The 55993-nt window shown below is 71.8% G+C and carries 53 protein-coding genes (2 of these 53 only partly in view); 31 read left to right on the forward strand and 22 right to left on the reverse strand.

What is annotated here, in order from left to right; all coding sequences use genetic code 11:
• The 4 genes from ACFPQ9_RS31740 to polX form a co-directional block, all read left to right on the forward strand.
• A protein-coding gene (locus ACFPQ9_RS31740) for a class I SAM-dependent methyltransferase (protein WP_380861144.1) crosses the window boundary here: on the forward strand, nt 1-535 show its 3' portion. 230 nt of this gene lie to the left of the window's left edge; 535 of the gene's 765 nt are visible here — the last part of the coding sequence; its start codon lies off the left edge, out of view; the stop codon is at nt 533-535.
• Between the two features lie 172 nt (nt 536-707).
• Nucleotides 708-1826: a GNAT family N-acetyltransferase gene (locus tag ACFPQ9_RS31745; RefSeq protein WP_380861147.1), complete on the forward strand. Its 1119-nt coding sequence runs from the start codon at nt 708-710 to the stop codon at nt 1824-1826.
• A 162-nt stretch (nt 1827-1988) separates the two neighbouring features.
• Nucleotides 1989-3230 carry a DegT/DnrJ/EryC1/StrS family aminotransferase gene (locus ACFPQ9_RS31750; protein ID WP_380861150.1) on the forward strand — a complete coding sequence of 414 codons (1242 nt, stop codon included), beginning with the start codon at nt 1989-1991 and terminating at the stop codon, nt 3228-3230.
• A gap of 142 nt (nt 3231-3372) precedes the next feature.
• A complete protein-coding gene (gene polX / locus ACFPQ9_RS31755; protein WP_380861153.1) occupies nt 3373-5109 on the forward strand; it encodes a DNA polymerase/3'-5' exonuclease PolX in 1737 nt (578 codons plus the stop codon).
• On the opposite strand, the gene ACFPQ9_RS31760 is transcribed toward polX, so the two are convergent.
• Nucleotides 5106-6290: a flavin-dependent monooxygenase gene (locus ACFPQ9_RS31760; RefSeq protein WP_380861156.1), complete on the reverse strand. Its 1185-nt coding sequence runs from the start codon at nt 6288-6290 to the stop codon at nt 5106-5108. The two genes, polX and ACFPQ9_RS31760, sit on opposite strands and share 4 nt — an antisense overlap.
• Nucleotides 6291-6589: 299 nt before the next feature.
• On the opposite strand from ACFPQ9_RS31760, the gene ACFPQ9_RS31765 reads away from it, so the two are divergent.
• The 8 genes from ACFPQ9_RS31765 (at nt 6590) to ACFPQ9_RS31800 (ending at nt 13690) form a co-directional block, all read left to right on the forward strand.
• Complete coding sequence (locus ACFPQ9_RS31765) at nt 6590-7705, forward strand: Gfo/Idh/MocA family protein (protein WP_380861159.1); 1116 nt, start codon at nt 6590-6592, stop codon at nt 7703-7705.
• Complete coding sequence (locus tag ACFPQ9_RS31770) at nt 7702-8619, forward strand: DUF6807 domain-containing protein (RefSeq protein ID WP_380861162.1); 918 nt, start codon at nt 7702-7704, stop codon at nt 8617-8619. The genes ACFPQ9_RS31765 and ACFPQ9_RS31770 overlap by 4 nt, the downstream gene beginning before the upstream one ends.
• Nucleotides 8613-9365 carry a cupin domain-containing protein gene (locus tag ACFPQ9_RS31775; protein ID WP_380861165.1) on the forward strand — a complete coding sequence of 251 codons (753 nt, stop codon included), beginning with the start codon at nt 8613-8615 and terminating at the stop codon, nt 9363-9365. Before ACFPQ9_RS31770 ends, ACFPQ9_RS31775 begins: the two co-directional genes overlap by 7 nt.
• Before the next feature lie 68 nt (nt 9366-9433).
• On the forward strand, nt 9434-10717 hold the full coding sequence (locus ACFPQ9_RS31780) for an ABC transporter substrate-binding protein (RefSeq protein ID WP_380861168.1): 1284 nt from the start codon (nt 9434-9436) through the stop codon (nt 10715-10717).
• The gene (locus ACFPQ9_RS31785) at nt 10714-11652 is read left to right on the forward strand and encodes a carbohydrate ABC transporter permease (RefSeq protein ID WP_380861171.1); all 939 of its coding nucleotides are present in this window, start codon (nt 10714-10716) and stop codon (nt 11650-11652) included. The genes ACFPQ9_RS31780 and ACFPQ9_RS31785 overlap by 4 nt, the downstream gene beginning before the upstream one ends.
• On the forward strand, nt 11649-12509 hold the full coding sequence (locus ACFPQ9_RS31790) for a carbohydrate ABC transporter permease (protein WP_380861174.1): 861 nt from the start codon (nt 11649-11651) through the stop codon (nt 12507-12509). Before ACFPQ9_RS31785 ends, ACFPQ9_RS31790 begins: the two co-directional genes overlap by 4 nt.
• Before the next feature lie 5 nt (nt 12510-12514).
• A complete protein-coding gene (locus tag ACFPQ9_RS31795; RefSeq protein ID WP_380861177.1) occupies nt 12515-13108 on the forward strand; it encodes a hypothetical protein in 594 nt (197 codons plus the stop codon).
• Between the two features lie 129 nt (nt 13109-13237).
• Nucleotides 13238-13690: a phospholipase gene (locus ACFPQ9_RS31800; RefSeq protein WP_380861180.1), complete on the forward strand. Its 453-nt coding sequence runs from the start codon at nt 13238-13240 to the stop codon at nt 13688-13690.
• Between the two features lie 57 nt (nt 13691-13747).
• On the opposite strand, the gene ACFPQ9_RS31805 is transcribed toward ACFPQ9_RS31800, so the two are convergent.
• A complete protein-coding gene (locus tag ACFPQ9_RS31805; RefSeq protein ID WP_380861183.1) occupies nt 13748-16003 on the reverse strand; it encodes a heavy metal translocating P-type ATPase in 2256 nt (751 codons plus the stop codon).
• A gap of 65 nt (nt 16004-16068) precedes the next feature.
• Nucleotides 16069-16284 carry a heavy-metal-associated domain-containing protein gene (locus ACFPQ9_RS31810; RefSeq protein WP_380861185.1) on the reverse strand — a complete coding sequence of 72 codons (216 nt, stop codon included), beginning with the start codon at nt 16282-16284 and terminating at the stop codon, nt 16069-16071.
• A 190-nt stretch (nt 16285-16474) separates the two neighbouring features.
• Between ACFPQ9_RS31810 and ACFPQ9_RS31815 the strand changes: the two genes are divergently transcribed.
• Complete coding sequence (locus tag ACFPQ9_RS31815; RefSeq protein WP_380861188.1) at nt 16475-17446, forward strand: hypothetical protein; 972 nt, start codon at nt 16475-16477, stop codon at nt 17444-17446.
• Nucleotides 17447-17492: 46 nt separating this feature from the next.
• On the opposite strand, the gene ACFPQ9_RS31820 is transcribed toward ACFPQ9_RS31815, so the two are convergent.
• The 3 genes from ACFPQ9_RS31820 to ACFPQ9_RS31830 all read right to left on the reverse strand — a co-directional run bounded on the left by ACFPQ9_RS31820 (nt 17493) and on the right by ACFPQ9_RS31830 (nt 20941).
• Nucleotides 17493-18140, reverse strand: a complete 648-nt coding sequence (locus ACFPQ9_RS31820) for an isochorismatase family protein (RefSeq protein ID WP_380861191.1) — start codon at nt 18138-18140, stop codon at nt 17493-17495.
• Nucleotides 18141-18232: 92 nt separating this feature from the next.
• A complete protein-coding gene (locus tag ACFPQ9_RS31825) occupies nt 18233-20068 on the reverse strand; it encodes a glycoside hydrolase family 15 protein (protein WP_380861194.1) in 1836 nt (611 codons plus the stop codon).
• A gap of 93 nt (nt 20069-20161) precedes the next feature.
• Nucleotides 20162-20941, reverse strand: coding sequence for a DeoR/GlpR family DNA-binding transcription regulator (locus ACFPQ9_RS31830; RefSeq protein ID WP_380861197.1), 780 nt, complete (start codon nt 20939-20941; stop codon nt 20162-20164).
• Nucleotides 20942-21100: 159 nt separating this feature from the next.
• On the opposite strand from ACFPQ9_RS31830, the gene ACFPQ9_RS31835 reads away from it, so the two are divergent.
• Entirely contained in the window at nt 21101-21982 is an 882-nt protein-coding gene (locus ACFPQ9_RS31835) for an SIS domain-containing protein (RefSeq protein ID WP_380861200.1), read from the forward strand.
• 36 nt (nt 21983-22018) lie between these two features.
• A complete protein-coding gene (locus ACFPQ9_RS31840; protein WP_380861203.1) occupies nt 22019-22873 on the forward strand; it encodes a class II fructose-bisphosphate aldolase in 855 nt (284 codons plus the stop codon).
• A gap of 28 nt (nt 22874-22901) precedes the next feature.
• Here ACFPQ9_RS31840 and ACFPQ9_RS31845 read toward each other — a convergent pair whose 3' ends face one another.
• Entirely contained in the window at nt 22902-24035 is a 1134-nt protein-coding gene (locus tag ACFPQ9_RS31845; RefSeq protein WP_380861331.1) for a methyltransferase, read from the reverse strand.
• Nucleotides 24036-24103: 68 nt separating this feature from the next.
• Here ACFPQ9_RS31845 and ACFPQ9_RS31850 point away from each other — a divergent pair, with 68 nt between their 5' ends.
• Both ACFPQ9_RS31850 and ACFPQ9_RS31855 read left to right on the forward strand, forming a co-directional pair.
• Nucleotides 24104-24760, forward strand: coding sequence for an alpha-ketoglutarate-dependent dioxygenase AlkB family protein (locus ACFPQ9_RS31850; RefSeq protein WP_380861206.1), 657 nt, complete (start codon nt 24104-24106; stop codon nt 24758-24760).
• 36 nt (nt 24761-24796) lie between these two features.
• Nucleotides 24797-26035, forward strand: coding sequence for an ROK family protein (locus ACFPQ9_RS31855; protein ID WP_380861209.1), 1239 nt, complete (start codon nt 24797-24799; stop codon nt 26033-26035).
• Here the strand turns inward: ACFPQ9_RS31855 and ACFPQ9_RS31860 are convergent.
• A complete protein-coding gene (locus ACFPQ9_RS31860) occupies nt 26032-26454 on the reverse strand; it encodes a nuclear transport factor 2 family protein (RefSeq protein ID WP_380861212.1) in 423 nt (140 codons plus the stop codon). The genes ACFPQ9_RS31855 and ACFPQ9_RS31860 overlap by 4 nt on opposite strands.
• A 102-nt stretch (nt 26455-26556) precedes the next feature.
• Between ACFPQ9_RS31860 and ACFPQ9_RS31865 the strand changes: the two genes are divergently transcribed.
• Complete coding sequence (locus ACFPQ9_RS31865; RefSeq protein ID WP_380861215.1) at nt 26557-27006, forward strand: RpiB/LacA/LacB family sugar-phosphate isomerase; 450 nt, start codon at nt 26557-26559, stop codon at nt 27004-27006.
• 8 nt (nt 27007-27014) lie between these two features.
• On the opposite strand, the gene ACFPQ9_RS31870 is transcribed toward ACFPQ9_RS31865, so the two are convergent.
• On the reverse strand, nt 27015-27698 hold the full coding sequence (locus ACFPQ9_RS31870) for a hemerythrin domain-containing protein (protein WP_380861218.1): 684 nt from the start codon (nt 27696-27698) through the stop codon (nt 27015-27017).
• 90 nt (nt 27699-27788) lie between these two features.
• Between ACFPQ9_RS31870 and ACFPQ9_RS31875 the strand changes: the two genes are divergently transcribed.
• Nucleotides 27789-28235: a MarR family winged helix-turn-helix transcriptional regulator gene (locus ACFPQ9_RS31875; RefSeq protein ID WP_380861221.1), complete on the forward strand. Its 447-nt coding sequence runs from the start codon at nt 27789-27791 to the stop codon at nt 28233-28235.
• A 58-nt stretch (nt 28236-28293) separates the two neighbouring features.
• Here ACFPQ9_RS31875 and ACFPQ9_RS31880 read toward each other — a convergent pair whose 3' ends face one another.
• From ACFPQ9_RS31880 to ACFPQ9_RS31890, 3 genes are all read right to left on the reverse strand, one after another.
• Nucleotides 28294-29202 carry a phosphotriesterase family protein gene (locus ACFPQ9_RS31880; RefSeq protein WP_380861224.1) on the reverse strand — a complete coding sequence of 303 codons (909 nt, stop codon included), beginning with the start codon at nt 29200-29202 and terminating at the stop codon, nt 28294-28296.
• Nucleotides 29199-29783 carry a DUF4865 family protein gene (locus ACFPQ9_RS31885; protein WP_380861226.1) on the reverse strand — a complete coding sequence of 195 codons (585 nt, stop codon included), beginning with the start codon at nt 29781-29783 and terminating at the stop codon, nt 29199-29201. The genes ACFPQ9_RS31880 and ACFPQ9_RS31885 overlap by 4 nt, the downstream gene beginning before the upstream one ends.
• 75 nt (nt 29784-29858) lie before the next feature.
• Nucleotides 29859-30434, reverse strand: a complete 576-nt coding sequence (locus ACFPQ9_RS31890; RefSeq protein ID WP_380861228.1) for a TetR/AcrR family transcriptional regulator — start codon at nt 30432-30434, stop codon at nt 29859-29861.
• Between the two features lie 217 nt (nt 30435-30651).
• Between ACFPQ9_RS31890 and ACFPQ9_RS31895 the strand changes: the two genes are divergently transcribed.
• Genes ACFPQ9_RS31895 through ACFPQ9_RS31905 form a run of 3 tightly spaced genes read left to right on the forward strand, consistent with a single transcriptional unit; the run spans nt 30652 to nt 34255 of the window.
• On the forward strand, nt 30652-30942 hold the full coding sequence (locus tag ACFPQ9_RS31895) for an SHOCT domain-containing protein (RefSeq protein WP_380861231.1): 291 nt from the start codon (nt 30652-30654) through the stop codon (nt 30940-30942).
• Nucleotides 30939-31697, forward strand: coding sequence for an ABC transporter ATP-binding protein (locus tag ACFPQ9_RS31900; RefSeq protein WP_380861234.1), 759 nt, complete (start codon nt 30939-30941; stop codon nt 31695-31697). Before ACFPQ9_RS31895 ends, ACFPQ9_RS31900 begins: the two co-directional genes overlap by 4 nt.
• Entirely contained in the window at nt 31694-34255 is a 2562-nt protein-coding gene (locus tag ACFPQ9_RS31905) for an ABC transporter permease (RefSeq protein WP_380861237.1), read from the forward strand. Before ACFPQ9_RS31900 ends, ACFPQ9_RS31905 begins: the two co-directional genes overlap by 4 nt.
• A gap of 109 nt (nt 34256-34364) precedes the next feature.
• Here the strand turns inward: ACFPQ9_RS31905 and ACFPQ9_RS31910 are convergent, their stop codons facing one another.
• Together ACFPQ9_RS31910 and ACFPQ9_RS31915 are read right to left on the reverse strand one after the other, a co-directional pair.
• Nucleotides 34365-34919 (reverse strand): ATP-binding protein, encoded by a 555-nt coding sequence (locus ACFPQ9_RS31910; protein WP_380861240.1) that lies wholly within the window; start codon nt 34917-34919, stop codon nt 34365-34367.
• A gap of 184 nt (nt 34920-35103) precedes the next feature.
• Entirely contained in the window at nt 35104-35427 is a 324-nt protein-coding gene (locus ACFPQ9_RS31915; protein ID WP_380861243.1) for a hypothetical protein, read from the reverse strand.
• A 340-nt stretch (nt 35428-35767) separates the two neighbouring features.
• Here ACFPQ9_RS31915 and cds1 point away from each other — a divergent pair, with 340 nt between their 5' ends.
• Entirely contained in the window at nt 35768-36892 is a 1125-nt protein-coding gene (gene cds1, locus ACFPQ9_RS31920) for an L-cysteine desulfhydrase Cds1 (protein ID WP_380861246.1), read from the forward strand.
• A gap of 90 nt (nt 36893-36982) precedes the next feature.
• On the opposite strand, the gene ACFPQ9_RS31925 is transcribed toward cds1, so the two are convergent.
• Nucleotides 36983-37465 (reverse strand): SRPBCC family protein, encoded by a 483-nt coding sequence (locus tag ACFPQ9_RS31925; protein ID WP_380861249.1) that lies wholly within the window; start codon nt 37463-37465, stop codon nt 36983-36985.
• A 59-nt stretch (nt 37466-37524) separates the two neighbouring features.
• Complete coding sequence (locus ACFPQ9_RS31930; protein ID WP_380861252.1) at nt 37525-38352, reverse strand: DeoR/GlpR family DNA-binding transcription regulator; 828 nt, start codon at nt 38350-38352, stop codon at nt 37525-37527.
• 288 nt (nt 38353-38640) lie between these two features.
• Here ACFPQ9_RS31930 and ACFPQ9_RS31935 point away from each other — a divergent pair, with 288 nt between their 5' ends.
• Nucleotides 38641-40998 (forward strand): hypothetical protein, encoded by a 2358-nt coding sequence (locus tag ACFPQ9_RS31935; RefSeq protein ID WP_380861255.1) that lies wholly within the window; start codon nt 38641-38643, stop codon nt 40996-40998.
• A 20-nt stretch (nt 40999-41018) separates the two neighbouring features.
• On the opposite strand, the gene ACFPQ9_RS31940 is transcribed toward ACFPQ9_RS31935, so the two are convergent.
• The 4 genes from ACFPQ9_RS31940 to ACFPQ9_RS31955 all read right to left on the reverse strand — a co-directional run bounded on the left by ACFPQ9_RS31940 (nt 41019) and on the right by ACFPQ9_RS31955 (nt 45666).
• Complete coding sequence (locus tag ACFPQ9_RS31940) at nt 41019-43460, reverse strand: right-handed parallel beta-helix repeat-containing protein (protein WP_380861258.1); 2442 nt, start codon at nt 43458-43460, stop codon at nt 41019-41021.
• A gap of 109 nt (nt 43461-43569) precedes the next feature.
• Nucleotides 43570-44175: an Rv1733c family protein gene (locus ACFPQ9_RS31945; RefSeq protein WP_380861260.1), complete on the reverse strand. Its 606-nt coding sequence runs from the start codon at nt 44173-44175 to the stop codon at nt 43570-43572.
• Between the two features lie 188 nt (nt 44176-44363).
• A complete protein-coding gene (locus tag ACFPQ9_RS31950; protein WP_380861262.1) occupies nt 44364-45191 on the reverse strand; it encodes an MOSC domain-containing protein in 828 nt (275 codons plus the stop codon).
• A 43-nt stretch (nt 45192-45234) separates the two neighbouring features.
• Nucleotides 45235-45666 carry a DUF6643 family protein gene (locus tag ACFPQ9_RS31955; RefSeq protein WP_380861264.1) on the reverse strand — a complete coding sequence of 144 codons (432 nt, stop codon included), beginning with the start codon at nt 45664-45666 and terminating at the stop codon, nt 45235-45237.
• A gap of 299 nt (nt 45667-45965) precedes the next feature.
• Here ACFPQ9_RS31955 and ACFPQ9_RS31960 point away from each other — a divergent pair, with 299 nt between their 5' ends.
• On the forward strand, nt 45966-47243 hold the full coding sequence (locus ACFPQ9_RS31960; RefSeq protein WP_380861266.1) for a TerD family protein: 1278 nt from the start codon (nt 45966-45968) through the stop codon (nt 47241-47243).
• On the opposite strand, the gene ACFPQ9_RS31965 is transcribed toward ACFPQ9_RS31960, so the two are convergent.
• Nucleotides 47244-48437, reverse strand: a complete 1194-nt coding sequence (locus tag ACFPQ9_RS31965) for a glycosyltransferase (RefSeq protein ID WP_380861333.1) — start codon at nt 48435-48437, stop codon at nt 47244-47246.
• 39 nt (nt 48438-48476) lie between these two features.
• On the opposite strand from ACFPQ9_RS31965, the gene ACFPQ9_RS31970 reads away from it, so the two are divergent.
• A complete protein-coding gene (locus ACFPQ9_RS31970) occupies nt 48477-49262 on the forward strand; it encodes a glutamate racemase (RefSeq protein WP_380861268.1) in 786 nt (261 codons plus the stop codon).
• A 131-nt stretch (nt 49263-49393) separates the two neighbouring features.
• A complete protein-coding gene (locus ACFPQ9_RS31975; RefSeq protein ID WP_380861270.1) occupies nt 49394-49936 on the forward strand; it encodes a hypothetical protein in 543 nt (180 codons plus the stop codon).
• Nucleotides 49937-50032: 96 nt separating this feature from the next.
• Here ACFPQ9_RS31975 and ACFPQ9_RS31980 read toward each other — a convergent pair whose 3' ends face one another.
• Entirely contained in the window at nt 50033-51100 is a 1068-nt protein-coding gene (locus ACFPQ9_RS31980; RefSeq protein ID WP_380861272.1) for an O-antigen ligase family protein, read from the reverse strand.
• A gap of 276 nt (nt 51101-51376) precedes the next feature.
• Between ACFPQ9_RS31980 and lnt the strand changes: the two genes are divergently transcribed.
• The 4 genes from lnt to ACFPQ9_RS32000 form a co-directional block, all read left to right on the forward strand.
• Entirely contained in the window at nt 51377-52987 is a 1611-nt protein-coding gene (lnt, locus tag ACFPQ9_RS31985; protein WP_380861274.1) for an apolipoprotein N-acyltransferase, read from the forward strand.
• Nucleotides 52988-53055: 68 nt separating this feature from the next.
• A complete protein-coding gene (locus ACFPQ9_RS31990; RefSeq protein ID WP_380861276.1) occupies nt 53056-53535 on the forward strand; it encodes an NUDIX hydrolase in 480 nt (159 codons plus the stop codon).
• A gap of 54 nt (nt 53536-53589) precedes the next feature.
• Nucleotides 53590-54399 (forward strand): 3-hydroxybutyrate dehydrogenase, encoded by an 810-nt coding sequence (locus tag ACFPQ9_RS31995; RefSeq protein ID WP_380861278.1) that lies wholly within the window; start codon nt 53590-53592, stop codon nt 54397-54399.
• 75 nt (nt 54400-54474) lie between these two features.
• On the forward strand, nt 54475-55993 hold the 5' portion of the coding sequence (locus ACFPQ9_RS32000; protein ID WP_380861280.1) for a helix-turn-helix domain-containing protein. 428 nt of this gene lie beyond the right edge of the window; the window shows 1519 of its 1947 coding nt (coding positions 1-1519); its start codon is at nt 54475-54477; the stop codon falls past the right edge of the window.

The following is a 55993-nucleotide window of genomic DNA, read 5'->3' on the forward strand; positions in this document are numbered from 1 at the left end:
CATGGACCCGCTGCTGCTGGAGCTCGCCCGCACCCACCACGCGGACGCCGCCCGCTACGTCGACGCGGTCATCGGTGAGGCGGGCTGGACGCGCGCCCTGCGGCTCGACCGCCCGCTGGACGCCGCCGTGTCGACGACGGCCCTGCACTACCTCGGCCCGGACGCCCTGCACCGCCTCTACCGTCAGCTCGCGGCCCTGCTGCGGCCCGGCGGGGTCCTCGTCAACGGCGACCACTTCCCGCACGACGACACCGCGCTCGCCGCCCTCGCCGGATGCGTCGGCCGCCGCCGGGCCGAACGCGGGCGGGCCCTGGCGCACGAGGACTGGGACTCCTGGTGGACGGCCGTCGCGGCGGACCCCGAGCTGACCGACCTGCTCGCCGCACGCCGCCGCAGGCAGCCGTCGTCCGGGGCCGGCTGCGCGGCGCACCTGTCGGTGTCCGCACATGAACGGCTGCTGCGGCGGGCGGGTTTCGGGCACGTCGGTGCGGTATGGCAGTACGGCGACAGCCACGTCCTGGTCGCCATCCGCTGACCGGTCGCCGCCCCCTGGTCACCAAGCACTGCTAAAGGATTCACCAGGCACCTTGACAGCGTGCGTACTGTTTCGCGACGTTTGAGCCTCGCCACAAAGTTCGACATGGGGGGACACAGTGGCGACGCGCCGAAAAGCGCGTCTTCGGGGGTATTTGGGGGGAGCGGTCGTCATGCGATCCACGAGCGCCATCACGATTCACAGACCCGAGGAGCTGAACGAGCAGCTACGCCGGGCGTGGCACCGGGCGATGGAGGAATCGCCCGACTACGCCAACCCTTTCCTGGCACCGGAGTTCGCGCTCGGGGTCGGCAGGTACCGCAAAGGGGCGCACGTGGCGGTCCTGCACGAGGGCGGGGAGGCCGTCGGCTTCTTACCGTACGAGCGCAACGCCTACGGCGTCGGCCGGGCCATCGGCCTGGGACTGTCCGACTGTCAGGCCCTGGTGCACCGGCCCGGGGTCACCTGGGACACCCGTGAACTGCTGAAGGTGTGCGGGCTGTCCGTGTTCGAGTTCGATCACCTCGTCGAGGAACAGCAGCCGTTCGGCCCGTACGTCACGGGCACGTTCGCCTCGCCCGTGCTCGACCTGAAACCCGGCGAGGACGGCTACCCGGAGTGGCTGCGTGCCACCTACCCGGGGCTGGCCAAGACGACGCTGAAGAAGGAGCGCCGCCTCGGGCGGGACGCGGGCGAGGTGCGGTTCGTCTACGACGAGCGCGACCCGCGCGTGCTGCGCACCCTCATGCGCTGGAAGTCCGCCCAGTACCGCAGAACCGGGCGGATGGACCGGTTCTCCAGACCCTGGATCGTCGACCTCGTCGAGCATCTCTTCCAGGTCCGCGAGGAGCACTTCACCGGCATCCTGTCCGTGGTGTACGCCGGTGACCGGCCGGTCGCCGCGCACTTCGGGCCGAGGTCGCGCTCGGTGTTCGCGGCCTGGTTCACGGCGTACGACCCCGAGTTCGGCTACTACTCGCCCGGACTGATGATGCATCTGCGGCTGGCTCAGGCCGCGGGCGGGGACGGCGTGACGCTCATGGACATGGGGCGCGGGGAGAAGGAGTACAAGGACTGGCTGAAGACCCGTGAGCTGCGGGTGGCGGAGGGGTTCGCGGTGCGTCCGCACCCGGTGGCGGCCGCCCACCGGATGTGGCGCAGACCGGTGCGCGGACTGCGCAACACGGTCCTGGCCCACCCCCGGCTGCGCGAGCCCGCCGACCGGCTGCTGAAGACCGTCGGCACGCTGCGCACTTCCGGCCCGGACCGACCGGGCACGGGAGCCCGCTGAACCGAACAGCAACCCGCTTTCGTCACGCGCACGCACCGGCGCCGTGGCCCTGGCCCCGCACGGCCTCGCGTCCCTCCCACGCAGGCCTCGAACGACGTTCGAGAGCGCGTACCGCACGCTCCGGGCGACCCTTCGCCGGACCCTTCCACGGAAGAGGTGACCATGCCGTACGGATCGCGGCTCGCCGCGATGATGACACGGCGCATCGGACGCGAATGCGTCTACACGCCCTCGGCCCGACTGGCCCTGTATCTGGCGCTGCGGCGCTGGTGCCGGCCGGGTGCGCGGGTGCTGATGTCCCCGGTGAACGACGACGTGATCCTCTTCGTCGTCCTCGCCGCCGGACTGCGCCCGGTCCAAGCGCCCGTGTCCCAGTGGGACGGCAACATCGACCCGGCCGCCGTACCGGAGTCCACCTGGCGCGACATCGACGCGGTGCTGACCACCAACCTGTACGGCCTGCCGGACCGGGTCGTCGAACTGCGCCGCCGCTGCGACCAGTTGGGGATCCCGCTCATCGAGGACGTGGCCCACGCGATCGGCACACACGTGGACGGGCGGCCGATCGGCACCTTCGGCACGGCCGCGGCGTTCAGCCTGTCCAAGCATGTCGCGGCGATGGCCGGCGGATTCCTGGCCGTCGACGACGCCCGCACCCGCCGCGAGCTGGAGCTGCTGCGCGACGACCTGCTCACCCCGCGCCGCCTGGGCCACGACCTGGCCACCACGCTGCGCCCCCTGGCCCGGTCCGCCGTGCGCACCTTCCATCTGGTGCGTCCCGCGTGGCGCACGATGCAGCGTCTCGGCCTGCTGGAACGCGACGACTTCCGCATGGCGCTGCACGCGCCCCGCCTCGCCGGAAGCGCCCGCCACGCGCCCAGCCTGACCGCGTACGAGCCCTGGGTCCGCGTCGACCTGCACGGCTTCCGCTCCCGCCACGGGGTGCTGGTACGCGGACAGCTGGAGCTGCGGCTGGCGCTGCTCGACGGCGACCTGGCCCGCCGCCGGGCCGGTGTCTCGCTGCTGTCCGGCACCACCTGGGCCACCCCGGCGCTGCGCGAGGGGAACTCGCAGGAGGGCCCGCCCTCCCTCTTCCGGGTCCCGCTCCTGGTGCACGACCGCGACACCCTCGTGGAACGCCTGGTGAGCCACGGCGTGGTCGCGGGCTACATCTACGACCCGCCGCTCGACGACTACGCCGGAGCCGAGTTCGTCGAACCGTCCCCCGCGCCCGAGGCGGCCCGCTGGTTCGCCGCGCACACGCTGCCGGCCGATCCCCTGGCGGCCCGCAGGATCGTGGCCGCCCTGACGAAGGAAGCGGCGACGCCGGCCCACCCGTCCTTGTCGGCCCGCCTGACCGCCCCCGATCCGACGACGACCCCACCGACGCCCTTGGGTCACTAGGGCAACAGTTCGACAGCGTCCCGAAGGGGCGCGGGGCTGTATCGATATGCGGCTCCGCCGCGTGGGCGCGACCAGCCGAAACGGACCCTCAGCCGGAACACCCCCCATCGCGGCACCCACCTCCCCCGCTTACCCTGAACTCGTGGCACGGTCCAACGACGAGGTCGCCGCGCTGCTCCAGGAGTACGCGGACCTGATCTCGATCACCGGCGGAGACGCGTTCAAGGTGCGTGTCTACGAGAAGGCCGCCCGGGCGATCGGCGGCCACCACGCCGATGTCTCCACGCTCGACGCCAAGGGTCTCAAGGAGATCCCCAACGTCGGCAAGTCGATCGCGGAGAAGGTGGTCGAGTACTTCGCCACCGGCAGCGTGTCCGCCGTCGAGGAACTGCGCGCCAAGATCCCCGCCGGCGTCCGTCAGCTCACCGCGATCCCCACACTCGGCCCGAAGAAGGCCCTGGTCCTGTATGAGGAACTCGGCATCTCCACCACCGAGGAGCTCGCGGACGCCATCCACGAGGAGCGGCTGCGCGACCTGAAGGGCTTCGGGCCGAAGACCGAGGAGAACATCCTGCACGGCATCGGCCTGCTCCAGTCGTCCGGCGACCGGGTCCTGATCGATGTCGCGATGAGCCTGGCCGAGGACATCGTCGCCGAGATGTCGCAGGTGACGGGCTGTGAGCGATGCGCCTACGCCGGATCGCTGCGCCGCTCGCGCGAGACGATCGGCGACATCGACATCCTCGTCGCGGCGAAGAAGGCGGCGCCCGTCATGCGGGCCTTCACCGAACTGCCGTACGTCTCCGAGGTCATCGCGCACGGCGAGAAGAAGACGTCGGTGCGTACCGGCAAGGGACTCCAGGTCGACCTGCGGGTCGTACCGCCGGATTCCTGGGGCGCGGCCATGCAGTACTTCACCGGGTCCAAGGCGCACAACATCCGCACCCGGGAGATGGCCGTCCACCAGAAGCTCAAACTGTCCGAGTACGGACTCTTCGACACCGAGACCGGAGAGAAGATCGTCTCCAGGACCGAGGAGGACGTCTACGCCCGCCTCGGCCTGCCGTGGATCCCGCCCACGCTGCGCGAGGACCGGGGCGAGATCGAGGCCGGACTGCGCGGCGAGCTGCCGGAACTCGTCCAGGAGAAGGACATCCGGGGGGATCTGCACACCCATACCGACCTCACCGACGGTCTCGCGCCGCTTCAGGAGATGGTCGCCGCGGCCGCCGAGCGCGGCTATGCCTACTACGCCGTCACCGACCACGGCCCCGACATGGCCATGCAGCGGATGACCGACGAACGGATCCTCGCCCAGCGCGAACGCGTCCGCGAACTCGACGGGGAGTACGGCCGGCGGGGCGAACGCGGCGGCATGCGGGTGCTGCACGGCGCGGAGCTGAACATCGGCCCCGACGGCGAGGTGGACTGGCCGGCCGACTTCCTCGCCGGCTTCGACCTGTGCGTGGCCTCGGTCCACTCGCACTTCAACCAGGACCGCGATGCCCTGACCCGACGGATCGTCAAAGCCTGCGAGAACCCGCACGTCCACATCATCGGCCACCCCACCACCCGCCTCATCGGCAAGCGCCCCGCCATCGACGTCGACCTCGACGCGGTATTCGCCGCCTGCGCCCGCACCGGCACCGCCCTGGAGATCAACTCCCATCCGGACCGGCTCGACCTGCGTGACGAGGACATCCTGCGGGCCCGGCGGCACGGCGTGAAGTTCGCCGTCGACAGCGACGCCCACGCCGTCATCCACCTCGCCTCTCTGCGCTACGGCGTGGGCACGGCACAGCGCGGCTGGCTCACCAAGGACGATGTGATCAACACCTGGCCGCTGACCCGGCTGCGGCGCTTCCTCAACAAGGCCTAGAAGAACGGCGTCCCCGGGTCCATCCCGGACAGGACCCGGCCGTGGATCTCCAGGTTGGTGGTGGGATTGACGAACGCGTTCAGGCTCAGCGCGTGCGCGTCGCGCACGGTCCGCTGGATGGGCACGTCCCGGTGCAGGGACGACGCTCCCGAGGCCGAGGCGAGCAGATCGACGGCCTCCTTGCACAGCCGCACCACGTAGCCGCTCTGCGCCCGGATCTTCGTCCGCTCCTCGGGCATGTAGGGCTCACCGGACTCTGCTCGCGACTCGATGACGGAGACGACTTCGGCGGTCAGCAACTCGGCGCAGGAGATCTTCATGGCCGCCTCGGCCACCTGGAGGTGGGTGACCGTCGCCTCGTTCTGCCGTTGGTGGAAGGTGTAGGTGATGCCCCGTCGGCGGCTGCGCTCGGTGAACTCCGCCAGGGCGGAGCGGGCCAGACCGAGCGCGTTGGGCGTGGCGGTCCAGGCGGAGAACATCAACAGGATGGGCATCCGGTAGAACGGGTCGTCGGCGTTGGCCTTCGACGGGAACTCGCCCGCCAGCAACGGCCCGACCGGCAGCACCCGGTGCGCGGGCACGAACACGTCCCGCGCGACGACGCTGGCGCTACCGCTGCCCGCCAGCCCCGACACGTACCAGTCGTCGAGGATCTCCAGCTCCGCCATCGGCACCGCGGTCCACAGCGTCTCGGGCGGCCCCTCGCCGGACTCCGGTTCCACCCGGACCGTCAGCAGATGCCAGTCGGCGTCGTGGCAGCCGGTGGCGAAGCCCGAGGTGCCGTTGACGAGGTAGCCGCCGTCCGTCCGTACCGCCGTCGCGTCGGGGACGAGGGTGCCGCCGACCTTCACGTCGGGGCCGGTGAAGATCTCGTCCTGCGCCTCGTCGGGGAAGAGCGCCACGATGTAGGAGCAGCCGGTCTGGATCATGGTCTTGAACGCGGTCGAGCCGCACGACTCGGCGATCACGGCGATCGCCTCGATCTGGGTGCGCGGCCGGCTCTGGTAACCGCCGTAGCGCCGGGGGACGTTCATCCGGTGGATTCCGGCGTCCGTCAGCGCCCCGGCGACTTCGGGCACGACCCGCCGCTCCTTCTCGGTGCGCGGGGCGTGCTCGCGCACGAGCGGCCCCAGGGCCCGCACACGTGCGACCAAATCGGTGTCGGTAGCAGCTACTGCCATGAGTGACCTCCCGGGTACGACGAGTCATCACGGTGACGTGGATGCCGTGCACCTGTCAACGCCGCCTCGGCGCGGCCGGGTTGACGGGCCGTGCGACCCCGGCCCTTCGGCGGTTCCCGCCCGTTTGGGCGAGGAGTGAACAGGGGAGCGTGCGCAACGTGGGCCGAGCCGAACGGGTCCGGCTCTGCTCCTGTCGCCGCAGAGGGGTTGTCCTTACATTCCGTCCCCGCCTAGGGTCGCCCTCGAAGTGCAAGCGCTTTCTGAAGCGGGCTGTCCGCCGGCCGTCCGAGGAGAACCGCATGTCCCCAAGCCCCGCCCGCCGTCGTGTCGCCGTGGTCGGCACCGGTGCCATCGTCAGCGGCAGTCACCTCCCCGCGCTGAGATCCCATGCCGGCCGGGCGGAGCTGGTCGCCGCCGTCGACGTGGACCCGGCGAGGCTGGCCGCGTTCCGGGAGCTCGCGGGCGAGGAGGTCGCCGGGTACACCTCGACCGACGCCATGCTGGACGCCGTACGCCCCGACCTGGTCCTGATCGGCACCCCGCCCTCCCTGCACCGGGAGCAGACGATCGCCGCGCTCAAGGCGGGCGCCTGGGTGCTGTGCGAGAAGCCGCTGTGTCTGTCCCTCGCCGAGTACGACGGCATCGCGGCGGCCGAGGAGGCGTCGGGCGCGTACGCCTCGGTGGTCTTCCAGCACCGCTACGGCTCCGGCGCCGTACACGCCCGTGAGCTGATCGCGAGCGGTGAGCTGGGCGCCCCGCTGGTCGCCCACTGCCAGACCACCTGGCACCGCGACGCCGCTTACTACGCCGTGCCGTGGCGCGGGCGCTGGGCCACCGAGGGCGGCGGGCCGACCATGGGGCACGGCATCCACCAGTTCGACCTGCTGCTGCATCTGCTCGGACCCTGGGCGGAGATACGCGCCATGGCCACGCGGCTGGTTCACGACACCGAGAGCGAGGACGTCTCCACGGCCCTCGTACGGTTCGACAGCGGTGCCCTCGCCACCGTCGTCAACAGCGTGCTGTCCCCGCACGAGGTCAGCCGCATCCGTATCGACTGCGCGGACGCGACGGTCGAGCTCACCCACCTGTACGGCCACCGCAACGACGACTGGGTCTACACCCCGGCCCCGCACGTGCCCTCCGAGCGGGCCGCGGCCTGGCGCGCCCCGGCAGCCGACGTGCCCAGCTCGCACACGGCCCAGCTCGGCGCCCTCCTCGACGCCTACGACAACGGTGTCCGGCCGCCCGGCAGCGGACCGGACGCCCGCGCCACCCTCGACTTCGCCGCGGCCCTGTACAAGGCCGCGTTCACGGGCCACCCGGTGCACGCGGGCGAGATCGCACCCGGCGACCCGTTCTACCCCGCCATGCACGGAGACCACCCCCACTGGGCCCCCAAGGAGCGCGCATGAGCATCCGCGTCACCCACGCGCACGGCGACCACATCGCGGTGACGGCCGCGAACGGCACCGAGATCCTCCGCTACGTCTACCGCCCCGACCCGGACGCCTTCGAGTCCCGCAAGCCCTACGCCCACCCCGTGCGCACCCTCGCCGGACACACCGTGACCGGCTACCGGCCCAGCGACCACCGCTGGCACAAGGGCCTGCAGATGACGGCGAGCCATCTGTCGGGGCAGAACTTCTGGGGCGGCAACTGCTATGTGCACGGCCGGGGTTACCTGCCGCTGCCCGAGCGGATCGGCTCCATGCGGCACGACGGCTTCCCGGTCTTCGCCGTCGACGATGACCGGCTGACGTTCGCCGAGGAGCTCACCTGGGTCGAGAACGGCGGCGAGGAGTGGGCGCGGGAGACGCGCGGGCTGACCGTCCACTCGGTTGACGAGGCCGCCGGCGCCTGGGCCCTGGACTGGTCGATCGAGCTCACCAACATCCGTGCCGAGCCACTGGTGTTCGGGTCCCCGACCACCGAGGGCCGGGAGCTGGCGGGTTACACCGGGCTCCAGTGGCGCGGGCCGCGTGACTTCACCGGCGGGACCGCCTTCGCGCCGGAATCGGACGCGGACGCCGACAAACTGATGGGCAGTCAGGGCCCTTGGCTGGCGTTCACCACCGAGCACGACGACATCGACGGACACTCCACGCTCGTGTTCGCGCACGCGCCGGAGAACCTTCGGGCCCGGCACGAGTCGCACTGGTTCGTGCGCTCCGAGCCGATTCCCACGGTCGCGTTCTCCTGGGCGTTCTTCGAGGAGTTCGCGCTGCCGCCCGGCGAGTCCTTCGCCTACCGGTACCGCATGGTCTTCGCCGACGGGGCCTGGGACCGGGAGCGGGTGGCCGCCCACCTGGAGGGAATGCCGTGGTGAAGCCGCATCTGCCGCACCCGCTGCCGGGCGCCGTCGGCCTGTCCCACCTCAGCGCCTACGACTGGGAGGCCGCCGACGGCGTGTGCGGCGGCAGCCCGCATCTGCATCTGGTGTGCACCGAGGCGTACGTCGTCACCGGCGGCCGGGGCGCCGTCCAGACACTCAGCCCCGACGGCTACCGGGACATCCCCCTGGAGCCGGGCTCCGTCGCCTGGTTCACGCCCGGCACCGTGCACCGCATGGTGCAGGGCGGCGATCTGCGGATCACCGTGCTGATGCAGAACAGCGGCCTGCCGGAGGCCGGGGACGCCGTCTTCACGTTCCCGTCCGACGTGCTCGCCGATCCCGAGAAGTACGCGGCCGCCGCCGTACTCCCGCCCGGCACCGGCCCGGAGACGGCGGCTGCCGCGCGACGCCGCAGGGATCTCGCCGTGGAGGGCTACCTCGCCCTGCGCGAGGCGCTCGTCGCCGGTGACGGCGGGCCGTACCTGGAGTTCCAGCGTGCCGCCGCCCGGCTCGTGCGGGCCAAGGTGCCCGGCTGGCGGGAGTTGTGGCGGGCCGGCGCGCTGGCCACCGCCGAGCGCACGGGCGACCGGCTCGACGCGCTGGAGGCGGGCGAGCCGGCCTACCTCGCCGACGCGACCGCCCACGAGACCGCGCCCACAAGGCGTGGCGGATTCGGGATGTGCGGGCGCCGGGACGAGTACAGCCTGCCCGGGACGACGCTGCCGTACGGCGGCAACTGACGGCGCTCGCCCAGGGGGGCAGAGGGGGGCCGTGAAGAAGGACCGAGGAGAGGAGAGGTGACCTCGGTATGCCCGGACACAGGACAAGGGGGTTCTGCGCTTCGGCCGCCGCACTCGCGCTCTGCCTGACGTCGGCGGGCTGCGGAGGATCCGGGGAGTCGACCGGCGGCGGCAAGGTGGTGCTGCACTACACGTGGTGGGGCAACCCCGACCGCGCGGAGCGCACCGAAGCGGCCGTCGCCCTGTTCGAGGAACGGCACCCGAACGTCCGGGTGCGGACGTCGTTCTCGGCCTACGACGCCTACAAACAGAAGCTGGCCGTCCAGGCCACCGGCGGCGACGCACCCGATGTGATGCAGCTCGACTACCGCCAGATCGACCAGTACGCCTCAGGGGGCGTCCTGCTCGACCTGGCCGAGCAGCAGGCCGTACTGCGCACTTCCGGGATCGACGCGGGCCTGCTCGCCACCGGCCGTGTGGACGGCACCCAGTACGCGCTACCGCAGGGACGCGGCACCCAGACGGTCGTCTACGACGTCAAGAAGTGGAAGGAGTCCGGGGTCTCCCTCCCACGCCGCGACTGGACCTGGGACGAGTGGGCGGACACCATGCGCGCCCTGGCGAAGAAGACCGGCAAGCCCGGCGGCACCGACCCCGGCTCGAACGAGGACGTGTTCGAAGTCTGGCTGCGAGGGCAGGGCAAGTCCCTGTACACGAAGGACCGCGGACTGGGCTTCACCGCCGACGACCTCACCGCGTGGTGGACCTTCACCGAGGGGCTCCAGCGCGAGGGGGCCGTCTCCCCGGCCGAGCAGAACACCCAGCTCGACGGCTCCGTAGAGAACACCCCCCTCGGCCGGGGCAAGGCGGTCTCCGACGTGAACTGGGACGCACCGGCGAGCGGTTACCTCGCGCTCGTCCCGAGCGGCGTCGCGCTCGTGCCGATGCCGACGGGCGAGGACGGCACGCCCGGCCAGTACTACAAGCCGTCGATGTTTCTCGGTGTCTCCGCCGCCACGGGACACGCCGAGGAGGCGGCCGAGCTCGTCGACTTCCTCGTCAACGACGAGGACGCGGCCGAGATCCTCGGCGCCACCCGCGGCATCCAGGTCAACGAGACCGTCCGCAAGGAGACCGAGCCGCTGCTCGAGGACTTCGACAAGACCGTTTCCGACTACCAGTCCTCGGTCGAAGGCACCCTCAAGAACCCGCCGCAGGCCCCGCCGCCCGGCGACAACTCCCTGCAGACCACCTTCCAGCGCGACTACGACCAGGTGTCCTTCAACCTGATGTCGCCCCGCGAGGCAGCCGAGAACTACATCACCGAGGCGAAGGCGGAGCTGAGGTCATGACCATCACCGCGATACCCGCCGCGCCGAAGCGCGCCCAAGCCACCGACCCGAAGCGCCGCCCGAAGCGCGAACGCGAGGGCGCCGCCTGGGTCTTCCTGTCCCCGTGGGTCCTCGGAGCCATCGTCCTCACCCTGCTGCCGATGGCCGTGTCGCTGTACCTGTCCTTCACCGACTACAACCTCTTCGACCCGCCCCACTGGGTCGGTCTGCGCAACTACACCCGGATGTTCACCGAGGACCCGCGGTACTGGCGGTCCGTCACCACGACACTGACCTACGTCGTCATCGCCGTGCCCCTGCAACTGGCCCTCGCCCTCGCCGTCGCGCTCGCCCTGAAGAACATGAGACGCGGCAAGTCCTTCTACCGGTCCGCGTTCTACGCCCCCTCGCTGCTCGGCGCCTCCATGTCGGTCGCCCTCGTCTGGCGGGCGATCTTCAACGACGGTGGCACCGTGGACAATCTGCTCGGCACCGGCGGCTGGGTGAACCGGCCCGGCTGGGCGCTGCTCGCGGTCGCTCTGCTGACGGTATGGCAGTTCGGGGCGCCGATGGTCATCTTCCTGACCGGACTCCAGCAGATCCCGGCCGAGCTGTACGAGGCGGCGGCCGTGGACGGGGCCGGGAAGTGGCGGCAGTTCCTGTCCATCACCGTCCCCATGCTGTCCCCGGTCCTGTTCTTCAACCTCGTGCTCCAGACCATCCAGGCCTTCCAGGTCTTCACGCCCGCCTTCGCGGTCAGCGCAGGCAAGGGCGGACCCGCCGACTCGACGCTCTTCTACACCCTGTACCTCTACGACCGCGGCTTCGTCGCCTCCCACATGGGCTACGCCTCCGCGATGGCATGGGTGCTGCTGATCGTCATCGGCGCCGTCACCGCCCTGCTGTTCCGCACCTCGCGCTCCTGGGTCTTCTACGCGTCCGAGGGGGACCGATGACCGCGACCGCCGTTGCCCCCGAGCCCGTTCGCCGGGGCCGGATCGCCCTGCACCTCGGCTGCCTCGCCGCCCTGCTCGTCATGCTGTACCCACTGGCGTGGCTGGTGGCCACCTCGCTCAAGCCCGCCGACGAGGTCATCGCGAGCCTCGACCTGCTGCCCCGTCACCTGGAGTGGTCGAACTACTCGACCGCTCTGGACGGCGTCAACGACGTCTCCATCCGGCGGCTGCTGTCCAACTCCCTGCTGGTCGCAGGCGGCGCGGTCCTCGGCAACGTCATCAGCTGCTCGCTCGCCGCCTACGCCTTCGCGCGGCTGCGCTTCCGGCTGCGGGGGCCGCTGTTCGCGTTCATGATCGCGACGATCATGCTGCCGCATCACGCGGTGCTGATCCCGCAGTACATCATCTTCAACCAGCTCGGCATGGTGAACACCTACTGGCCGCTGATCCTGCCGAAATTCCTGGCGACGGAGGCGTTCTTCGTGTTCCTCGTCGTGCAGTTCATGCGGGGTCTGCCGCGTGAACTGGAGGAGGCCGCCCGGATCGACGGCTGCGGCCCGTTCCGCAGTTTCTTCCAGGTCGTCCTGCCGCTCACCCGTCCCGCGCTGATCACCACGGCGATCTTCACGTTCATCTGGACGTGGAACGACTTCTTCACCCAGCTCATCTACCTGTTCGACCCGGACAAGTTCACGCTCACACTGGCCCTGCGGTCGTTCGTCGACGCCTCTAGCACCTCGGCGTTCGGCCCGATGTTCGCGCTGTCCGTGATCGCGCTGCTGCCCATCGTCCTGTTCTTCCTCGCCTTCCAGAGGTTCCTGGTGGAGGGCATGGCCAGTTCCGGACTGAAGGGGTGAGCGGGATGCCGGCACGGGAGGCGGGCGAGGTGTTCGGCCCGCGCATGACCCTGTTCGCCGACGTACTGAGCGTCGGCCTGGCCACCTCCGTGGCCTGTCTGCCGCTGCTGACCGCGCCCGCCGCGCTGTCCACGGCCTGCGCGGTGCTGCGCGGCGCCCGGGAGGGCCGACCGGCCACCGCCGGGCGGTACTTCGCGCTGCTACGGCGACGGCTGCGCACCGGCGACCTCGCGGCGGGCACCTTGGCGCTCGCGGGTGCCCTGGTGCTGGCCGCGGATCTGGCGCTGGCCAGGGCGGGGCTGCCGGGCGGGGCCGCCCTCGCGGTGGTCGCCGCCGGTATCGGGGTGTGCGCCATGGTGGCCGGTCTGCGGGCGTGCGCCCGGCCCGAGTCGCTCACCGACTGGCGGACGGCCCTGCGCCTGGCCGCGCGGGACTGTGTGCGGGACCTGGGCGGCAGTGGCCTGGTGCTGCTGGCGGTGGCCACCGCCGCCCTGTGCGCCTGGATGCTCGTGCCGCTCGCGTTCCTCGCCCCGGGGCCGCTGGCGCTGGCGCTCACCGCAGTGGACATACGGAGACAGGACGTCGAATTCATCCCCTGATCTCCTTGCATGTCCAAGAGTTAATGGGCCATTAGGTCGCATGCGGTGTGAAAGGGCCGTTCGGGTGTCAATCATCTTGTCATGAACCTGCGACCCGACGGGCGGGCCGCAGCCTCATGGAGGTGTGGAATGCACCGCACACTCGCCACCGGTCTTGCCGCCTCAGCCCTCTCCCTCGTGACCGTCGTCGCCACCGCGGCGGCCGCCGACGCCGCCCCCGCCGACAAGCCCCAGATCCTGTCCAGTTGGACCCAGACCAGCGTGTCCAGCTACAACACCTGGGTCGCCGCCCGCAACAACCAGTCCGCCTGGTCCGCGTACGGGTTCGACTGGTCCACCGACTACTGCTCCTCCTCGCCCGACAACCCCTTCGGCTTCCCCTTCGCCACGTCCTGCGCCCGGCACGACTTCGGCTACCGCAACTACAAGGCGATGGGCACGTTCAGCGCCAACAAGTCCCGGATCGACAGCGCCTTCTACGAGGACCTCAAGCGTGTGTGCGCGGGGTACGGCGGTGCCACGAAGGCCGCCTGCAACAGCACCGCCTGGACCTACTACCAGGCCGTGAAGGCCTTCGGCTGATCAGTGCCGTGAAAAGGAGGGGCGCCGCTCGTGCGGCGCCCCTCTGTGCGTGCGGAGTCAGTCGGCTGCCCGGAACGAGCGCAGCCGCAGCGAGTTGCCGACCACGAACACCGAGGAGAAGGCCATGGCGGCCCCGGCGATCATCGGGTTGAGCAGGCCGGCCGCGGCGAGCGGCAGGGCGGCCACGTTGTAGGCGAAGGCCCAGAACAGGTTCGAGCGGATGGTGCCGAGCGTCCGGCGGGAGAGCCGGATCGCGTCGGCGGCCACGCGCAGGTCCCCACGCACCAGGGTGAGATCGCCGGCCTCGATGGCGGCGTCCGTCCCCGTCCCCATGGCCAGCCCCAGGTCCGCCTGGGCCAGGGCGGCCGCGTCGTTGACGCCGTCGCCGACCATCGCCACCGAACGCCCTTCGCCCTGGAGCCGCTTGACGACCTCGGCCTTGTCCTGCGGCAGCACCTCCGCGATGACGTCCTCCGGTGCGATGCCGACCTCACGGGCGACGGACTGGGCGACGGCCCGATGGTCGCCGGTGAGGAGGATGGGGGTGAGACCGAGGGCGCGCAGCCGCCGGATCGCCTCCGGGCTGGTCTCCTTCACCGCGTCGGCGACCTCCAGTACGGCGCGCGCCTCGCCGTCCCAGGCGACCGCGATGGCGGTACGGCCGGCCGACTCGGCCTCGGACTTGGCCTGCCGCAGAGCCTCGGGCAGTTCCATCGCCCACTCTCCCAGCAGCCGCTCCCGGCCGACGAGCACCGCGTGTCCGTCGACGATGCCCTGCACTCCGAGGCCGGGCACGTTGGCGAAGTCCTCCGGTGTGGGCAGCGAACCCAGCTTCTTCAGCGCCCCGTCGGCCACGGCACGGGCGATCGGGTGCTCGGAGGCGTGTTCCAACGCACCCGCGAGACGCAGCACTTCGGCCTCGTCGGTGTGATCGGCGGTGTGCACGGCCAACAGCGTCATCCGTCCGGTGGTCACGGTGCCGGTCTTGTCCAGGACGATGGTGTCGACCTCGCGCGTGGACTCCAGCACCTCCGGGCCCTTGATCAGGATCCCGAGCTGTGCGCCCCGCCCGGTGCCGACCATCAGCGCGGTCGGCGTGGCCAGGCCCAGGGCGCACGGGCAGGCGATGATGAGGACGGCGACCCCGGCGGTGAACGCCGCGGCCGGCCCGGCGCCGTTGCCGAGCCAGAAACCGAGGGTGGCCAGCGCGAGGGCGATCACGATCGGCACGAAGACGGCGGAGATCCGGTCGGCGAGCCGCTGTGCCGCGGCCTTGCCGTTCTGCGCGTCCTCCACCAGCTTGGCCATCCGCGCGAGCTGCGTGTCCGCGCCGACCCGGGTCGCCTCGACCACGAGCCTGCCGCCCGCGTTGATCGTGGCCCCGGTGACCGGGTCGCCCTGGGCGACCTCGACCGGCACGGACTCGCCGGTGAGCATGGAGGCGTCCACCGCCGAGGAGCCCTCGACGACCGTGCCGTCGGTGGCGATCTTCTCGCCGGGACGTACGACGAAGCGGGCGCCGACCTTCAACTCCGAGACCGGTACGGTCCGTTCACGGCCGTCGTCGCCGAGGACGGTGACGTCCTTGGCGCCCAGCTCCAGCAGCGCCTTCAGCGCCGCACCCGCCTTGCGCTTGGACCGTGCCTCGAAGTAGCGCCCGGCCAGGATGAAGGCGGTGACACCGGCGGCCGCCTCCAGGTAGATGTTCCCCGAGCCGTCACCGCGGGAGATGGTCAGCTCGAAGGGGTGCGTCATGCCCGGCTCGCCGGCCGTGCCGAGGAACAGCGCCCACAGGGACCAGGCGAACGCGGCCGATGTACCGACCGAGATCAGCGTGTCCATGGTGGCCGCGCCGTGCCGCAGATTGGTGAACGCCGCCTTGTGGAAGGGCCATGCGGCATACGTCACGACCGGAGCCGCCAGAGTGAGCGACAGCCACTGCCAGTACTCGAACTGGAGCGCCGGCACCATGGCCATCGCGATGACGGGCACGGCCAGTGTGACGGCCGTGATCAACCGCTCCCGCAGCGGCCGCAGTTCGTCGTCCCCGCGGGTGTCCTCGGGCGCGTCCTGGACCTGTGGCGCCGGCTCCCGCGCGGTGTACCCGGTCGCCTCGACGGTGGCGATCAGGTCCGGGACGGAGACGTCACCGCCGTAGCTGACCTTGGCCTTCTCGGTGGCGTAGTTGACCGTGGCGGTGACGCCGTCCATGCGGTTGAGCTTCTTCTCGATGCGCGCCGCGCACGAGGCGCAGGTCATGCCGCCGATGGCGAGTTCTACCTCGGTCGTGGGGTCGGACGCGGGGGTGGTCATCGCTGCTCCTCGTGCGGGGTGCGGGCGGAGCCCGGTGCGGCCGGGCTCCGCGGTAGGGGTGCGGGTCAGGCAGCTCGGCCGGTCAGCTCGTAGCCGGCGTCGTCGACGACCGCGCCTATCAGGGCGTCGTCCGGCTCGACGGTGCTGGTGACGGTGACCTGTCCGGTCGCGAGATCGACATCGACCCCGGTGACGCCGTCCAGCTCGCCGATGGCCTTGGTGAGCGTGGCCTTGCAGTGGGCGCAGCTCATACCGGAGACGGCGTAGGTGGTGGTGGACATGGGTTCCTCCTGGGAATGCGCGGTCGCGATCGACTTGATACGGGGTGGGGGTATCCTTGCCGGTGTCCATGTATACCCCTAGGGGGTAGGTGGCGCAAGCCCGGATCGAGGGTTGACTTGATACCCCCTGGGGGTATGGTGAGGTGCATCGAAGGACCGAATCGAAGGATCAGACCCGTAGGAGCCAGCCATGCATGCCGGACTGAGGATCACCGCGTTCGCCGCCGCACTGGCCGCGACCTTCGGCACCGCCTACGGCGTGGGCAAGGGTGTCGACCCCGTCGTGGAGGACCCGGCGCCCGCCCGCCATGAGAGCCACGCCGAGGCGCCGCCGGAGCCGGAGGGCTCGGACGGTCACGGAGGCCACGAGACGGCTCCGGCGGGTGGACTCCAGATCTCCGAGGGCGGCTACACCCTCGACCTGCGGACCCCGACCGTCATCGCCGGGCAGCGCGCCGAGCTCAGCTTCGCCATCCGCGACAGCGCCGGCCGCGCCGTCACGGCCTACCAGCGCGAGCACGAGAAGGAACTGCACCTCATCGTCGCCTCACGCGACCTGGTCACCTACCGCCATCTGCACCCCACCCGCGCCGCCGACGGCACCTGGAGCATCCCCGTCGAACTGCCCCGCGCGGGCGGCTACCGCGTCTTCGCCGACTTCACCCCGCAGAAGAAGGGCGCCGAGAACCTCACCCTCGGCGCGGACCTGGCCGCCTCCGGACCCTTCGAGCCGCAGCGGATGCCGGCGCCGAACACCACCGCGAAGATCGACGGCTACGAGGTCCGCCTGTACGGCGGCCTGCGCCCGGGCAAGGCGGGCGAGCTCAAGCTGAACGTCACCCGAGGCGGCCGCCCGGTGACGAACCTCCAGCCCTATCTCGGCGCCTACGGCCACCTGGTGGCCCTGCGGTCCGGAGACCTCGCCTACCTCCACGTCCACCCCAACGGCGAACCCGGCGACGGCAGTACGAAGCCCGGCCCGCAGATCTCGTTCACGGCCACCGCCCCGAGCAGCGGCACCTACCGTCTGTTCCTCGACTTCAAGCACGAGGGCCGGGTCCACACCGCGGAGTTCACGGTCCGCGCCGGTGCGGCGACGAAGGCCACGGAGGCCACTCGGGCCCCCGCGCACGACGAGGGCACCGGGGAGCACGGCCACTGAGGGCTCGGGCGCGCCCCGCCCGCGGAGCGGTCCCCGGCGGCCCGGGTCAGACCGCTTCCGCCGCGGGCGCGACGAGGCCGAAGAGTGTCACCACCCGGTCCGTGGACGTCACCGCCCCGCAGGTGTCCGCCACCCATTCCAGTGCGAACCCATGGCTCCCGGCCGACGCGTCGGCGACGGCGTCCGCCACGACGAACGGCTCCAGGTCCCGCACCCAGGCGTCGGCGGCGGTCATCAGCACCCCGACCCGGGCGAACAGCCCCGCGATCACGACCTGGTCGCGCCGCAGATCACGCAACCGGCCCTCCAGCCGGGTCCGGGCGAACGCGCTGTGCTTGCGCGCGGTCAGCACCGTGTCCCCGGTGCGCGGTTCGACCTGCTCCGCGAACGCCTCGCCGTCCCGGTCGTCCGGCGCGCCGGGCGGCCGTACATAGGTGGCGGGTCCGCGCTCCCCGGCGGGCACCGAGTGGATGACGGGCACGCCCGCGGCATGGGCCGCGGCCACCAACCGGGCGGTGTTGGCGAGGAGTTCGGAGACCGGGGCGCCCTCCTCGGCCAGGACGCGGACGAAGCGCCTTTGTAAGTTGAGGACCACGAGCGCCGCGCGACCCGGATCGAGGATCCACCCCGTGTCGTCGTCGGGCAGCATCGCGGCAGTAGGCATGACGTACGGGAAGATCGAGCCAGGCGTCATCTCGGGTTGCCCTTCGGGTGAGTCGGGGAAACCCTATTTAGGTTAGCCTCACCTAAATTCGATGTCTTGTCGATAGCGGGCGCGAACCGGCCTCACCCGAGGGCGCGGTCCAGGTTGAACGCGGCGCTGATCAGGGACAGATGCGTGAACGCCTGCGGGAAGTTGCCCTGTTGCTCGCCGGTGTGGCTGATCTCCTCGGCGTACAGGCCCAGATGATTGGCGTACGTCAGCATCTTCTCGAAGGCCAGCCGCGCCTCGTCGACCCGGCCGGCCCGGACCATGGCCTCGACGTACCAGAACGAGCAGATGGAGAACGTGCCCTCGTCACCGCGCAGTCCGTCGGGGCTCGCCTCCGGGTCGTAGCGGTAGACCAGCGAGTCGGACACCAGGTCCTCGGTGAGGGCGTCGAGGGTGGACAGCCACTTCGGGTCGGTCGGCGCGATGAACTTCGCCATCGGCATCATCAGCACGGCCGCGTCCAGTACGTCGCTGTCCTCGCACTGGACGAAGGCCTTACGGGTCTCGGACCAGCCCTTGCTCATGATCCGGCGGTAGATCCTGTCCCGGCACTCCTGCCAGCGCGGCAGATCGGCGGGCAGGCCACGGCGGTTGGCCATGCGGATGCCGCGCTCGATCGCCACCCAGCACATCAGCCGCGAGTACAGGAAGTTCTTGCGGCCGCCGCGGGTCTCCCAGATGCCCTCGTCGGGCTGGTCCCAGTTCTCGCAGACCCAGTCCACCAGGGAGCACACGTTGTCCCACTGACCGCTGGAGATGGGCTGCGCCCACTTGTCGTACAGGTAGATCGAGTCGATCAGCGCGCCGTAGATGTCGAGTTGAAGCTGGTCGGAGGCGGCGTTGCCGACCCGCACCGGAGCGGAGCCGAGATGGCCCTCCAGATGGTCGAGTTCCCGCTCGGGCAGATCGGCGCGGCCGTCGATGCCGTACATGATCTGCAACGGGCCGGTGGGCGAGCCGTCGCCCCGGCTGACGTGCTCGGTTAGGAAATTCATGAAGGCCTCGGCCTCCGTCGTGAAGCCCAGCCGCAGCATCGCGTACACACAGAACGCGGCGTCGCGCACCCACATGTACCGGTAGTCCCAGTTGCGTTCCCCGCCGAGCTGCTCGGGCAGGCTCGTCGTCGGCGCCGCCACGATGGCGCCGGTGGGCGCGTAGGTGAGCAGCTTCAGGGTCAGGGCGGAGCGGTGCACCATCTCCCGCCAGCGGCCCCGGTACTTGGAGGCGGACAGCCAGCGCCGCCAGTACTCCACCGTGCTGTTGAACTGCTTCTCGGCCTCCGTCCGCGCACACCGCTTCAGGGTGAGCGCCCCGCTGACCTGGTCCAGGGCGAGCACCGCCGACTCGCCCTGGGAGAGCTTGAAGTCGGCGTGCACGTCCGGCCCGTCGATCTCCAGCGGCACGGTGGAGGTCAGTCCGACGGACAGCTCCTCCGACTCGAAGATCGCCACCTCGCCCTCCATACGGACGGTGTGCGTCCGGGTGCCGTACTCGAAGCGGGGCGCGATGCGGGTGTGGAACGGGATCGAGCCGCGTACGCACAGCACACGCCGGATCAGCCGGTGCCGCTCGACCTCGACCGGATCCCCGTCGACCGGCATGAAGTCCTGCACCTCGCCGACGCCGTCCTCGGTGAAGAACCTGGTGATCAGGACGTTTGTGTCGGGGAAGTAGAACTGCTTGGTCCGGGCCGGCACGGAGGCCGCCAGCTCGAAACAGCCGCCCCGCTCGGCGTCCAGGATCGCCGCGAAGATGCTGGGCGCGTCGAAGGACGGGCAGCAGTACCAGTCGATCGTGCCGTCGATGCCCACCAGGGCCACGCTGCGCAGGTCGCCGATCAGGCCGTGATCGGCGATCGGCACGTACCGCGACGCCCCGGGTGCGCCCGCCTCGATCGGAGTAGTGCTCATCGCAGCCTCCCTGGCCCGCCATGCGCCTCGCTCCCAGCGTAGGTGGAATCGGCCGGGGGAGGGCCGGAGCGAGGGGATCCGGGGCGCGGGGGCTCAGACCGCGATGACCCGCAGGCCCGCCTCCTCGAACCGGCGCAGGGTCTCCGGGTCGGCCGCCGCGTCCGTGACCAGCGTGTCCACCGCGTCGGTGGCGCAGATCCGGGCGAAGGCGCGCCGGCCCAGCTTGCTGGAGTCCGCCGCCACGATCACCCGCTCGGCCCGCTCGCACAGCAGCCGGTTGATCGCGGCCTCCGCCTCGTCGTGCGCGGCGGCCCCGTGCGCGCTGTCGAACGCGACGACGCCGAGCACCGCCACGTCGATCGTGATCTGGCCCAGCACGCCGTCCGCGAGGGGCCCGATGAGCTCGTAGGACTGCGGGCGCGCGACCCCGCCGGTGACCACGATCTTGAACTGGGGGCGCACGGCCAGCTCATTGGCGATGTTGAGGGCGTTCGTGACGACGGTCAGCGCGGGCGAGCCCGACGTCAGATCGCTGCGCACGGCCAGGGCGCGGGCCACCTCGGTGGTCGTCGTGCCGCCGGTCAGCCCGACGGCCTCACCGGGCGCGATCAGGTCGGCCACCGCCTTGGCGACACGCTGCTTCTCGGAGGCGTGCCGGGCGGTCTTGTAGCGCAGCGGCAGCTCGTACGACACTCCGTGCACGACCGCACCGCCCCGCGTGCGCACCAGCATCTGCTGCTCGGCCAGCTGGTCGAAGTCACGGCGGATCGTGGCGGACGACACCTCCAACTCGGCGGCCGCCTCCTCGACGTCCAGCCGGCCCCGCTCGACGAGCAGCTCCAGCAGCGCCTTCCAGCGGGCGTCGCGCGACATCGGACCTCCAACTCCCCGGGATTCCTCGACCTGGCGGCGACCTTATCCCACTCCCGAATGAGCCGACTGCTTGATTCTGCTCGAAAGCGCGCTATATCTTGCAAGAAAAAGCATGAAGGTTCATGGAAGGCAGTTCGTGGAAGCCAGGAGGACGGCGGCATGACGCATGTCGAGGACGAGCTCAACAGCCAGCCCGAGTGCTGGACCCGCGCCGCGAGCGAGGCGGCCGGCCTTCGCGGGGCGCTGCCGGCGGCGGGGGAGCGGGTCGCGGTCGTCGGCTGCGGGACGTCATATTTCATGGCGCAGGCGTTCGCAGCCCTGCGCGAGGGCGCGGGCCAGGGGGAGACCGACGCCTTCGCCGCCTCCGAGTTCCCCGCCGGGCGGACGTACGACCGCGTACTCGCCCTGACCCGGTCGGGCACCACCACCGAAGTCCTCGACCTGCTGGCCCGGTCGAAGGGGAGCACGCGCACCACGGCGATCACCGCCGACCCGGAGACACCCGTGATGACGGCCGCCGACGAGGTCGTCGTCCTCGAGTACGCCGACGAACGGTCCGTCGTGCAGACCCGCTTCGCGACCACCGCCCTCACCCTGCTCCGCGCCCACCTCGGCCTGCACCCGGACGCCGCCGTGACCGACGCGCGCACCGCGCTCGCCGCCGATCTGCCGGAGGGGCTCGTGGAGTGCGGGCAGTTCACCTTCCTCGGCCGTGGCTGGACGGTCGGGCTGGCGAACGAGGCCGGGCTGAAGATGCGCGAGGCGTCCCTGTCCTGGACCGAGGCCTACCCGGCCATGGAGTACCGGCACGGCCCGATCAGCGTCACCACCGACGGCACCGCCACCTGGATGTTCGGCGAGGCGCCCGAGGGGCTGGCCGAGCAGGTGCGGGCGACCGGCGGGCTGTGGATCGAGGGCCGTCTCGACCCGCTCGCCGAACTGGTCCGCGCCCAGCGGCTCGCGGTCGCCGTCGCCGCGGCCCGCGGCCTCGACCCGGACCGGCCCCGCCACCTCACCCGGTCCGTGATCCTCGCCCCCTGAAGCGCCCCGGTACGGAAGCAGGAGAAAGGACAGGCCGTGCCCCTCACGACCACCGGCGAGCTCATCACCCGCGCCGCCGCAGCCCGTTCAGCCGTCGCCGCGTTCAACGTCATCACCCTGGAACATGTCGAGGCCGTCATCGCCGGCGCGGAGTCGGCGAGTTCCCCCGTCGTCCTGCAGGTCAGCGAGAACGCCGTCAGGTTCCGCTACGGCCGGCTGCTGCCGCTCGCCCGTGCGGCCGTCGCCGCCGCCGAGCGCGCCGACGTACCCGTCGCCCTGCACCTCGACCACGTGCAGAGCGACGACCTGCTGCGCCAGGCCCCGGACGCCGGGTTCAGCTCCGTGATGTACGACGCCGCCCGACTGCCGTACCTGGACAACCTCGCCGCGACGAAGGCGGCCGTCGACTGGGCGCACGCCCAAGGGCTGTGGATCGAGGCCGAGTTGGGCCGCCTGGGCGGCAAGAACGGCGAGCCGCCGCTGGACGCCCACGCCCCGGGCGCCCGAACCGACCCCGCCGAGGCCCACGCCTTCGTCGCCGACTCCGGCGTCGACGCCCTGGCCGTCGCCATCGGCAGCTCGCACGCCATGACCACCCGCACCGCCACCCTCGACCACGAACTCCTCAAGCGCCTCGCCGCCGCCCTGGACGTCCCGCTCGTCCTGCACGGCTCCTCCGGCGTGCCCGACGACGAGCTGACCGCGGCTGTCGCGGGCGGCATCGCCAAGGTCAACGTCGGCACGGCCCTCAACATCGCCATGACGAGCGCGATCCGCGACTTCCTCGCCGCACACCCCGAGGCGGTCGACTCACGCAAGTACCTGAGCGTGGGCCGGGAGGCGATGGTGCGGGCGGTGGCCGACATCATCGGCGTGCTGGGGGCTCGCTGACCCCGACCGCCGCCGCGGGCCGTCCCGGTCAGCGCTTGACGGCTCGCAGCACCACGAACTTCGGGTCCCCGGCGACCAGTTCACTGTTCCCGAACAGTCGCCGCAGCTTCACGTGGTACCCGAGGTGCCGGTTGCCGATCACCCACAGCTCGCCGCCCGGCCGCAGCGCGCGCCGGGCGCCCGTGAACATGCGCCAGGCCGTCGCGTCGGTCGTCGCCTGGTGCGAGTGGAACGGCGGGTTGTTCAGCACGAGGTCCACACTGCCGTCCGGCACACCCGCCATCCCGTCCCCGACCCGGAACTCCGCGTGCCCCGGCACCCCGTTGGCCCGGAACGTCGCCTCTGCCGAGGCCAGGGCCTGGAACGACTCGTCGACGAACAGCACCTCGGCCTCGGGGTTCGCCAGCGCGACCGCCGTACCGACGATGCCGTTGCCGCACCCGAGGTCCACCACCCGCCGGGCGCCCTTGCCGTCCGGCAGATGCCCGAGGAAGAACCGCGTCCCGATGTCGAGCCGGTCGGCGCAGAAGACGCCCGCGTGATTGACGACCGTGCCCTGCGAGACGGCACCGATGCCGTCCGGGAGCGTGTAGGCGTACGGCCACGGGTTGCCGGGCCGCTCCGGCGACGGCGCGGGCGTGCAGAAGATCAGCCGGGCCTTCCGCTCCGCGAGCGAGGTGCGGGTCGGGCCGAGGATCCGCTCGAAGAGCTGGAGCGTCGAGGTGTGGATCTCCTTCACCATGCCGGTGCCGACCACCACCGTGCCCTCGTGCACCGCCGGCGCCAGCCGGAGCAGCTGGTCCTCCAGCAGGGCCAGGCTCTTCGGCACCCGCACCAGCAGGACGTCGATCCGGTCCGGCGGCGCGTCCTGCGTGGTCAGCAGCCGGACCGTGCCGGGTTCGACGCCGTGCCGGGCGAGGTTGGCACGGGTGGCCTCCTGCGTCAGGTAGGAGTCCGTGATCTGCGTCGGCCGGTGCGCGGCGAGCGCCGTGACCAGGGCGCCCCAGCGGTCACCGACCACCACGACCGTGCCGGACAGCGGGATCGCCTGCTCCGCCAGGTGCCTGAGGAGGTACTCGTCGGAGGCGTCCCAGGCGCGCAGCCGCTCGCGCGGGTCCTCGGGGAATCGGGTCAGCGCCAGGTCACCCCAGGGCGTCGTCATACGGTCGTTCATCGTGCGTCCAGGCTAGCCGAGCCGCAGCTCACGGCCGGTGGGGGAGGATGGGAGGCATGGACGCCGAGCTGTTCCCCCGGGAGCGTACGGAGGTGACGCCGGGCGCGGTGCATCTGCCGGACTGGCTGGACCCGCGGGCCCAGCGCGAGCTGCTCGCGGCCTGCCGCGACTGGGCACGCCCGCCCGCCGGGCTGCGCACGGTCCGCACCCCCGGCGGCGGCACGATGACCGCCAGACAGGTCTGCCTGGGCTGGCACTGGTACCCCTACGCCTATGCCCGCGCCGTCGTCGACGGCGACGGCAGCCCGGTGAAGCCGTTCCCAAAATGGCTCGGCGAACTGGGCCGTCGCGCGGTGCGGGACACACTGGGCGAGTCGCACGCGGCCCATGAGGCGGCGCCCTACGACATCGCCCTCATCAACTTCTACGACGCCGACGCCCGCATGGGCATGCACCGTGACAGCGACGAGAAGTCGCCCGAGCCAGTGGTGTCCCTGAGCCTCGGCGACACCTGCGTCTTCCGCGTCGGCAACACCGAGACGCGGACCCGGCCCTACACGGACGTCGAACTGCGCAGCGGGGACCTGTTCGTGTTCGGCGGCCCGGCGCGGCTCGCGTACCACGGGGTGCCCAAGGTGCAGCCGGGCACCGCACCGCCGGAGTTGGGGCTGACCGGGCGGTTGAACGTCACGCTCAGAGTGAGCGGGCTGTAGGCCGTCGCATTCGCGGATCATGGGAGACTCGCCCTCATGAGCGGCAAGGCGGACCCCCGGCCGGCGGGGGAAGGGACCACCTCGAGGACGCGGTTGGACCGGGGGCGCGGTGCGCTCGGGCCCGCGTTGGAGCTCGTGCACACCGGGCGCGCGCCCACGCGTGCCGTCCTCACCGCCGAGCTCGGAGTGACCCGGGCCACGGCCGGCGCGGTCGCCGCGGAGCTGGAGGCGCTCGGGCTGATCCGGGTCGACGCCCGGCCCGGCGCGGCGGCCGGTTCGCAGGGGCGGCCCTCGCACCGGCTGTCGGTCGCCGAGGACGGGCCCGTCGTCCTCGCCGCCCAGGTCCACGCCGACGGGTTCCGGGCGGCGCTGGTCGGTCTCGGCGGCCGTATCGTCGCCACCGCGCCCGGCTGCGAGACCGTGGACGCCGATCCGGCCAAGGTGCTCGGTTCGGTCGTCGAGGCGGGCGCCGACCTGCTGCGCACGACGGGCCGCCGCTGTGTGGGCGCGGGCCTCGCCGTCCCCTCGGCCGTCGCGGAACCCGACGGCCTCGCGCTCAACCCCCTGCACCTGGCCTGGCCCGTGGGCGCCCCTGTCCGCCGTATCTTCACGGAGTGCGTGCGCACGGCCGGGATCACCGGTCCGGCGTTCACCGGGAACGACGTGAACCTCGCCGCGCTCGCCGAACACCGGCACGGCGCGGGGCGCGGCGCCCGCGACCTGCTGTGCGTGGCCACCGGGCACCGGGGCGTCGGCGGGGCGCTCGTGCTGGACGGCCGTCTGCACACCGGCAGTTCGGGCCTGGCCCTGGAGGTCGGGCACCTCACCGTGAACCCCGAGGGCAGACCCTGCCACTGCGGCAGCCGCGGCTGTCTCGACGTCGAGGCCGATCCGCTGGCCTTCCTCACGGCGGCCGGGCGGGAGCCGGGTCCCGAGGTCTCGCTGCTCCAGCAGTCCAAGGACCTGATCGGCAACCACTACGACGACCCCACGGTCCGCACGGCCACCGAAGCCCTCATCGACCGCCTGGGCCTCGGCCTCGCGGGCCTGGTCAACATCCTCAACCCCGACCGCATCATCCTCGGCGGCCTGCACCGCGCCCTCCTGGACGCCGACCCCGAACGCCTGCGGGCCGTCGTCGCCGACCGCAGCCTGTGGGGCCAGAGCGGCGGTGTCCCGATCCTCGCGTGCACCCTCGACCACAACAGCCTGGTCGGTGCGGCCGAGTTGGCGTGGCAGCCGGTCCTGGACGATCCGCTCGGGGCGCTGTCCTAGGGCCTGCCTGACCATCCCCGCCTGCCCGCGGCGTCAGACAGGCCCTGGCCGGCCGCCGGCAGACCGAGCTCGCGTCGCACGGCGGGCGTGTCCTCGTACACCCGCCACTCATCGACGTGCGTGCCCGTGACGCGCGCGGTCCACAGCGCCGGCCCCGCCAGTTCGGGCCGCGAGCACTCGGAGTGGCCGGACACCGCGACGACGTCGTCGCGCACGCTCAGCCCGGTGAACGTGTTGCGATAGTCCGGGAAGGCAGCGAAGAAGCCACGCCATGCCTCGACACACGCCTGCTTCCCGCGGACCGCGCCGCCCCCGGAATCCACGAACGTGTGGTCCTCCGACATCAGCGACGCCAGGCCGTCGAGATCCCGGTCGTTGATCGCGGCGTTGAAGCGACGGACGACCTCGCCAGGACCCATGAGTCACTCCTTCCCGGCATGTGCCTCCTCCACCGACACTACGGAGCACGGCCGCGACCCGCCCGCCCGTGGCCGGCGCGCCTCGCCGAGTACGCTCGGGACATGCGGATCTCCGTTTCCTCGGACATGGACGAACCGGTGGCGCGCTCGCTCGTCGCCGAACTGCGCGAGCGGGGCCACGAGGTGGTGGCGTACGGCGCGCTGAGCCCCGGCGCCGACCCGCAGTGGGCCGCCTGCTCCGAGGCGGCCGCCCGCGAGGTCGCCGCCGGTACCGCCGACCAGGCGGTGGTGTGCTGCTGGACCGGCACGGGCGCCTCGATCGCCGCGAACAAGGTTCCGGGCGTACGGGCCGCCCTGTGCACGGACGCCTACACGGCGGACGGCGCCCGCCGCTGGAACGACGCCAATGTGCTGGCCCTCGGTCTGCGGCTGACGTCCGAGCCGCTGCTCAAGGAGATCCTCGACGCCTGGTTCGCCGCAGAGGCGAGTGCGGACGCCGATGACCGGGTGAACGTGGCCCGCATCGAGCGCCTGGACCTCGGCCGGGCCTGAGGCGCCGCTCATCCGGCCGCCCGGACCTCCGGCACCCCGAGGTCCTCGTACAGCCGGTGACGCTGGGAGGCGCTGAGCGTGCCGCACACCGCTGCGAGCGTGCGGTCCGCCTGGCCGGGCCCGGCGTTCTCCAGGACACCGCGTACGATCGCGACCCTCGGCGCGGGCGGCAGAGCGGGCAGCATCCGGTGGAGGTCCGTCAGGGCCTGCTCGGGGGTGCGCGAGGCACGGAAGGCGGACATCACGGCGCCCAGTTCGTCGGCGCCGGCGTACTGCCACAGGGCCGGCATGGCGACCGTCTCCTCCACGTGCAGGTGGGCGAGATAGGCGCTGATCACTTCGTTCAGCGCCAGGTACAGCGCGTGCTGAGCCTCCGGCAGGTCGTCGGCCGGGGTGCCGGGCAGGGAGCGCGCCCGCTCGTCCAGCGCGACGAATGCCGCGTCGAGGCGGACATGCTCGGCCTCCAGCGCGTCCGCCGCCTCCGGGGCCCGCTCTCGCAGGAGCTGGTGGATGAAGGTGTCCTCGTGGTCGGCGTGCTCACGCAGCTCCTCGGTCATGGCGAGGCAGCGGGCCGCCTGCTCGGCGGCGGAGCCGCTGGGGGAGACGTCCGCGGCGCCGAGCTCGGTGGCGAGGGTGAACAGTCGCGCGCGCTGCCCCATGTGAACATTCCGGTAAAGGTCGATCTTGGGCATGGCCTGTCCTTGGGGTGGTTGTTCCAGTAACATGACAACACATTGCTGGACTGACAATGTGTTGTCAAGTGTATCGAGAGTGGAGTGGTGATGTCGGACGAGACGGCCCTGCTGATCGCGGATGTGCTCGAGGCGGCGGGGGCCCTGCGACGGCTGGGTGAGGAAACCGCGGGTGCGGAGGGGCTCACCCAAGCCCGCTGGCAGGTCCTGAGCGTCGCGTCCGAGGAGCCGCTCACCATCCCCCAGGCCGCACGCCGCCTCGGCGTCAGCCGCCAGAACATCCAGCGGGTCGCCAACGATCTCGTCTCACTGGGGCTCGCCGCCTACACACCCAACCCTGATCATCGCAGCTCACCGCTGCTGACGGTGACCCCACAAGGGCAAGAGTCACTCGCCCGACTCACCGACAGGGCCACGAAGATGCACCGCAGCCTCTTCGCGGGCATCCCCGACGAGGAGATCCGCGCCACCCGCGCGTCACTGCGCCGCCTGCTGACCGAACTGGACCGGCACGAGGGAACACCGGGCAAGCGATAGATCTCCGCTCAGGAGTGCCGCGGCGGACCGATGCGATCGGGCCGGACATCAGCGCAAGTCAGCGCCAGTCAGCGGCGAAGGCCCGGCCGGGGTTGTCGACGAGGATGCGTTCCACCAGCACCTCGCCCAGTTCGAGCGCGAGCCGCGCCCGCACCCGGCGCGGCAGATACGGCATACCGGGACCGCCATCGACCGACCGTGCCCCGGCGACGACGGTGTCCCCGCCCAGCGGCAGCCGGTGTCCGAACCCGGCCTCGGCCGGCGCCCGCACCGCGTCCGGCATCCGCCAGTCGGTGGCGTGATGGGCGCGCGAGGGCCCGTCGAGGGCGAGCCGGCAGCCCGACGCGGCCGCCTGTCGGTGCACCACGAGTTCGGGGGAGCGGTTGAGATGACCGAGGATCACCCGGTGCGGCGCAACCCCCAACTCGCCGCACAGCAGGTCCAGTACGTCGAGCGCCCCCGTCCCCGCCTCCAGGTGCACCGCGATGGGCGCGTCCGTCGCGCGGTGGGCCTCGGCCGCGGCGGTCATCGTCCAGCGGGCGTGCGCGTCGAGGGCGTGGAATCCGCCGGCGACCTTGACGATCCCGGCGCGCACTCCCGAAGCGCCGACGCCCCCGGTGAGCTCGGAGACCAAGACGTCGGCGAGCCTCCCGCGCAGTTCGTCGAACAACTCCGGCGCGTAGTGCGCCGCTTGGCGCAGCCCCGTCGCACAGACCAGATGCACCCCGGCGGCCCGGGACAGCGGCGGCAGGTCGGCGGCCCGGCGCCCCATGCCGTACGGCGTCCACTGCACCACCGAGGAACCGCCGGCCGCGCGGAACGCCTCCAGCTCCGCCCGCGCGGCGGACGCGTCGTTCAGCTCCTGGCCGGACAGTCGCGGGCTGCTGAGGAAGAGGTGGTCGTGCGCGTCGCACACGCCGAGTTCCTCGGACCGCACATCGCCGAGGACCGTACGGACCGCGCTCACCACTGGCGCCCCCGCGGCAGCGTGCCGCGCCCCGGCGACGACAGGTGCAGCACCTGGTACATTTCGCCCTCGGCCTTGGGTGCGTCGTCCTGCCAGAGCGAGAAGTGGACCACCTCCCACGCGTGCGTGTCGACGACCGCCGCCGCCAGCACGGCCCCGTCGCGCTCCGCCAGCCGCGCGGTCTCGTCCCCGGCCTCCGTCATGAACGCGGCCAACTCGACGCTCTCCGGCACCGGTTGACGCCGGCGCACGGCGGACGCGGCGGGGGAGCGGGCCGCGACTCCCTCCTCGTACGCGAGCCCCGTCCACTGCCGCACCCGCGGCCGCCCGAAGTCGTTCACGGGGCCCTGGAACGCCCCGCCCCACAGGAAGGCGTTCATCCCCTCCACGGTGTTCCAGAGGTAGAACGGCCCGTACTGGTTCACCGCCGACCCGCGCACCCCGCGCTCACGCACCAGATACGCCTTGACGCCGAGGCCGTCCCAGTCGTCCAGCAGATGCCCGACCCGGGCGACCCGGGAACGGATGACGTCCATGTCGTAATCGGCCGGCAAGGCGAACTCGTACTGCATGGCATGCATGCCAAGTCCTTTCTCGGGGCGGCCAGTCGGACATCACGGCGCCCGTCGGATGACAGGGCGGGCGGCCGGACTTCCTCAAGGAGCGGGGGTGGTCTCGTGCGGGGCCAGCAGTGACAGCAGTCCCCGGACGGCCGCATCGAAGGCCGCGGGCGAACCGGACGCACGGGCCAGGACATAGCCGCCCTGGACCGTCGCGACGATCGTCGCCGCGATCGACTCGCCGTCGAACCCGGCCGCGAACCGGCCCTGTTCCTTGCCCTCCTCGACGATTCCCGCGAGCCGCTCCCGCAGCCAGTCCAGCGTCTCGTCGACGGGCGCCCGCAGTTCGTCGCTGGCGATCACGTCCGGGTCCATGGTCAGCCGCCCGACCGGACAGCCGCGCAGCACATCGCGCTCACGCCGCAGATACGCCTCGATGCGCTCGTACGGCGTGCCCGGCCCGTCGAGTACTCCCGCAGCGGTAGCCCGCATCTCCTCGGCGGTCCGCCGGATGGCGGCCAGCGCGAGATCGGGCTTGCCTCTGAAGTGGTGGTACATGCTGCCCTGCCCGGCACCCGCACGCTCCAGGATGGCCTTGGGGCTGGTGCCCACGTAGCCGCGCTCCCACAACAGCTCACGAGTGGACTCGATCAGTCGGTCCGCGGTGCTCATACCGCCACTGTACATACTAGTAGTTACAGAAGTCGAACGCTTTCAGAGCCTCTCCACGGCCCCTGCGGAGCAGCGCAACCGGCCCGTCGTACTCCCCGCGAGGTACACGCACTGCCGCTGGCCGTACGACGACCCGGACCCCCTCCCGGCGCGAGTCTCGAGACATCACCGAACGACCCGAACCACCCGACCGAACCGACTCGGGAGATGACTCGAGATGCAGACCCTGGCTCACTTCGCGGACGGCGGCCCCGGGCCGTGGATCCTCTTCTTCCCGCTGATCTGGGCGGCCGTCGTGGTCGGCGGCATCACGCTGCTGCGCCGCACCGTGTGGCGCGGACGCGGCGGCCCCTGGCGCGCCGGCGCCCCGGAGGTCGACGACAACTCGCCCATCGCCGTGCTCGGCCACCGCTTCGCCTCCGGCGAGATCGACGAGGACGAGTACTGGCGCCGACTGTCCGTCCTGGACGAGCAGTTCGGCCGCAAGGGCAGGGGCGGTGCGGCATGACCGCCACGACCGCCACAACGATCACGCCGACGGCGGCCCGCGTGGTCGACGCCGTGAAGGTGTACGGCAGCGGCGACACCAGCGTGAGGGCCCTGGACGGGGTGAGCGTCGACTTCCCGGTCGGCCGCTTCACCGCGATCATGGGGCCCTCGGGCTCCGGCAAGTCGACGCTGATGCACTGCGCGGCCGGACTCGACACGCTGACCTCGGGCACCGCCCACATCGGCGACACCGAGCTGAGCAGCCTCGACGACCGCCGCCTCACCCTGCTGCGCCGGGACCGCGTCGGCTTCGTCTTCCAGTCCTTCAACCTGGTGCCGACGCTCACCGTCGCGGAGAACATCACCCTGCCGCTCGACCTCGCGGGCGGCAAGGGCGACCCCGAGTGGATCGAAGCGCTGATCGACGTCGTCGGCCTGCGCGACCGGCTCCACCACCGCCCCTCGGAACTCTCCGGCGGCCAGCAGCAACGCGTCGCCGTCGCCCGCGCCTTCGCCGGACGGCCCGACGTCGTCTTCGCCGACGAGCCGACCGGCAACCTCGACTCCCGCTCCGGCGGCGAGGTCCTCGGCCTGCTCGGCCGCACCGTACGCCAGACGGCCCGCACGGTCGTCATGGTCACCCACGACCCGGTGGCCGCCGCCCACGCCGACGAGGTCGTCTTCCTCGCCGACGGACGCCTGGTCGACCGTATGGAGGCCCCGACCGCCGACAAGGTCCTGGACCGCATGAAAGCCTTCGAGGTGCCGTCATGAACGCGTCCGTCCGCATCAGCGCGTCCTCCCTGCGCGCCCACAAGCGGCGCTTCGCGGGGACGTTCCTCGCGGTGTTGCTCGGCGTGGCGTTCCTCGCCGGGACCCTCGTCATGGGCGACACGCTGCGCGCCAGCTTCGACACCATGTTCGGCAACGCGACCGGCGGCACCGACGCCGTCGTCCGCAGCTCCGACGCCATCACCACGCCCGGCGAGAGCGAGGGCGTACGGGAACCGGTCGACACCGATCTCGTGACCACGATCGAGAAGGTCCCCGGTGTCGCGGCCGCCGCGCCCAACATCCAGGGTGCGGGCCAGCTCATCGGCAAGAACGGCGACCCCATCGGCGGGCAGGGCCCGCCCACCCTCGCCGGGAACTGGATCACCGACCCTGAGCTCAACGCTTACCGGCTCGCCGAGGGCCACGCTCCGAGCAAGCCCGGCGAGGTCGTCGTCGACCGTGGCACGGCCGAGCGCGGCGACCTGAAGATCGGCGACACGACGACCCTGCGTACGCCCGACCCCGTCAAGGTGACCGTCGTCGGCCTCGCGACCTTCGGCGGCGAGGACGGCATGGCCCAGGTGACCTTCACCGGCCTGACCCGGGCCGACGCGGAGAAGTACCTCACGGCCGCGCCCGGCGAGGCGGCGACCATCCAGGTGCGGGCAGGCCCCGGCGTCAGCCAGCAGGAGCTGGTCGACGCGCTGACTCCCGTGCTCCCCAAGGGAGTCGAGGCCATCACCGGCCAGGAGTCGGCCGAGGAGAACACCGACATGATCTCCAGTCAGTTCCTGTCGGTCTTCACCACCTTGCTGCTGGTGTTCTCCGGCGTCGCCCTGCTCGTCGCGACCTTCTCCATCCACAACACCTTCGCGATCGTCGTCGCCCAGCGCACCCGCGAGAACGCCCTGTTGCGGGCCTTGGGCGCCTCACGCCGACAGGTGACCGTCTCCACCCTCGTCGAGGCGAGCGCGGTGGCCGTCACCGCGTCCGCGGCCGGCCTCGCGGGCGGCATCGGCATCGCGGCCGGACTCCAGGCGCTGTTCCCGGCGATCGGATTCCCGTTCCCCGACGGCGACCTGGTGATCAGCGCCCTGTCCATGGCGCTGCCGCTGGCCGTCGGCATCGTGGTCTGCCTCGGCTCGGCCCTGCTGCCCGCCGTACGCGCCGGCCGCACCGCGCCGCTGGCCGCCCTGCGCGAGACGGCGGTCGACACCTCCGGCGCCTCCCGCGCCCGCGCGGTCACCGGCCTGGCGCTCATCGCCCTCGCGCTCGGCGTGACACTCACCGGCGTCCTGGTGTCCCCCTCCATCTGGCTGGCGGCCACCGGCGCGGTCCTCGCCCTGATCGCCTTCGTAGTCCTCGGCCCGGTCGCCTCCACCACGGCCGTACGGGTCCTCGGCGGCCCCTTGGACCGACTGCGCGGCGTCACCGGCGGACTCGCGCGGCGCAACGCCCTGCGCAGCCCGAAGCGGACCGCCGCCACCGCCAGTGCCCTGATGATCGGGGTGGCCGTGGTGTCCCTGTTCACCGTGTTCGGCGCCTCGTTGAAGGCCACCATGGACCAGACCGTGGCCCGCTCCTTCGCCGGCGACGTGGCCGTCAGCACCCCGTCGTTCGGCGCGGGCGGCAGCGGTCTGAGCCCACGACTCGCCGACGCGGTCCAGCGGCTGCCCGAGGTCGACACGGCCGTCGGTCTCGGCCGCGGAGTCGCCGAAGTCGACGGCAAGGGACGGGCGTTGACGGTCACCGACCCGGTCGCCCTGGAGCGCACCTTCGACCTCGGTCAGGTCCGGGGCTCGATGGACGGCCTCGGCACCGACGGCATCGCCATCACCGAGAGCGAGGCGGACAAGCAGCACCTGGCGACCGGCGACAGGGCCCGGCTCACCTTCACCGACGGGCGGACGCAGACCTTCACGGTCCGCGCGGTCTACGGGCAGTCCGAACTCGCCGGCGACTACGTCATCACCCGCGACGCCTGGGCCCCGCACCGCACCCAGGACGCCGACACCCTGATCGCCGTCTCCTTCAAGGACGGCGTCGGCACGGACGACGGCAAGGCGGCGGTCGAGAAGGTGGCGGCCCAGTACGGCGACCCCGAGGTGCAGACCCGCGACGAGTACGCGCAGTCCGCGGCCGGCGGCATCGACATGATGCTCACCCTCGTCTACGCCCTCCTCGCCCTCGCGGTGCTCATCGCGCTCCTCGGCATCGCCAACACCCTCACCCTGGCGATCCACGAGCGCACCCGCGAACTGGGCCTGCTGAGGGCCGTCGGCCAGACCCGCTCGCAGCTGCGCGCCATGGTCCGCTGGGAGTCGATCCTGGTCGCGGCGTTCGGCACGGTCGGCGGCCTGGCCCTCGGCGCCTTCCTCGGCTGGGTCCTGGTCGAGGCGTCCGACGGCGCGTCCGACAGCGCCTTCGCCTTCGCGATGCCGCCCCTGCAACTCACGGTGGTGGCCCTGGTCGGCATCACCGCGGGAGCCCTGGCGGGCCTGCGCCCGGCGCGCCGCGCGGCACGGCTGGACGTACTGCGGGCCATCGCCACGGAGTGACGCGCGCGTGCCCCGCGCCGCAGGGACGCGGCGAGGCTCTCAGGGGCGACGGCCGGTCCACGGCCGCCGCCCCTGAGAGCCCACCCGTCGAAGCCCCCTCACCGCCCGGTCAGCCGACAACGGCCGACCGGGCGGGAGCGTGTTCGGGCCTGCGCAGGTCGACTCGCTGTCCGACCTCCGCCAACCGTCGCGCGGGCGTCTCCACGGCCACGGTCGTCGTCCGCTGCGGCGGCCGCGCGGGTGTGGCCCGTACCGCCGCCACGGGCGCCGGCAGTGAGAACCACACGACCTTGCCCGACTCGCCGTCCGGACGCACACCCCAGCTCTCGCTGACCGCGGCCACCATCGCAAGGCCACGGCCGCAGGTGGCGAGCACGTCGGTGTCCGCGGTGTCCGCCACGACCGGCAAGCGCGGGTCGCAGTCGCGCACCGAGACCGTGAGCCGGTCCAGCAGCAGCTCGATCTCCACGGTGCACGTCTTGTCGGGCTGGGCGTGCTGGTGGACGTTGGTCAACAACTCGGTCACACCGAGCGCGGCGCGGTCTATCAAGGGGTCCAGATGCCAGTAGCGCAACTGCGCAGAGACGATTCTGCGGACCTGGCCGATCCGCGACGGCAGGGCTTGGAGCTCCACCGTGCAGTGCCTGCTTGGGTAACTGATCACGGCTGCGACTCCCCGACTGAAGAGGTCCGGAAGAACACGGAGTACGGATCCAGCAGGGTGCTTGAAGGAAACGGCCGCCTGCTGTCATGGCCGGCGGGCTGGTTCTCAGCGTAGTCGCCGGTAAACCCAGAGTGACGTGAGACCAGCGTGACGCAGGAGGTGCGGTACCGCAACTCGCGGTGACTCAGCCCTTACGCCCCGCAGCCTTCCGTACGGCCTCGATGAACCGGCGCGCCGCGGGCGGACCGGGTTCCCCCGGAGCGGGGTCGTGGTCGCCCAGCGTCAGCGAGTAGCGGTTTCCGTTGAGGTCCGCGAGCGCCTTGTCGTCCGGGGCGAACCAGGGCTTGGACGCCCGTACCGCCTGCACCGGCGCGCTGTCGATCTCGCTGCCGTAGCTGGTGAGCAGTTGCAGCCTGCCGTCACTGATCCGCACCTGTCCGGCCCGGGTCAGGGAGCGCAGCCGCTTCCCGATCCGCACGCCCGTGGCCCTGAACTCCGGTTCAGCCATGCCCCGCCCCTTAGTGCGTGTCGGTGTGCCGGTCCGTCCTGCGTGGGCCGTGGCCGGCTCTGGTCGTGATCCAGTGTGCCCCCCGTCCGGGAACGCTGTCCCGTCCGGTGCAGTCTGCCCGCGTACGACGTCTAGCACCAGTACGCACGTCGTGCCTCGACGGGGGCGTTCGGAGCACTCGCGCGAATGCGCCCCCTGGGCTCGGTGAGGTACCGGCCCAGGGATGCCTTTGAGGCTCTCAAAGGTGTGTTTATGCAGGTGAGAAGCGTGCGGAAGATGTTTATGCTCGAAGCGAAGGCAGCGCGAGCCGGCGCTGCCGCACAGCCCGAGGAGCACCGCCGTGAGCACCATCCAGCAGACCCCGTCCGGCGTGACCCTCGACGTCGACCACAGCGACGCCGCCTATCGCGGCTGGCTGAAAGAAGCCGTACGAAAAGTCCAGGCCGACGCCAACCGCTCGGCCGACACGCACCTGTTGCGCTTCCCGCTGCCGGAGCAGTGGGGCATCGACCTGTACCTCAAGGACGAGTCGACCCACCCGACCGGCAGCCTCAAGCACCGCCTCGCCCGCTCCCTCTTCCTGTACGGCCTGTGCAATGGCTGGATCCGGCCGGGCCGCCCGGTGATCGAGGCGTCCAGCGGCTCGACGGCCGTCTCCGAGGCGTACTTCGCGAAGCTGATCGGCGTGCCCTTCATCGCGGTCATGCCCCGCACGACCAGCGCCGAGAAGTGCCGTCTCATCGAGTTCCACGGCGGACAGTGCCACTTCGTGGACGACTCACGGAGGATGTACGAGGAATCCGCCCGCCTCGCGGTGGAGACCGGCGGTCACTACATGGACCAGTTCACCTACGCCGAACGGGCCACGGACTGGCGCGGCAACAACAACATCGCCGAGTCCATCTTCCGCCAGCTGAAGCTGGAACGGTTCCCGGAGCCCGCGTGGATCGTCGCCACGGCCGGCACCGGCGGCACCTCCGCGACCCTCGCCCGGTACGTCCACTACATGCAGCACGACACCCGCATCTGCGTCGCCGATCCGGAGAACTCCTGTTTCTTCGAGGGATGGACCACCGGCGATCCGGACGTCACCTGCGACTGCGGCTCCCGCATCGAGGGCATCGGCCGCCCGCGCATGGAGCCCAGCTTCGTGCCCGGCGCCATCGACCGGATGATGAAGGTCCCGGACGCGGCCAGCGTGGCCGCCGTGCGCGCCCTGGAGAGAGCCATCGGCCGCAAGGCGGGCGGCTCCACCGGCACGGGGCTGTGGAGCGCGCTGAAGATCGTCGCCGAGATGGTCGCCGAGGGCCGGCAGGGCAGCGTGGTGACGCTGCTGTGCGACCCGGGGGACCGCTACCTCGACAAGTACTACTCCGACGTGTGGCTGAGCGAGCAGGGCCTGGACATCGCGCCGTACTCGGCGGAGATCGAACAACTGCTGGAGACGGGCGTCTGGCCCGAATGACCGTGGCGTACTCAGCTACGGGCGGGCAACCCCCAAGGGGCGCGGGGAACTGCGCGACCAGCCACGACGGACCGGCAGACACCCGACGGCCTACCGGGCCTGCGCCCCTCCGAGTCGCCGGTCCAGCGCACCGACCGCCCCCCGGAACGTCCGTGCGAGACCGGCCTTCGCGAACCCGAACGCGACCCGGAACGGCGCGGTACCGTCCACGGCGAACGTCCACTGCACCCGCGTCCCCGCCCCGGCTGGGGCAAGCCGCCACTCCTCCACCATCGCCCGCGCCCCCGGCGCGTTCGTGAGATCGACGCGATAGGCGTACACCTCGGGGCTCTTCGCCGCGAGGATCGTCTCCTCGAAGCGCGTGCCGCCCTTGAGACGGACCTCGCGCCGGGCTCCGTCGTCGAGCGGGCGGGCCAGGGTCACCGCCCCGAACCACTCCGGCCAGCCCGGCACATCCTCGGCGAGCGCCCGGTACACGGCCTCCGGCGGAGCCGAGATCTCCCGCGCGAAGACATGCCGGACCGGCGCGCTCCCCACGAAGTCGAGCCCCACCTCACGCAGCAGGTGTGCCATGGACGAGAACCCCCTATGCCGACGCTGCCCCGGGCAGCGCCACCCTAGCTGGCACCCCGTCAGATGTCTGCACCCTCATCGGGCTCACCGGCCACCACCAGCCGCAGGTGCTCCGAGATCTCCGAGCGCACCTCGGTCTCCAGCCCGGCGTCCGTCACCAGTGTGTCGACCTGCTCCAGCGCCGCGAACGAACTCAGGCCCACCACACCCCACTTGGTGTGGTCGGCGACCACCACGACCCGCCGCGCCGACTGCACCAGGCGCCGGTTGGTCTCGGCCTCCGCGAGGTTCGGCGTGGACAGGCCCGCCTCGACCGATATCCCGTGCACACCGAGGAACAGCACGTCGAAGTGCAGCGCCGCGATCGCCTGATCGGCCACCGGGCCCACCAGCGAGTCGGACGGGGTGCGCACCCCGCCGGTCAGCACGACCGTGGCCGCGCCCTGCCGGGGGCCCGTCGTGCGCTGCGCGGCGTGGAACACGTCGGCCACCCGCACCGAGTTGGTGACCACGGTGAGGTCGGGAACGTCGACCAGTTGATGTGCCAGCGCGAACGTCGTCGTACCGCCCGACAGGGCGATCGCGCTGCCCGGCGTGACCAACTCGGCCGCCGCCTGCGCGATGTCCTCCTTGGCCGTCAGCTCCAGACCCGACTTGGCCTCGAAGCCCGGCTCGTGCGTGCTGGCCTCGACCACCGGGACCGCGCCGCCGTGCACCTTCTCCAGCACGCCCTGCCGGGCCAGCGCGTCGAGATCGCGGCGTACCGTCATGTCCGACACGCCGAGCTTGCGGGTGAGCTCGTTGACGCGCACCCCGCCTCGGCGCCGGACCTCGTCCAGGATCAGGGCGCGCCGCTGCTCCGCGAGGAGGTTCTGATTCTCGCTCACGTACGCTCCGGTCCTTTCGCCGCTGCCGTCCGACATCCCTGCGCACCCCCTCCGACAAGGACATTCTCGCCCCTTCCGGGGCGCGGGACGACCCATCCTCGCACGGGAGAGCACGGGTCGCGCCACTGACCGTCCCGCCGCGCACATGTCACTTCGGCATCTCCCGTTCTCCCGGCCTTCACACGGAACGGGGAGATTCCGTGACGAGAGGTGTGCGGGACCGCTCCGGTGGAGATCCTTGTGCCCGCACGGACAGAAGCCGACGGCTCGTCACGGGGGAAGTGCGAAGTGGAACGTGCGCCGGAACGCGCCGCCATGACCGGAGCGGACGCGACGACGAAGAGGCCCGCCGACCGGGGCACGAGCACCGCGAGCGGCGGAGCCGCGCTGGAACTCCTGGTCCACGGGGTCGGCGGCACCACGCCGCAGGAGATGCTCGACGACCCGCGCACCGTGCGGATCACCGGCGACGACACGGCCGCCGTCTTCCGCCGCGCCGACGACGTCGACGCCGAGGACCGCCCCGACGAGCACAGGGAACAACCCGTCCCCGAGGCCTACGTCTGGTGCAACCTCACCTCGGGCAACAGCGCCCGCGCCCTGTGGCTGTTGCTGCTGCCGTTCATGGTGGTCAACCTCGCCCACTGGATGCGGCCCACCACCCGTGACCGGGCACGGACGGTGCGTCTGTACGGCCTGCTCGTACGGCTCGCGGGGCTGACGCTGACCGTGCTGCTCGTCGCGGCCGCCTGCGAGGTCGCCCTCGACCTCGCGGCCTGGCAGTGCGCGGGCACCCATGCCTGCACCGAGCGGCACAGCTGGCTGGGCTTTCTGTCGCCCACGGTCTCGGACGGCGGCTGGTGGAGCGACCCCGGCCGCAGGCTCGCCCTCGCGGCCGTGGTGCCCGCCGGGCTGACCGGCCTGCTGTGGTACCTCTCCCGCCGCACCTGGAGCGCGTATGAGTCCCAGCAGCCGATGACCCGCGAGGCCGAGCCCGACGAGGAGTCCGGTAGCACCTCCCTGGGGCGCCCCGGTTTCTGGTACGGCCGCCGCCTGGTCGCCCGGCTGCGCGCCGCGCACACCGCCGCCGGGCTGCTCACCGTCGCCGCGGCGGTCGCCTCCGCGGCGGCCCGCTTCGACCGCCGGTCCGGTGGCCCCGCACTCCTCGACGCACTGGGCTGGGCCCTGGACGTAGCGATCGTCATCTGCGCGGCCGTGGTGGTTTGGGTGGTCTGCCGCCGGGGCCGCAGCGAGAACCGCCTCGACCAGGAACTCGACGAGCACCTCGTACGACGGCTGCCGCTGGCCGCCCTCGGCCTGCTGGCGCTCGCCCTGGTGTACGCCGGATGGGACCGCCCGGGCTGGACGTCGACCGGCCGCCTCCCGGGCGACCCCACCTTCGGCGCCATCGCCTTCTTCCAGGGCCTGCTCGTCATCGTCCTCGCCGTCGTCGCCCACGTCCTGCACCGCACCCGTCCCGATCCGCGCGCCGCCATGCGCGGTCTCGGCGGACCCGCCGTGGTGATGCTGGCCTGCGCCCTCGGCGGCGTGATGTCCGGCGGGGTCGCCCAGCGGGTCGCCGACTGGCTGGACGGCACCGGCGCGTCCATCGTCGGCCCGCCCGTCCTGCTGACCTGGCAGGCGTCGGTGATCCCGCCGCTGCTCGTCCTCCTGCTGCTGCTCTGCGGCTGGCTGGCATGGCGGGCCTGGCGGCTGCGCCGCACCGAACTGGGCAAGGTCGAGATCGACTACGCCGGAGAACCCCGCGACACGGCACGCACCCGGCGTATCGCGACCACGCGCGCGATGGCGACGCTCACCGACCGCGCCCCCCTGGTCGTCGCCGTCACCGCCACGGCGACCCTGCTCCTCGGCGCCGGAGCCCTGGTCGGCGCCCTGACCACGGACGAGACACCGAGCGAGGCCGCGGGCGGCACGTACGCCTTCGTGCACGGCGCCGCCCAGACCGCGCAGGCGCTCGGCTCCTGGCTGATCGGCGTCGGTTTCATACTCTTCGTCACCTGGGGCCGGCGTGCCTACAAGGACGCCTCGGCACGGCGCACCATCGGCATCCTCTGGGACGTCGGCACCTTCTGGCCCCGGGCCGCGCACCCCTTCGCACCACCCTGTTACGCCGAGCGGGCGGTCCCCGACCTGACGTGGCGGATGGTGACCTGGACCCGCGCCGAGGAAGGCCGGCGCCTCGTCATCTCCGGGCACTCCCAGGGCAGTGTGCTCGCGGCCGCCGCGGCCTGGCAGCTCACACCGGCCGACCGCAGGCGGGTCGCGCTGCTGACCTACGGTTCCCCGCTGGAGCGCCTGTACGGCCGCTGGTTCCCGGCCCACTTCGGCCAGGAGGCGCTCACCCAGTTGCACGACGAGGTCGACTGCTGGCGCAACCTGTACCGGGTCACCGACCCCATCGGCGGGCCGGTGCGGCTGCCCGGCGACTGCGGCCCCGCGGTGGACCGTGAGGCCCTCAAGGACCCGCTGGCGTACGGCCGTACCCCCGAGCACCCGCTGCCCGCCCCCATCCTCGGCCACGGCGATTACCAGGCGGACCCGGTGTTCGCGGAGGAACGGGAGCGGCTGCTGACCCGGCTCAGGCCCGAGCTGCCGGCCCAGCGACCGGAGCCCGGGAACTGATCCCGCCGGGCTTCAGGGCGTCACATCGGCTCCGGCAGGTCCTCCGTGTACAGCAGCGTCAGGTCGTCCGTGCTGGGTTCCTCCAGCTGGGCGACCCGGCTCGCATGCCGCTCCACCATCGCCTCGAAGGTCTGCCGGGCCGTGCGGCCGTTGCCGAACGCGGGGCCCTTGGGGATCGCCGTGAAGTACTTCAGCAGGGCCTCCGAAAGACCCGGGCCGAGCCGGTACTCGTGCTCCTCGGACTGCTGCTCCACGATCCGCAGCAGTTCCTCCGGGCCGTAGTCACTGAAGGTGATGGTCCGTGAGAAACGGGAGGCCACACCGGGGTTCACCGACAGGAAGCGCTCCATCTCGGCGGTGTACCCCGCCACGATCACCACGACCGCGTCCCGGTGGTCCTCCATCAGCTTCACCAGCGTGTCGATGGCCTCCTTACCGAAGTCCCGGCCCGAGTCCTCCGGCGACAGCGCGTACGCCTCGTCGATGAACAGCACCCCGCCGCGCGCCCGGTCGAACGCCTCCTGGGTGCGGATCGCGGTGGAGCCGATGTGCTCGCCGACCAGGTCGACACGGGACACCTCGACCAGATGGCCCTTCTCCAGGACGCCGAGGGAGGCGAGGATCTCGCCGTACAGGCGCGCGACCGTCGTCTTGCCGGTGCCGGGGGAGCCGGTGAAGACCAGATGGCGCTTGACGGACGCCGCCTTGAGACCGGCCTGCTGACGGCGCCGGCCCACCTCGATCATGTCGGTGAGCGCGCGCACCTCGCGCTTGACGCTGTCCAGGCCCACCAGCGCGTCCAGTTCACCGAGGACGGCCTTGGAGGTCCGCGACGGCTTCTCCGCCTCCGCGGCGGCGATCAACGGCTCCTGCTCGGTGGTGCGCTGGCCGGGGATGGCGCCGAGGAGGCCCGGTGACTGCTGCGCCGTCTGCACGGCGGGCTCCGGCGCCGGCAGCGGTTGCCTCAGGCCCGCGCTCTCGTCGCTCGTGCAGTCCTCCACATCGGGGCCCGCCCCGGAGGCCGCGTCCGGGCCGCCGTCCGCGAACTCGTAACCACCGCGCGCGCACCGCTCCGTACGGCACTTGCGCAGCGTCGTACGGCAGCCGTCGATCACATGGAAGCCGTAGCCCGCGCTGCCCCTGACCCGGCAGTTCAGGAACGTGCCGCGACCGCCCGCCGAGACGTAGAACCCGGCCTCCGCCGGGGAGTCGACCGTGCAGCGCTCGATGGTGGGGTCGGCGCCCTTGGTGACGATCACGCCGGTCTGGGTGCCGTCCACGGTGCAGTTGTTGAGGGTGCCGCCGCTGCCGTGGTCCCGGAACCAGGCGCCCGTCGCCGCGTCCCGGATCCGGCAGTCGTCGAGCTGCGCGGTCGCGCCGTCGCTCACCGACACGGCCGTGTTGCGTACCTGCGACAGATCGCTGTCGACGACGTCCGCGCGCGAGCCGCGGTCGAGGACGAACAGCGCGTCCGGCACGTCGTGCACCCGGCACGAGTCCAGTACGGCGGTGGCGCCGTCGCTGACCCACACCGCCGGGTAGTCGCCCGTGCTGTCGAAGATCTCGCACTGATTGGCGTCCACGCGCGTGCCCGGATCCCACACCGACAGGCCGTTGCGCCCGAACTGACGCACCGTCGTACGGGTCAGCGTGAGGACCGAGCGGGAGCGCAGGTCGACCGCGTTCTCAGGGATGTCGTGGATACGGCAGTCCGCCAGCGTCAGCACCGCGTCGGTGTCGAGGGTGACACCGTCGGCCGTGGTGCGGTGCACATCGCAGTCGGTGAGATGGGCGGTGGCCCGGCCGGTGACCTGGACGCCGGAGCCCCGGACCTCGTAGACCTCGCATCCGACCGCCTCCAGTGCGGAGTTCTCACCGGTCGCCGTCAGCCCCGAGCCGGAGGCGTGGTGCACCCGGCAGCGCTCCAGCCGGGGGTGGCCCCCGCCGCGTACGGCGATGCCCGCCTGGCCCGCCGCGACGACCTCGCACTCCTCGAACACGCCGCCCCCGCCGTCGAGTACGGCGATGCCGATGCCCGCGGGATTGTCGACGGTGCAGCGCCGCACGGTCGGCCGGGCACCGCCGCGCACCTCGATCCCGGCCGCGGACCGTGTGACGATCCGGACGTCCGTCAGCTCCGGCGCGCCCTCCTCGACCAGCAGCGCGGGTGCCGCCGCGTCCTGGCCCTCCACATGCAGGTCCTGGACCACCGCCGAGGCACGAACCGTCAGCGGCACACCGTCCACGGGCGCGATACGCACCGAACCGGGGGAGCCCTCGGGGCCGCGCAGGGTCACCGCCCGCTGGACGACGAGGTTCTCCCGGTAGGTGCCGGGCGCGACGGTGAGGACGTCACCGTCGGCCGCGGCCTCCAGGGCGGCGGCGAGCGATGCGTACTCACCCGTGCGGCGCCGCCACCGCGATGTGCCGGTGTGCGTCACCTGGACCGTGCCCTGTGCCATGGCGTTGACGTGCCCCCACCTCGTAGTACGCGGGTTGTACTGCCGAAGAGTTCGGCCGGTCCACCGTAGCGTGCGCGCGGGTGGTGGGTTGACCAGAGCCGGAAGGCCGTCAACTGCCGGTGCCGGTCCGGCCCCAGTCCGGACCCGCTCTGTCCCAGGCCTGGTCCCAGCGGGCGTACCGGCGAAGGATCATGCGCCACACGATCAGCCGTCTGCCGCCCTCGACGAGACCGGCCGCCAGCAGGGCCGCGCCGACCCCGGCGAGTACGGCGTGCGTCGCCGCCGTCGCGGAGTCCAGCGGGCGGGCGACGGTACGGCCCTGCCGGTCCGTCCACAGCCGGAAGCGGTCACCCGGCTGCGGGGTGTCGAGGCTCGTCATCACCCGGCCCTGGCGCACGGTGCCGTCCGGGGCGGTCCAGTCGGCCAGGACCCGGGTGCGCATGTCGCGCCCGGTGGCCGCCTCGGGATCCACGTCCAGCGACGAGCCCTCCAGCTTGCGGATCACCGTCGCCGTCACCAGGTGCCGGGAGGCGCGTTGTTCACGCACGGATGTCTGCAAGGCGCCCTGGGCCAGGCCGCCGACGAGGGAGCCCACCAACGGCGTCACGACCATGATCAGCAGCAGGGCCGCGAGCGCGACCCAGGCCTCGGCCAGATCGGTCGCACGACGCAGCGGATTGTGCCGCCAACGCCAGAGCCCGCTGATCGCCCGCATCGCCGGCCACCCCCCTTCCCGCCTCCGTGATAACCCGTGGCGGAGCCGTTCACCCGGGGGCCCCGCCGAAGAGAGAGCGAAATCACCTGTGCTCGGGGCCTCTCAGGAAGTTCTCACGAAAGGCCCAACGCACGGACCCCGGGCCCGGGTTCCCGCCCCGCCGAAGCCGCGGTGACCGGTGACCTTCCTCAGTCGAGAATCGTGACGGGATCGCCGACCCGGATCGTGCCCCCGGTCAGCGGCACCAGGTTCAGACCGAACAACAGCCTGCCCTCCAGGCGGCGGTGTGCGGCCAGCGTGAGCAGGGGTTCCCTGCCGCGCTCGGCGGTGGCCTGGTCGGTCGTCGTCACGGTGCAGCGCCCGCACTTCTTGGCCACGCGGAAGGCGACCTCGCCGAGGGCGATGCGCGACCAGTCGTCCTCGGCCCAGGCGGCGGTGCCCGACACGACGACGTTCGGCCGGAAACGGTTCATGGGCAGCGGGCCCTCGTGCGCGTGGTCACCCCGCGCGATCAGGGAATTGAGGGCGTCCAGGGAGGCGGTCGTGGTGAGCAGCAGCGGGTAGCCGTCGGCGAAGCTGACCGTCTCACCCGGCAGGGCGTACTCCGGGTCGACGGGCCTGCACGTGGCGGGATCGGGCATGTGGACCAGGCGCACATCGGCACCGAGATAGGCACTGCACCAGGCGTGCGCGGCCTCGTCCTCGGCCAGGACCGCCTCGACCTTGTCGCGGAGGATCCGCACCGGAACGGGGTCGAGCGTGTTCGGCACGGGCACGCAGTGCGGCTCCATGCCGGGTGCCGTCAACCGAACGCCGCCGCCGGGCAGCAGCTCGGCGGCGGCCTGCGCCAGACGCGGTTGCTGGCGCTGCGTCACGACCGTTCCCCCGCCGTCGATCAGCATCCAGCGTCGGTCTCGGGCCGGCCCCCAGGGCTCCACGACGGCTTCCCGGAGCGCTGTGCCCCGGAACGCCTTGACCGGATGAACGACGACCGACTGCAACTGCGCGTGCCCCATGGAGCCATCGTGCCAGGTGGCGCCGACGGCCCCGGGGAACGGATCAGTAGCCGCGGTACTGCTGGTTGTTGTACGGGTCCTGATAGGGAGCCGCGGCGGGACGGGGAGCCGCGGGGCGCATCGCCTCGTAGCCCATGCCGCCGGGGGCGACCGGCCGAGGCTGCTGCGCCTGCGGGCCCGGGTAGCCGCGCGGGGCCGCCTGCTGCGGGATGTAGGCCGCGGGCGCCTGCTGGAGCGGAGCGGGCTGCTGCGCCTGCGGATAACCGTAGGAGGGCTGGGACGGTCCCGCCGGGAGGGCGGGCAGCGCGGACGGCAGCGCGGGCAGGTTGCTGCCCGGCATGTCGTACGCGGCGGGGACCCGGATCGGGGCGATCTGCGGGGTGCCCCGCTCGGCGACGAGCCTGTCGTAGATCGGGGTGTCCGGGAAGGAGGCGGAGTAGTAGCCGCCGCCATAGGTGGAGCGGGGGGAGGTCATGGCACATAAGGTAAGCCCACGATGTGCTGGTTGGGGAGACCGATAAGAGGGTTGTTTTATGTGTCCGCAGTGACGCTGGATCCCCAATGCGAGCGAACTTGGCAAAAAGGGACGCCAATCAGCGCTCGGATCCTGTAAATGCCGAGTTCCGGGCGGGTTACCGGGGGTTGACCACGGGTGTTTCCACGCCCCTCGTGGGACTCCGATGTCGCGGAGAATAGGTTGACCCTGTACAAGAACCCAATGAGCTGCCGGGACATGCCTGGCGCTGTGAGCCGGTGATGGGGGCGGACATGTCAATGTCGAAGGGATCGAATGTTCCGGTGCCGACGACGGCACTGCGGGTCGAATTGGGCTGGCGCTCCGGTCCCGGCGTACCCGACGCGGACGCCTCGGCGCTGTTGCTCGTCGGCGGAAAGGTCCGCTCCGACGCCGACTTCGTCTTCTACAACCAGCCCGCGCACTCCTCCGGTGCCGTCCGCCACGAGGGCAAGAGGGACGCCGGCGGGCAGGTGACCGACAGTCTGCTCGTCGACCTCGCGCGCGTGGAGCCCGCCATCGAGACCGTCATCCTCGCGGCCTCCGCGGACGGCGGCTCGTTCGGCCAGGTGCCCGGCCTCTACATCGAGGTCAAGGACGCGGCCCAGGGAACCGTCGTCGCCCGCTTCGACAGCACCGACGCCGGCGTCGAAACCGCTTTCGTGCTCGGTGAGTTCTACCGCCGCCAGGGCGCCTGGAAGTTCCGCGCCGTCGGCCAGGGCTACGGCAGCGGCCTGGAGGGCCTGGCCACCGACTACGGCATCACGGTCGACGAACCCCAGCAGGCGGCCCCCACCGCGGCGCCGGCCGCACCACCGGCCGCCCCACCGGCCCCCACGATGGCCCCGCCTCCGCCCGCCATGCCGCCGGTCCCGCCGCCCGCGCCCCAGGCGGCGCCGATCAGCCTCAGCAAGGTCACCCTCACCAAGGCGGCACCCGCGGTCTCGCTGACCAAGCAGGGCGGCACCTCGGGCGCCCTGCGCGTGAACCTCAACTGGCAGGTGCGCAAACAGTTCTCGGGCTGGGCGAGCAAGCTGGGCCGCCCGGTCGCCATGCACAACGACCTCGACCTCGATCTGTGCGCCCTGTACGAGCTCACCGACGGCAGGAAGGGCGTGATCCAGTCCCTCGGCAACGCCTACGGCGCACTGCACCAGCCGCCGTACATCCACCTCGACGGCGACGACCGCACCGGTGCCGTGGCCAGCGGCGAGAACCTCACCGTCAACCTCGACCACCAGCGCTCCTTCCGGCGCATCCTGGTCTTCGTGACCATCTACGAGGGCGCGCGCTCGTTCGCCGATCTGCACGCCACGGTCACCCTCACACCGCAGCACGGCGCCCCGGTCGACTTCTCGCTCGACGAGTGCACCGTCCCCTCCACGGTGTGCGCGCTCGCCCTGATCACCAACACCGGCGATGACCTGATCGTCCAGCGCGAGGCCCGCTACCTGGTCCCCGAGCGCGGCGTCAGCCCGCAGCGCACCGTCGACTACGCCTACGGCTGGGGTATGAACTGGACCCCCGGTCGCAAGTAGTCAGCCCTCGTCGGGCAGCGCCTCCGGACGCGTATAGGTGCGGCCCTTCCAGGCCGCACCCCGTCCCCTGTAGTGCTGCACCGCGGAGTCCACCGTCATCAGGAGATAGAGGGACGCGGTGAACGGCAGCAGGGGAGCGAGCCACAGCGGCTGCCCGTAGTAGCGGAGCATCGGGACGTACGTCCCGGCCATCACCAGCCATGCCAGGCCGCCGCAGACTGCCGTCGCCGTGGCCCCGCTCGCCAGTCCGGCGACGAGGGCCGCGGGCGGCACCAGATACACGAGCGCGAGCCCGGCGACCGTCCCGGCCAGCACCAGCGGGTTGTGCCTGAGCTGGGCGTACGCGCTGCGCGACACCATCCGCCACAGGTCGCGCAGCCGCGGGTACGGGCGGACGCTGTCCACCCGCTCGGCCAGCCCCAGCCAGATATGGCCGCCGCCGCGCTTGACGGCCCGCGCCAGCGCCACGTCGTCGATGACGGCGTGCCGGATGGCGTCCGGGATCCGCGCACGCTCCGCCGTCTCGGCCCGCAGCAGGACGCAGCCACCCGCCGCGGCCGCCGTCCGCGACCCCTTCCTGCCGATCCGGCGGAACGGATACAGCTGCGCGAAGAAGTACACGAAGGCCGGCACGACCAGCCGCTCCCACAGGCTCTCCACCCGCAGCCGCGCCATCTGCGAGACGACGTCGAAACCCCCGGTGCGCGCGGCCGCGACCAATTCCCGCAGGCTGTCGGGGGCGTGCGCGATGTCGGCGTCCGTAAGGAGGAGGTACTCGGGGTCACGCGCGCGTGCCAGGCCGATGCCGTGCCGCACCGCCCACAGCTTGCCCGTCCAGCCCGCGGGCGGCTCGCCGGGGGAGTCCACCGTCAGCGGCAGCCCGCTGTGGCGCCGGGCGAGCTCACGCGCCAGTTCCCCGGTGCCGTCCGAGCTGCCGTCGTCGATCAGGAAGATCTCCGCGCGCCCCGGGTAGTCCTGGGCGAGCAGCGACGGCAGGCTCAGCTCGAGCACCGCCGCCTCGTCACGCGCCGGTACCACGACGCAGACCGACGGCCACTCGTCCGGCCGCGTCCGCCGCGGAAGCCTGATATCCGTACGCCAGAACAAGCCCTGACAGAGCAGCAGCCACAGCCAGGCGGCGAGTGATCCGGCGGCGGTCCACGCGAAGGCGCTCACCCGCGCAGTCTGCCCCACGGGGGCGGTCGGCAAGGGCCCATCGTCTATCGTGGCCGGGTGAAGATCGCGCTGATGGATTCCGGAATCGGCTTGCTCGCGGCCACCGCCGCGGTACGGCGGCTGCGACCCGACGCAGATCTCGTGCTCTCACTCGACCCCGACGGCATGCCCTGGGGCCGGCGCACCCTCGAAGACCTCACGCAGCGCTCCGTGGCCGTCGCCGATGCCGCTGCCGCGCACCGACCGGACGCCCTGATCATCGGCTGCAACACCGCGACCGTGCACACGCTGTCCACCCTGCGCGCCCGCCTAGAGCCTGGCATACCGGTCATCGGTACCGTCCCGGCGATCAAACCGGCCGCGGCCGGCGGCGGCCCCGTCGCGATCTGGGCCACCCCCGCGACCACTGGCAGCTCCTACCAGCGCGGACTGATCAACGACTTCGCCGACGGCGTGACCGTCACCGAAGTGCCCTGCTTCGGTCTCGCCGAAGCGGTCGAGCACGCCGACGAGTCCGCCATCGAGGCCGCCGTCGCCGCGGCCGCCGCCCTCACACCGCTGGACGTGACGACCGTCGTCCTGGGCTGCACGCACTACGAACTCGTCGCCGAGCGCATCCGCACCGCCGTCCAGCGCCCCGACTTCCCGCCGCTCGTCCTGCACGGCTCCGCCGGGGCGGTCGCCGCGCAGGCGCTCCGCCGGCTCGGCGAGCTGCCCGCCCCCGAGGCGGCGGCGACAGGCACGCTGACCGTGCTGCTGAGCGGCCGCGAGGGCAAGCTCCCCGAGCCCGCCCTGGCCTACGCCGAAGGCTGTCTCCTCCAGGCGATCAGCCCGGCGCAGTGACCGACGATCACCACCGGCGCGTGTGAGCCGGCGGCCGGGAACGGATGCCGTCGTTCCGGTGTGGTCCGGTCGGCGCAGTCACCCTCGGCGACGAGGTACCAGCGCAGCGAATCCTGAGTAACCTCATAGCCATGAGGGACCACCCCCACGGCAGGAAGCCGCATCCTGATGTGTGGACCGGGCGGGCGACCAACCGGGTCCAGTGGTTGCTGGCGCTCGTAGGCGCCGCCTGTATGGCGCTCGGAATCGAGCTGGCCGTCGACTCACCGTGGACCGACGGCGTCGCCGCACTCGTCATGGCTGTCGTGGGGTGTATCGCGGCCGGGCTGCTGGTCCTCTTCGGCACTCTGGCGTTCGTGCACGTCGCCCTGAAGGTCGACCAGGAGTGCCTCGAGGTGCGCTGCGGCCACATCGGTGTGCCGCGCCGCCGTATCCCTCTGTCCGAGGTCGTCGGTGCCGAGTTCGTGCCACTTGTCACGCCGCGCCACTGGGGTGGCTGGGGCTACAGGTGGCGGCCCGAGAAGGGCACCGCCGTCGTCGTACGGCGTGGCGAGGGCCTGGTACTGCGGATGGGGGACGGCCACACGTTCACCATCACCGTGGACGACGCGCAGACGGCCGTAGGGGTCATCGAGGACCGACTGCGGACTCGGACGGCCGACACGGCCCACTGAGCCGAGGCCCACGGCTCTGTACGGCAGGCCACGTCAGGCGCGTAGGCCACGTCAGGCCACGTCTGGTCCCGTCAGGCCACGTCTGGTCACATCGGGTTATGGAGCCGAACGCTCGCCACGCGCGCGTACGTCATCCTCGCGCTGCGTCGACTCGACGGCGATCGGGCGTGCCGTCGCCAGCCCCGCGAGCAGGCCCGCGCCCACGGACACGGTGGTGAAGCTGAGCGCGTTGCCGACCGCGGCGATGGCCGCCAGGGTCGTGAGGGCCGCACCCGCGGTGAGTGCGACGGGGGTGGGGCGGGCGGTGCGCCACAGTGCGAACAGCATCCAGCAGAAGGCCGCCGCCAGCAGCAGTACGCCGACGACTCCCTGTTCCGCCGCCTGCTGCAAGGGTGCCGAGTGCGGCTTGCCGTCGGACAGCAGGGTCCCGGTCGCCGTCGTACTGAGCTCCCCGAAGCGCCCCGGACCCACACCCAGGGCGAGGTCCTCACGTGCCAGGTGCAGCGCGTCGTGCCACAGCTGGATCCGGTGCGGGGTCAGCTGACCCTCCAGCCAGGCCAGCAGCCCGCCGGGCACCATGTTCCCGGCGACCGCCCAGATCAGGCCGGTGAAGGAGGCCGCGGCAAGGGCCAGCCAGGCGATGCCCACGCCGCGGTGGCGGAGCTGGCCGGCCGCGAGCGAGCACAGCAGCACGGCGGAACAGGTGACGAAGCCGCTGGTCGAACCGAGGACCGCCGCGGTCGCCGCGATTCCGGCGGCCAGCAGGCGCAGACCCAGGCGCAGGAGGGGCGCCGAGGCGGACCAGGCGGCGCAGCACGCGGCGCCCGTGGCGAGCGTCAGCACGGCGGCGGTGGCTCCGGCGTGACCCAGCGGGGTGACCAGTTGCGGGCCCGGTGACAGATGGGGGACGGTCAGCGTCAGGGCCACTCCGGCCAGCGCCGCGGCGCAAGGTACGGCGACGGGAAGCAGTGCCCCGCCGATCCGGCCCGCCGCATAGCCGGCGGCCACGGCGAGGATCGCCAGCAGCACACCCTCAGGGCGGCCGTCGTGCACGGCGGCGGAGATCAGCGACCAGGCGGCGCAGGCTCCGAGCACCACGACGCCCGCCGCATCAGAAACGTTTCGTCTGTCGCCGTCCTCTTGCGGACCTGCCGAGGACGTCATTCTTGCGACACCCACCCCGCCCCCCGAAACCGGTCCCCCGACCTGTGACGCACCCCCGGCCATCCGGACCTGACCGGCCGGTACGACTGAGGCTCCGGCATACCGTAACGGCTTATGGCCGGTTTGTGGACGTGTCGTGCAGGAACGATGCGTCTGTGGGCGGTGGTGGGGTGGTGCCGCGGGGTTGTCCAGGGCCGTCCGGGGAGTGGACCGCCGGGCCTGCCCGCCGACGGACCGCGCTGTCCGCGCCAAGGTCAACCGCCGTACACTCCCGGAGTGACCGTCACCGCAACCTCCGTGGACGAGTCGGACCAGCTCGACCCGCAGATCGCGCCCGCTTCGCGCGCGGCACGACTCGTACGTCTGGTTCCGGCCCTCGCCGCGGCACTCTCCGGAGTGCTGCTCTACGTCAGCTTCCCGCCGCGCACCCTGTGGTGGCTGGCCGTGCCTGCCTTCGCCGTCTTCGGCTGGGTACTGCGCGGCCGCAGCTGGAAGGCGGGCCTCGGCCTCGGCTATCTCTTCGGCCTCGGCTTCCTGCTGCCGCTGCTGGTGTGGACCGGTGTGGAGGTCGGCCCGGGCCCCTGGCTCGCGCTCGTGGTGATCGAGGCGGTCTTCGTCGCGCTGGTGGGCGCGGGAGTCGCCGCGGTCTCGAAACTGCCGGGCTGGCCGGTGTGGGCGGCGGCGCTGTGGATCGCCGGAGAGGCGGCACGCGCGCGTGCGCCGTTCAACGGCTTCCCCTGGGGCAAGATCGCGTTCGGCCAGGCCGACGGTGTCTTTCTGCCGCTCGCCGCGGTCGGCGGCACCCCGGTGCTGGGCTTCGCGGTCGTCCTGTGCGGCTTCGGTCTGTACGAGGTCGTGCGCCTGGCTGTGGAACGGCGGCGTACCCGGGCCGTTCAGCGGTCCGCCGCGGCCGTGGCCCTGCTGAGCGTGGCCGTTCCCGTGGTGGGCGCCGTGGCCGCTCGGCCGCTGGTCAGCGACAAGGCCGAGGACGGCACCGCCACCGTCGCCGTCATCCAGGGCAACGTGCCGCGCGCGGGACTGGACTTCAACGCCCAGCGACGGGCCGTACTGGACTACCACGCGCGCGAGACCGAGCGCCTGGCCGCCGAGGTGAAGGCGGGCAAGGTCGAACAGCCCGACTTCGTGCTGTGGCCCGAGAACTCCTCCGACATCGACCCCTTCGCCAACCCCGACGCCCGCGACGTCATCGACACCGCTGCCAAGGCGATCGGTGCGCCGGTCTCGGTGGGCGGCGTCGTCGAGCGGGACGGCAAGCTGCTCAACGAACAGATCCTGTGGGACCCGGAGAAGGGCCCCGTCGACACCTATGACAAGCGGCAGATCCAGCCGTTCGGCGAGTACCTGCCGCTGCGCTCGCTCGTCGGGGCGATCAACGAGAACTGGACCTCGATGGTCCGCAAGGACTTCAGCCGCGGCAGCGAGCCCGGCGTGTTCACTATGGACGGCGCCAAGGTCGGCCTCGTCACCTGCTACGAGGCGGCCTTCGACTGGGCGGTCCGCTCCGAGGTCACCGACGGTGCGCAGATGATCTCCGTGCCCAGCAACAACGCCACCTTCGACCGCAGCGAGATGACCTACCAGCAGCTGGCCATGTCCCGCGTCCGCGCGGTCGAGCACAGCCGGACCGTCACCGTTCCGGTGACCAGCGGCGTCAGCGCGATCATCATGCCCGACGGCGAGATCACACAGCGGACCGGCATGTTCGTGGCCGACTCACTCGTCCAGAAGGTCCCGCTGCGCTCCAGCGAGACGCCCGCCACGCGGCTCGGCATCCTGCCGGAGATCGCCCTCGTGCTCGTCGCCGCGGGAGGACTCGGCTGGGCGATCGGCGCCGGGATCCGCGCGCGACGCGCCGGTCACGCGTAGCCGTACGCCGTTCGCACGCCTCCGGAACACGCCGGGGGCGCCGTGACCGGCCCGTTAGGGTCGGGGACATGGCTACTCCTGACTTCATTCGTACGATCCGTGCCGCCGCCGGTCACCAATTGCTGTGGCTTCCCGGGATCAGCGCCGTCGTCTTCGACGACGAGGGACGGGTCCTGCTGGGGCAGCGCGCGGACAACCGCAAGTGGACGGTGATCAACGGCATCCCCGACCCCGGCGAGCAGCCCGCTGCCTGTGCCGTGCGTGAGGTGTACGAGGAGACGGGTGTCCGGTGCGTCCCCGAACGGGTCGTGCTCATCAGGTCCAGCGGCGAGGTCACCTATCCCAACGGCGACATGTGCCAGTTCATGGACATCACCTTCCGCTGCCGTGCCGTCGGCGGCGAGGCACGCGTGAACGACGACGAGTCGGTCGAGGTGGGCTGGTACGAGGTGGACTCGCTGCCCGAGATGGAAGAGCGCCAGCTGTTTCGGATCAAGCAGGCACTGACCGATGAACCCACGTGGTTCGAGCCTATGAGTACTGACTGAAGTATGGGTTGCGACCATATGTGGCCTGGCAGGAGCGCTGCCTAGGGTCGAGCCATGACCCCGCCCAGCACCCTCCCGGTTCAAGGCTCGTCCTTGCCCTCCCCGCTCGACCTCGGCGGCCGCACCGCCCTCGTCACCGGAGCCGCCGGTGGCATCGGCAGAGCCTGTGCGCTACGGCTCGCGGCCGCAGGGGCCAAGGTGAGAGCGGTCGACCGGGATGCCACCGGCCTGGAGGAGCTCGCCGAGGGGGCCGACGGGCTCGCGGGCGCAATCGAACCGCACGTCCTCGATCTGACCGATCTGGACGCCGCGGAGCTCGCTGCCGCCGGCACCGACGTCCTCGTGAACAACGCCGGGCTGCAACTGGTGCGCCCCATCGAGGAGTACCCGCCCGACGTCTTCCACACGGTGCTCACCGTGATGCTGGAGGCACCGTTCCGGCTCATCCGTGGTGCCCTGCCCCATATGTATGGACAGGGCTGGGGCCGCATCGTCAATGTGTCCTCCGTACATGGGCTGCGCGCCTCGGCGTTCAAGTCGGCCTATGTGGCCGCCAAACACGGTCTGGAGGGACTCTCCAAGACCGCCGCCCTGGAGGGCGCACCGCATGGCGTCACCTCCAACTGTGTGAACCCCGCCTATGTGCGCACCCCACTGGTCGAGAAGCAGCTCGCCGACCAGGCCAGGGCGCACGGCATCCCCCAGGAGAGGGTGCTGTCCGAGGTGATGTTGCAGGACAGCGCCGTCAAGCGGCTCATCGAACCGGAGGAGGTCGCCGAGGCCGTGGCCTATCTGTGCAGCCCGCACGCTTCCTTCGTGTCCGGAACCTCGCTCGTGCTCGACGGTGGCTGGACCGCGCACTGACCGGCGGGGGCCGGCGGAATTCCGAGTTATCCACAGGGCTGACGGGGTGGCGGTGCGATGAGCAATCCTGTCGGCATGTCCCGCGATCACATGCACCCCGACCAGCGCTCCCCGGCCGATGCCGGAGCGCCCCTGAGCAGCGCCGAGACGCCGTTCCTCGAGCTGCTGGCCAGGGGCGCGTCCGCCGATGCCTATGAGCAGCCGGTGCTGCTCGCCCGTGCCGAGGGCAGATCCACCGAATGGATCGTCGCCCTCGAACAGGCCAGGCTGCTCGCGCTGCGCGTCCGCTCCGAGCTGGAGGGACGTCGCAGACGCGAGGCCGAGCTGTCGGCCCTGTTCGAGACGGCCCACGACCTGGCCGGCCTGCGGGACCTGGACGCCGTGCTCCAGGCGATCGTGCAGCGCGCCCGGTCCCTGCTCGGCACGGACGTGGCCTATCTCAGCCTGAACGACCCGGCCCGGGGCGACACGTACATGCGGGTGACCGAGGGCTCGGTCGCCGCCCGCTTCCAGCAGCTGCGGCTCGGCATGGGCGAGGGCTTGGGCGGACTCGTCGCGCAGACGGCCCGCCCCTATGTCACCGACGACTACTTCAAGGACGACCGCTTCCAGCACACCCTCACCATCGACGCCGGAGTGCGTGACGAGGGGCTGGTCGCCATCCTCGGAGTGCCGCTGACGCTGGGCCACCATGTCATCGGTGTTCTCTTCGCGGCGGACCGGCGGGCCCGGGTCTTCGAACGGGAGCAGATCGCGCTGCTCGGCTCCTTCGCCGCCCTCGCCGCGGCCGCCATCGACACCGCGAACCTGCTCACCGAGACCCGCTCGGCCCTCGCCGATCTGGAACGGGCCAACGAGATCATCCGGGACCGCAGCGGAGTCATCGAACGCGCCTCGGACGTGCACGACCGGCTCGCCCAACTCGTGCTGCACGGCGGCGGAGTGCACGACGTGGCCGCCGCCGTCTCCCAAGTCCTCGACGGCACGGTCGAGTTCATGGAGGCTGCCGCCACACCGGCCATGGCCCTGGAGGCAGCCCGCGCCGAGGGCCACGCGGTACGGCACGGTGACGACTGGATCGCAGCCGTGGTCGCAGGTGGTGAACTCCTCGGCGCGCTGGTGCTGCGCGGTCACCCCGGCCTCGATCCCGTCGACCAGAGCACACTGGAGCGGGCCGCGACCGTCACCTCCCTTCTCCTGCTGGCCCGACGCTCCGCGGCCGAGGCGGAACAGCGCGTCCGCGGCGAGCTGCTGGACGACCTGCTCGACGCCCGCGACCGCGACCCGCGCCTGCTGCGGGAGCGCGCGGCGCGGCTGTACGCCGACCTCGACGCCACCCATGTCGTCCTCGCCGCACGCCTCGACGCCGTGGCGGCCGACGCCGACCAGGAGGCGGCCGCCCGCAGACGCCTGTGGTCCGCCGCGTCCCACCTCGCCGCGACCCGGCACGGCCTGGCCGCCGCCCGCGACGGCGGCACGGTACTGGTCCTGCCCCTCGACACCGGCGACACCGCCACCGCGGTCGCTCGCCGCACCGCCCGGCATCTGGGAACGGCCGTCCAGGAGTCGGTGACCGTCGGTGCGTCCGCTCCGG

The sequence above is a fragment of the Streptomyces coerulescens genome (assembly GCF_042657965.1).
GTDB classification, from domain to species: Bacteria; Actinomycetota; Actinomycetes; order Streptomycetales; family Streptomycetaceae; genus Streptomyces; species Streptomyces coerulescens.

Bases quoted from the DNA above. Each gene is read 5' to 3' on its own strand.
- ACFPQ9_RS31745 (WP_380861147.1), top strand. From the start codon at position 708: ATGCGATCCACGAGCGCCATCACGATTCACAGACCCGAGGAGCTGAAC.
- ACFPQ9_RS31750 (WP_380861150.1), top strand. From the start codon at position 1,989: ATGCCGTACGGATCGCGGCTCGCCGCGATGATGACACGGCGCATCGGA.
- ACFPQ9_RS31760 (WP_380861156.1), bottom strand. From the start codon at position 6,290: ATGGCAGTAGCTGCTACCGACACCGATTTGGTCGCACGTGTGCGGGCC.
- ACFPQ9_RS31765 (WP_380861159.1), top strand. From the start codon at position 6,590: ATGTCCCCAAGCCCCGCCCGCCGTCGTGTCGCCGTGGTCGGCACCGGT.
- ACFPQ9_RS31770 (WP_380861162.1), top strand. From the start codon at position 7,702: ATGAGCATCCGCGTCACCCACGCGCACGGCGACCACATCGCGGTGACG.
- ACFPQ9_RS31780 (WP_380861168.1), top strand. From the start codon at position 9,434: ATGCCCGGACACAGGACAAGGGGGTTCTGCGCTTCGGCCGCCGCACTC.
- ACFPQ9_RS31785 (WP_380861171.1), top strand. From the start codon at position 10,714: ATGACCATCACCGCGATACCCGCCGCGCCGAAGCGCGCCCAAGCCACC.
- ACFPQ9_RS31790 (WP_380861174.1), top strand. From the start codon at position 11,649: ATGACCGCGACCGCCGTTGCCCCCGAGCCCGTTCGCCGGGGCCGGATC.
- ACFPQ9_RS31795 (WP_380861177.1), top strand. From the start codon at position 12,515: ATGCCGGCACGGGAGGCGGGCGAGGTGTTCGGCCCGCGCATGACCCTG.
- ACFPQ9_RS31800 (WP_380861180.1), top strand. From the start codon at position 13,238: ATGCACCGCACACTCGCCACCGGTCTTGCCGCCTCAGCCCTCTCCCTC.
- ACFPQ9_RS31805 (WP_380861183.1), bottom strand. From the start codon at position 16,003: ATGACCACCCCCGCGTCCGACCCCACGACCGAGGTAGAACTCGCCATC.
- ACFPQ9_RS31810 (WP_380861185.1), bottom strand. From the start codon at position 16,284: ATGTCCACCACCACCTACGCCGTCTCCGGTATGAGCTGCGCCCACTGC.
- ACFPQ9_RS31815 (WP_380861188.1), top strand. From the start codon at position 16,475: ATGCATGCCGGACTGAGGATCACCGCGTTCGCCGCCGCACTGGCCGCG.
- ACFPQ9_RS31820 (WP_380861191.1), bottom strand. From the start codon at position 18,140: ATGACGCCTGGCTCGATCTTCCCGTACGTCATGCCTACTGCCGCGATG.
- ACFPQ9_RS31825 (WP_380861194.1), bottom strand. From the start codon at position 20,068: ATGAGCACTACTCCGATCGAGGCGGGCGCACCCGGGGCGTCGCGGTAC.
- ACFPQ9_RS31830 (WP_380861197.1), bottom strand. From the start codon at position 20,941: ATGTCGCGCGACGCCCGCTGGAAGGCGCTGCTGGAGCTGCTCGTCGAG.
- ACFPQ9_RS31835 (WP_380861200.1), top strand. From the start codon at position 21,101: ATGACGCATGTCGAGGACGAGCTCAACAGCCAGCCCGAGTGCTGGACC.
- ACFPQ9_RS31845 (WP_380861331.1), bottom strand. From the start codon at position 24,035: ATGACGACGCCCTGGGGTGACCTGGCGCTGACCCGATTCCCCGAGGAC.
- ACFPQ9_RS31850 (WP_380861206.1), top strand. From the start codon at position 24,104: ATGGACGCCGAGCTGTTCCCCCGGGAGCGTACGGAGGTGACGCCGGGC.
- ACFPQ9_RS31855 (WP_380861209.1), top strand. From the start codon at position 24,797: ATGAGCGGCAAGGCGGACCCCCGGCCGGCGGGGGAAGGGACCACCTCG.
- ACFPQ9_RS31860 (WP_380861212.1), bottom strand. From the start codon at position 26,454: ATGGGTCCTGGCGAGGTCGTCCGTCGCTTCAACGCCGCGATCAACGAC.
- ACFPQ9_RS31865 (WP_380861215.1), top strand. From the start codon at position 26,557: ATGCGGATCTCCGTTTCCTCGGACATGGACGAACCGGTGGCGCGCTCG.
- ACFPQ9_RS31870 (WP_380861218.1), bottom strand. From the start codon at position 27,698: ATGCCCAAGATCGACCTTTACCGGAATGTTCACATGGGGCAGCGCGCG.
- ACFPQ9_RS31875 (WP_380861221.1), top strand. From the start codon at position 27,789: ATGTCGGACGAGACGGCCCTGCTGATCGCGGATGTGCTCGAGGCGGCG.
- ACFPQ9_RS31885 (WP_380861226.1), bottom strand. From the start codon at position 29,783: ATGCATGCCATGCAGTACGAGTTCGCCTTGCCGGCCGATTACGACATG.
- ACFPQ9_RS31890 (WP_380861228.1), bottom strand. From the start codon at position 30,434: ATGAGCACCGCGGACCGACTGATCGAGTCCACTCGTGAGCTGTTGTGG.
- ACFPQ9_RS31895 (WP_380861231.1), top strand. From the start codon at position 30,652: ATGCAGACCCTGGCTCACTTCGCGGACGGCGGCCCCGGGCCGTGGATC.
- ACFPQ9_RS31900 (WP_380861234.1), top strand. From the start codon at position 30,939: ATGACCGCCACGACCGCCACAACGATCACGCCGACGGCGGCCCGCGTG.
- ACFPQ9_RS31905 (WP_380861237.1), top strand. From the start codon at position 31,694: ATGAACGCGTCCGTCCGCATCAGCGCGTCCTCCCTGCGCGCCCACAAG.
- ACFPQ9_RS31915 (WP_380861243.1), bottom strand. From the start codon at position 35,427: ATGGCTGAACCGGAGTTCAGGGCCACGGGCGTGCGGATCGGGAAGCGG.
- ACFPQ9_RS31925 (WP_380861249.1), bottom strand. From the start codon at position 37,465: ATGGCACACCTGCTGCGTGAGGTGGGGCTCGACTTCGTGGGGAGCGCG.
- ACFPQ9_RS31940 (WP_380861258.1), bottom strand. From the start codon at position 43,460: ATGGCACAGGGCACGGTCCAGGTGACGCACACCGGCACATCGCGGTGG.
- ACFPQ9_RS31945 (WP_380861260.1), bottom strand. From the start codon at position 44,175: ATGCGGGCGATCAGCGGGCTCTGGCGTTGGCGGCACAATCCGCTGCGT.
- ACFPQ9_RS31950 (WP_380861262.1), bottom strand. From the start codon at position 45,191: ATGGGGCACGCGCAGTTGCAGTCGGTCGTCGTTCATCCGGTCAAGGCG.
- ACFPQ9_RS31955 (WP_380861264.1), bottom strand. From the start codon at position 45,666: ATGACCTCCCCCCGCTCCACCTATGGCGGCGGCTACTACTCCGCCTCC.
- ACFPQ9_RS31960 (WP_380861266.1), top strand. From the start codon at position 45,966: ATGTCGAAGGGATCGAATGTTCCGGTGCCGACGACGGCACTGCGGGTC.
- ACFPQ9_RS31975 (WP_380861270.1), top strand. From the start codon at position 49,394: ATGAGGGACCACCCCCACGGCAGGAAGCCGCATCCTGATGTGTGGACC.
- ACFPQ9_RS31980 (WP_380861272.1), bottom strand. From the start codon at position 51,100: ATGACGTCCTCGGCAGGTCCGCAAGAGGACGGCGACAGACGAAACGTT.
- ACFPQ9_RS31990 (WP_380861276.1), top strand. From the start codon at position 53,056: ATGGCTACTCCTGACTTCATTCGTACGATCCGTGCCGCCGCCGGTCAC.
- ACFPQ9_RS31995 (WP_380861278.1), top strand. From the start codon at position 53,590: ATGACCCCGCCCAGCACCCTCCCGGTTCAAGGCTCGTCCTTGCCCTCC.